This is a genomic window from Amphritea sp. 1_MG-2023 (assembly GCF_030547545.1).
In the GTDB taxonomy this organism is placed as follows: domain Bacteria; phylum Pseudomonadota; class Gammaproteobacteria; order Pseudomonadales; family Balneatricaceae; genus Amphritea.
The window spans coordinates 1-57,671 of record NZ_JAUOQE010000024.1 but is presented as its reverse complement, the minus strand read 5'-3'; the positions used below and the strand labels follow the sequence as shown (position 1 = coordinate 57,671).

Sequence of the window (57,671 nt, the reverse complement as noted above, 5' to 3'; positions counted from 1 at the left end):
CAAACTGTGCTGCTGGAATGTTACCTGCCGATTGGGCAAAGTAGTTCATCTTTACCAGTTGATCACGCACCGCATCTGCAATTTCAGTGCGGCCATAGCCAACATTCACCGTCCATACTGCACCAGACACCGCATCAAGGTATTCATTGCCTTTAGCATCCCATACACGCAGACCTTCACCATTGACGATGACCATCGGATCGCTTTTCTCAAAGGCTTTATGTTGGGTTAGGTGATGCCATACATGGTTACGGTCACTGTTCACGACATCTATAGAATCAAACTCATTCACATTATTGGTCATATTCGCCTCATCTGTTTATACCGGTGAGACAAGCTGATATTTTTTAAAATATTCTAGTAACCCATAGGATTAAAGAAAAAATATCAACTTGCCGAACTATCAATAATGTAAAATTACGCCTCTAGACGAGTGGCGGTTAGGACCAGATGAAACTCAGGGTTGAGGCCAGCCGATAAAGGTAAAATATGATTGATTAGGCTGCTAAAAAAGGTCGCCTATGCTGGTATTGATGACATAAAAAAAGGCAATCTACAGTTAGATTGCCTTATGATTTAACACATCAAGCTTAGGGAAGGTGCGAATAAGTCAATTCCGCCTCTGGCTGACAGAGAACATAACGGACTTATTCGCACCTTCCTTAGCCGGTAGCCTAAAGCCTAAAGAAAAGGGCGCCGCTGACAACGCCCTTGAAGATATTAAATCACTAATGTTTTGGTATAGCTCATTTCGCGAATCGCGTATTTAATGCCTTCACGGCCGACACCGCTTTCTTTAACACCCCCAAAAGGGAAGTGCTCGGTACGGAAACCTGGGCCGTCATTGGTGGCCAGTGTACCCACATCGAGCTCTTCGAATAGATAGCGAATAACAGAAAGGTTATTACTGAAGATGCCCGCCTGTAAGCCATAAGCGGTGTTATTGATAATAGGAATAATCTCCTCAACATCATCAAATTTAAACAACGGCATCACTGGGCCAAAGGTTTCTTCTATCATGACTTCGCTGTCGGCCTTAACATTTTCCAAAATAGTCGGGTGCACAAAGGCGCCTTCGTATTGATTACCTAGGGCAACGGTGGCGCCGTCTTCGATGGCCCCTTCGATACGTTGACGAATCTCATTCGCGGCACCCATATGAATAACAGGACCGACAAACGTATTGTCATCCATTGGATCGCCAATCACCAATGCGGCACTCTTTTCGACGAGAATATCGCGGAACTTATCATAGACGGAAGCGTGAATAAACAGGCGCTTAGCAGCGGTACAACGTTGTCCTGCAGTGGCAAAACGATGATTGATGGCAGAGGTTGCGGCGGCGTTTAAATCTGCATCATCCATCACAATTAAGGGATCATTACCCCCGAGCTCGAGTAATAGCTTTTTATACCCTGCAGCGGCGGCAATCGCATTCGCCGCCGCGGTGCCACCGGTAAAGTTAATGGCATTAACATCAGGATGCGCGTTTAGCTTATCGAGATCCGTCAGTGGCGGCATACAAAATTGCAGCACACTTTCAGGCATACCGGCGGCATAACATAGCTCAACTAATAGCTGAGATGTCGCGGTGTTTTGTGGGCCCGGTTTGAAGAGAATCGTGTTGCCAGCTGCATACGCAGGGCCAATTTTATGCATCGCGATATTGATAGGGAAGTTGAACGGCGTGATACAAAAAATGGTACCGAGCGGTCGCCAGCAAACAACACCGATTTTACCACCGGCGGGAGCATAGGCATCAGAATCGAGGGATTCACCGCTGATCTGACGCGCTTCTTCACTGCTCGCGATCGTGGCATTAATCGCACGAATCATTTCAACGCGAGAATCGGAGATCGTTTTACCGGTTTCAATGGTAATCAATCGTGCCATTTTTTCAGCGTTTTCTTTTAACAGATCGGCCAATTTTAATAATACATTGGCACGTTCAAAAGCGGCCGTTTTACGTTGAACTTTCTGGCCGGCTTTAAGTAATGCCAGCTTTTCTTCAATTTGGCTCCAGCTGGTGTAGCTATACTCACCAATCTGTTCATTGTTATAAGGGTTTACTAATGTATAGGTTTGGCTCATTGCTAAACTCCCATTTGGATTAGTTGAAAGACGATACGACCGGCCGCTAAAAATAGAGCCAGTTTCATGAGTGTAAAAAACACCTTGGTGTTGATATAACGCAGCCCGATGACGCCAAGCTTCGCGCCAATGATGGCCGCAATACTTAATACGCCAATCAGAAAGGCGTTATCAATGAATGAAAAACCGAGGAAAATGTAAGCCGGTATTTTGGTCAGATGAGCAAATACCTGCATCATTGACTTATTGCAGACGACCTCCTCTTTGCTCATATCATCGCGCATAAAGAACAGCGCGAGTAAGGGGTCGATAGCTCCGACAATAATACCCATACTGCCGGTTGCGATGCCTACCCAGAAGAAGTTTTTATCGCTGATCTTAAAGTGAGGTAGATGCTTTGGTTTGAACAGGGTATAGGCGATTAACAGTACTAATATTAGTAACGGGAAGAACTCGCCAACGTATTTAATGATGAATAGCGTGGTGATAATGGCACCGATGACTGCACCGAAGCCAAAGGGGATACACATGCCCCAACGAATGTCGTTTTTGAGAAACCAAGCGCGAGCGGCATTATTAGAGACTTGCACGACGCCATGCACCGCCACTAAGGGTCTGACGGGCATATAGACACTCATCGCGGCAAACATTAAAACACCGCCCGCCATGCCAGTGATTGAGGTGATCATCGAGGCGATAGCGACGGCGAAAGATAGCCACATCAAGCTCTCGTTGGATAAATTAACAACTTCCATTGCGTCTCTTTTTCGTTATCGTTGTATGTAGTGACTTAGGATAAGAAGAAACAGATAAAGGCTATAGGTCCAGTTTGATTTAAGTTCTGGTCCACCTCTGATGCTGTGAGCAAACTAAATCTATCGGCGCGGCCGTGCTGACATAAGGCGCGAGGGAGTCTCGTTGGGCTGCTTTAAGTACCTTGCTTTAAGTACCTTGCTTTAGGTGCCTTGTCGCTGTCGTTACTGGCTGCTAGGGGAATAATCTTAGCCAATCTCTCGTGATGTTCACCGGCGTCGCTCGTATCTGCTACTTCGAGTCTAGTGCCTAGTGCTGAGGTTCGGTCATAGATATCGTTACAGGCTATATCGTTTAGCGATAGCTATAGGTTATTCTATTGGACTTTAAGGTCGCGTTTTTAATCAGCGCTTAAAGTCAGTAGTTAAAGTCAGCCGTTAAGGCCAAGGCTTAAAATAGGGCTTTTTAATAGGACTTTTTAATAGGGCTAAGAGAGGTCAGCATGGATTTCCGTTCACTACGCTATTTTGTTGCGGTGTATGAGGAGCACAGCCTCAGTGCTGCTTCCAAGCGTTGCTTTGTGGCTCAACCCTCCATTTCTGCTGCGATTCAACAGCTTGAATCAGAGCTGAACTGTGCATTGTTTGTCCGTCACTCAAAAGGCGTAACCCCCACACCAGAAGGCACTCAGCTATATCCGGATGCCCGTCAGGTGCTGAGTGATATTCAGATGATCAAATTGCAGTTTCAAGATAAGCCCGAATGTCTGTCGGTGCGGCTGGGACTCATGCCATTCCTCTCGGGTAAACGCATCGGCAATGTCATTAAAGCGCTGTTTCGTGAGATACCGGGGTTGGATCTTACCTTAGTCGATATTTCGGAAGCGGCGGATCTGCGGATTATATCTAGCAGTATTGTTCAGCCAGATGAAGCGTTTCATAAGTTATGGGTCGATCGTTATGTGCTGGCAATGCCTAAAGATCACCCCTTGGCACGACATGAGTCTGTTGATCTCGAACAGTTGAATGATCTGCCCTTTATCAGTCGGCGACGCTGCGATATTAATGATGCCTGGACTTTTGCACTGCAAAAACGCGGTATTATCTTGAATATAAAAGCGCTGGTGAATACAGAAGAGTACGCGTTAGATATGGTTGCCGCCGGCCTAGGAGTGTCCGTGGTGCCCAAGCAGTCGACAGGTGACCGTCGCGATATCGTCTTGAAAGAGTTTAATGGCTTACAACTGGAGAGGGTCGTCGGGCTGGCTTATGCTCAAGACAAACCGCTACCCCCATTATTATTATCTGTGATTGAAAAGACGCCGCTGGAATTGACGAAATAAAGCCGACAGGCACAGAAAAACAGCATGTGAATGGTGTAAAGGTTTGGTTTTATGACTGATGTTAATGATTAGCGTGGCTAAGGGCTAAGGGCTAAGGGCTAAGGGCTAAGGGCTAAGGGCTAAGGGCTAAGGGCTAAGGGCTAAGTCTCGATAGCGTCTTTAGGTATTCTCATAGCCTCCTCAATGCGGTGATGAAGAAGCTTTAACGATAGCGATTAGATTGCGCGTTGATAGAGATGGTAGAGATCGGAGCCGCGGGCGTAGTATTGGCGGCGAGTTTGACGGGCGAAGATCGATTTTGGTTGACGACAAGGAAGCGACATCTCCTCAATTGGCATACCGGTTAGATGATCAGCCAGCTCTTTACCCATGATGGTACCAGGCGCAATACCGCGTCCGCTATAGCCAATACAGGTGATCATTCCCGGCGCCAGTGTATGCAGGTGAGGCATATGGTCGTTGGCAAAGGCGATTTTTCCAGACCAGCCATGTTGCCAGAACTGATGGTGTTGATGAATCTCTTGTTGGCTAAAGAAATCTGGAAACAATTTACATAGATAGTCGCTGGCCCAGTCCTTGAGGAACTGACAACCACTGTCTTCAACTCGACCGATACTACCTACAATCAGACGGCCTGCTTGATCCAAACGAATGAAGGACATCACTTGACGGGTATCCCAAGTGCCATGCTTTTCTGGCAGGATGTGTTTCAGTGTATTCCTGTTTAGTGGCGCGGTGGCAAATTGAAAGAAGTGTAAGGGGATAAAGGTTTTATCGAGGCCGTTATTTAGTCCCTGACCATAAGCGTTGGTGGCCAACACCACTTTCTCGGCAGTCACACTGCCGGATGAGGTACTGACTTTCCATTCACCTGACGGCATCGATTGTATCTCGCTGACGGCTGTATCGGTATGAATCTTAGCGCCCAGCGATAGCGCGGCTTTGGCTAGACCGCGAACATATCCCAGCGGTTGTATAGTGCCTGCACGAGGATCAAACAGCGAGGTGCGATAGGCTTGCGTCCCCGTTAGAGCGATCGTCTTATCTCGCTGGTAAATTTCCACCGGTGCTCCTCGCTGAGTCAGCTCAGCGGCGCGGTGTTGCAGATAGCGGTCACCATAGCGGGAGTGAGAGAGTTGTAGCGTACCGTGACGGGTGGCTTCGCATTCGATATTAAAGCGATCTATGAGCGAGAAAACTAAGTCCGGTGCCTTAGCGAGGGTGGCGTCTAAGCGATCGCCATATTTTTTTCCCACCTTAGCATCAATATCTGATGGATTAAGCCAAAGGCCAGCATTCACTAAACCAACATTGCGGCCTGAACCCCCGTAGCCAATCTCCGTTGCTTCTAACACGGTTACCGACACCCCTTTTTCTGCCAGATGAAGCGCGGTCGATAGACCGGTAAATCCGCCGCCAATAACGACAACAGAGGCGAACTGATCTCCCTGTAATGTTGTTGTTTCAGGTGCGGCACAAGCGCTGGCAACCCACAGAGAATCGGGAAGCTTATGTGGCATATTCTGCTTACTATTCATGGCAGGTTTCCCCGTAGTCAATCATATTCAATCAAAAGATGATCCGTAGATGTGAGGATTTGATCATCCACAGGGCTGTCTCCACGGTATCGATAAATGATGCGATTGGTGTAGCAGTATCCGCTTTGATAGGGTCATGTCGGACACTTAATATCGATCATATTCTGTCTACAGAATTGACAGAAATATTGTTTTCCTTGCGCCCATATAGGGAGGGGCTATATAAGATGGGAATATGGCGGCTAAGTTAATCGTTTAGCTCGATGGCTTTAAATAAAGGATGTTACTGTTCAGCTTATCCGCAAGGGCAAGCATCCAGCGCTGGTGAGCTTCGTCAGCTATCGCTCGGTTTTAAAGGGGGTTGTTCAAGATGCCTCAAGGTGCTTTCGAGGTGCTGTTTAAGTGACTCTGATGGCGAGTATAGGGAGTATGCGGCGCTTATGCCTATCGGTGTGGATAACGGGACTAGAGGTAACATAGTGATCACTATCGATCACTATATTTGATCTATCTAAAGCTAAACAATATCAATTATTTAACTGACATCGGCTGTTGTTGCTATCGGATTAAGCACGGTGGGTGGATTCAAAAATTTTATCCGCATTATTGGTAATAAATCCGTCAAACAGTTTGCCTTCGGCATTCTTATAACGCTTAGCAAATTCATAAAAGCAGCTCGGTACGGTTGTGGTGTGTCCGCATCCGAACGTCACTTCAATTTGATCGGCCAGCGTAGACGCTTGCACCAGCAGGTCTGCCGGTACACCTTTAATGGCACCTCCCACCTGATTGATTGCAAATCCGTTTTCTTCCAGCAGGGCAATGACTTTTTCCATCGAGGTAAGGTTTTTTAGATGGTTCAAGCAAACGGTAAAGTGGTTAACACGTAGACCCATACAGGTGAGCCAAGCCGCATATTCACTCTCTGAAGACAGGTGGCTGTAATCAGCAAAACTGACGGGATTCCAGAATAAGCCATGGGCAAAGGTCTCTGGCCCCGTGACGGCATTTGTCGAGATCTGTGCGACGACGTTGGCTAAGATCTGTTGACTCTCAGCAGATAAAAGATGACGTTGCAGTTCGCTGAGAAAAATTTTCGGTGCCAGCGGATCACGGTGACTATAGCTGCGAGCCATCAGTTTTTTCTTTTCGAAGTGATAGTGTTGCTGACATGTGTAACCCATATCGAAGATAACGGGTTCCAGCTTCAATAGATCGATTGGCGAGTTGGAGAAGGTACGGAAAGCGACGTGATCATTGAAAACCTGTTCGCCTTTGCGAGTAAAGAGATCGTGAATCTGACGGGCCTGAGGAGCAATCTTGACATAATCCTCCCAAAGCAGGTTGAAAAAGCTATCGTAGTGCATCACTCAACTCCAAGCGTAGGTTTATACCAATGAGAACAACTTAGGCTTTGATTTGATATAAGTAAAATATGGCTTTTGTATAAGGGATATATGTTTCATCTATATCATCGGCTTAAGACGGCAATACATAGGCCAAAAAACGTTAGCTGTTTGCTGGTCTGGGTTACTCAAACCAGCCTTGACGATAGCGCCTGAGGGCGGTATGAATCTCCCTGACTCGCCATTCATTACAGAATTGAGGAACTTTACGGCTTTGTATTCGATGGAAACCGATGCCGTTGAGCTCGTGAGTAATCGCTTGTTCATCGAATGTTTGCATCAGTTGTTGAATCATATACGGCTTGTCGTACTCGATACCGCAAGTGATGGCTGCACCTAAACGAGACCAGACGGTTTGTAATGCTGCAGCGTATCCTAATGAGTCAACACCGTTGAAACCATGTTCATAGTGATACAGATAGGCTTGAGGCTGAATATCCCATTGAGTCATGCCGCCAGACCCGGCATATTCTGGATATTCAGAGGTGCTTGAACTGACGCAACCGGTTAGCCAAATAGGTGCTAAGCAACAGCTGAGTATGAGGATTGTTCGCATGGGTTTCTCAAAGGCCTGCTATAGTGATAGAAGGTTATTCTCGGTGTGGCACTGACTTATCGCACTGCTAAATAGTAGGACTAAATAGTAGGGATAAACAGTAGGGCTATGTTCATTGTTTTAGTGTATCGAGGTGGAGGCGCAAGACAAGGATTTTCCTATAAGCCTTTTAAGATGAGTGAAACAAAAAGGGTTGTTATAAGAGTCGGTTATAAGAGCTGATATAACAGCATTGTCGATGTGTGATTGGTTATCGAGGATAAGCGTTAAGGTAGTGATAATGCTATCGCTGGCGAAATGCAATAGAAATTGGCCATTAAAATGCGCTAGCACTACCTGTTTTGGGCAGTGTTTATCAGTTTTTCTGATGGCAGTGCTTTTTTAACCAAGGGAGGCACTTTATATTACAACCCTTAAGGATACGTTTTTAGCCCAGTTAATAAAACGCTTAATATGTATCTTTACATACCTTTACGTTTCACTTTAACCGAATGTCTGCCCGTAAGAGGAACATTATGCCTAGCTGTATGATCAATGATCGGGAGATTCACTATCTGGATCAGGGAGAAGGATTTCCACTCTTATTGGGACACGGTTTACTGTGGGATTGTCGAGTATGGGATCGGCAATTAAGATTATTATCCGAACATTTTCGCTGTATTGTTCCCGATCTCTGGTCGCATGGCCGATCGCAATCAGTCAGTGACGGGGATTTGAGTCTCGATCGCCTTGCTGAAGACCATCATCAGTTGATGCAGCAGTTGGGTCTTGAGCGTTATAGCGTGCTGGGGATGTCGGCCGGAGGGCTTTGGGGAGCAAAACTGGCGATGAAGTATCCCGACGAGGTCGCTAGTCTGGTGCTGATCTCCTGTTATCTCGGCGGTGAAACGCCTGACAGTAAAGCCGACTATCTCGAGTTATTGGACATTGTAGAACAGCTTGAGACACTACCGACCCGCGTTGTAGATTCGATCGTTGAGGTTCTCTTTAGCCCTGAGACACAGCGAGCGAATCCGGCTCTCGCCGAAACCTTTCGTTTTGATTTAATGTTTCTGACCTCAGAACAGCTTAGCGGTATTATGGCCTTAGGTAAGCAGGTGTTTCGGCGTCAGTCGATGTTAAATCAGTTAGCCAATATTCGTTGCCCAACGTTGATTATGTCGGGTGAGCATAATATTCCTCGACCTCAGAAAGAGATTGAAGCGCTGCACAGTCAAATGCCGGGTAGTCAATTGGCCATTATTAAAAATGCGGGTCACATGGTGACATTAGAACAACCGGATCAAGTTAATCCTCTACTGATTAGCTTTTTATCATCGATAGACGATGTTGATCTTGATCTGAGTCGACTGGATCTCTTCTGATGTCAGAAGGCTCAAGCGGGTGGTATGTCTATATTGTGCGTTGCGCCGATGACACGCTTTATACCGGTGTGACAACCGATACCCGTCGACGACTCAATGAACATAATTTGAATAACCGACTCGGGGCTAAATACACGCGTACTCGACGCCCCGTGAGTCTCGTTTTTAAGGAAGCTTGCGCTAATCGGTCAGCCGCCTGTAAGCGTGAAGTTGAGATAAAAAAGATGTCTCGTACCGCTAAGTTAAAATTACTGCAGGACCTTCACGAGCAATAAAGATGCTTGGCTTGTGACATCATCATCGGTTGCTATGGCTCGACTTCCCGCTCTGGCACCGCATCTGTATAATGATTTTATTCGTTCGACCCTCTTCTCTGTGCTTAGGATTTCTTGTTTATGACAACTCTGACCATCTGTACCCCCGATGACTGGCATCTGCATTTTCGTGATGGCGATATCTTAACGGAAACTGTTGCCGCGACAGCGCGTTGTTTTCAGCGCGCGATTGTCATGCCTAATTTGGTGCCACCGGTGGTGAATGCCGAGCAGGCGATGGCTTACAAGGCGCGTATCCTTGCTGCACGCCCCGCGCAATCAACCTTTGAACCACTGATGACGCTATTTCTGACGAATGCGACAACCCCTGAGGATATTATGGCGGCTAAAGCATCGGGTGTCGTGGCCGCCAAACTTTATCCGGCGGGCGCGACGACGAATTCTGCGGCGGCGGTAACCGATCTGGAGGCGATGTATCCCGTATTCGAGGTGATGGCTACGCAGGGAATGCCACTCCTTATACATGGCGAAGTCACCGATCATCACATCGATATTTTTGATCGTGAGAAAGTCTTTATCGATCAGAAAATGAGTAAAATTGTCGAAGCCTTTCCACATCTTAAAGTTGTTTTTGAACATATCACCACCAGTGATGCGGCTCAATTTGTCCTGGACGCATCCGACAACGTCGCCGCGACGATCACGCCGCAACACCTGCTGATGAACCGCAATGATCTGCTGGTGGGTGGTGTGCGTCCGCATAACTTCTGTTTACCGGTATTGAAGCGCAATACACATCAGGCAGCGTTGCGACAGGTGGTGAAATCCGGCCCGGCTAAATTTTTTCTCGGTACCGACTCGGCCCCGCATGCGAAAGAAGCGAAAGAGAATGCTTGTGGTTGTGCCGGTTGCTACAGTGCGTGGAGTGCTATCGAACTGTATGCCCATGTCTTTGAAGAGTTAGACGCATTAGATAAGTTGGAAGGCTTTGCGAGTCATTATGGGGCTGATTTTTATGGTCTGCCACGCAATGAAGGCACTATTACCTTAGTGCGTGAGGAGTGGACGCTACCCGATGAGATTATGCTGCCAGATGGACGTCCGATCGTGCCGTTTTTTGCCGGCCAGAAGGTGAGCTGGAAATTGCAGGCATAATGGCTGTAATACCTTGTTAGTCAGGTACTTTTAGCGCGTAGCAATAGGGTGTAGCTAATTCGATGACTGGAAAAATATTAGTAATCTATGCCGGTGGTACGATCGGTATGCAGGCCTCTGAAACGGGTTATGTGCCCGCTGCTGGTTTTGAACAGCGGCTACGTGATCAATTGGGAGCGCGTGTCGCTCAGTTGCCCACGTTTGACATGTTGGAGCTGCAACAGTTGATCGATAGCGCCAATTTACAACCCCATCATTGGACCGAATTAGCCAATATTATCGTTCAGCACTGGCAGCAATATGATGGTTTTGTGTTGCTGCATGGTACCGATACGATGGCGTATAGCGCATCGATGTTGTCCTTTATGCTGCAGGGAATGGATAAACCAGTCATCGTTACCGGCTCACAAATCCCTTTGGCGGCGTTACGTAATGATGCGTTGGACAACCTGTTAACGGCGTTAACCTTTGCCGCTGAGGCTGCGATTGCCGAAGTGTGTATCTGTTTTAATGGGCGTTTGTTGCGCGGTAACCGGGCGACTAAGGTCAAGAGTGCAGCACTGAATGCATTCGATTCACCGAATGACGATTACTTGGCTCAGGTGGGTATTAATATTACCCTGCATGCGGAGCGCTTATTACCCGCAGGCAGCGCACATTTCAGTATTCCCGAACTCGCTTCCGAGGCGGTGGTGGTTTTACCGATCTATCCGGGCCTGTCCGCTCACACGGCACGGGCAATCCTCAGTGATAATGTCGTTAGAGGCTGTGTCTTACACACCTATGGTGCTGGGAATCCACCGGATGCCAACGTCGAGTTAATGATGCTGTTGCAAGAGGCGATTGAGCGGGGCGTTAGCATTGTTAATGTAACTCAGTGTCTGCAGGGTGAAGTGAGTCAAGGGGCTTATGCGACGGGCGCAACTCTTAACCGTATCGGGGTGATTCCTGGCGGCGACCTTACGTTAGAAGCAGCATTCACTAAATTACATTACCTCATTGCGACGCAATCTGCGGCGGCGGTGTCTGAATTAATGGTCAAGCCATTGTGCGGTGAGATGAGCTGAACGACTAATCTAACCGGCGCAGCATTAAAGCCCCGATCGTTTGACGTTCGGGGTTTTTTTATAGGGCAGGCTTTCTATATTGTTTAATTTTGTTATAACATAACTTTTTTAAAATCCCTGAGAGAGTCGGTATTCTATGAATAAGTATTGGTTGGCATTATTGACAACAACCCTAGCGGTGCCCGCGGTGGGTTATGAGCGACAGCATGGTAGTCATGTGCATGGTGCTGCCACTATGCAGCTTGTGATTGAGGCTGATGTGCTGCAATTGCAGCTAGAAACGCCGGCGATGAACATTCTCGGGTTTGAGCACGCGCCAAGCACGGCAGAACAACGAAAAACAGTTGAGCAAGCAACGACCTTGCTGAACAATCCTGAGAACGTTGTTATGTTGCCCGCCGCCGCGCAATGTCATCTGACACAGGCGTCTATCGAAAATTCATTAGCTGATAAAGACGATGAGCATCACGATCATGATGAAGAGCATCACGATAATGACGATGAGCATCACGATCATGATGAAGAGCATCACGACTATGATGAAGAGCATCACGACCATGATGAAGAGCATCACGATCATGACGATGAGCATCACGACCATGATGAAGAGCATCACGATCATGATGAAGAACACCACGATCCTGATGAAGCAGGACATAGCGAATATGATCTGAGCTATCAGTTCAAATGTGACAATATCAGCGCACTACAACAAGTAGACGTTAAACTCTTTAGCCATTTTCCACGACTTGAGGAACTCGAAGTGCAATACATTGTCCCTCTTGAGACCGGCTTTGGCCAAGGCGTGAAGCACCTCAGCGCGGCAGAACCCCAATTTAAGTTCTAGTTACAGGAAATCTGTTCGAATGAGTTCAATCATTGAACTGCAGCAGCTTAAGTTTCATTGGCAGGTAGAAAAACCGGTGTTGGCGATTGATCAGCTTGAGGTCTGTGCCGGTGAAAAGCTATTTTTACAAGGCCCCTCGGGGTGTGGAAAATCAACTTTATTGAACCTCATCGCGGGGATTCATAAGCCAGTGGCGGGGCGTATTGCGGTGAATGGTTGTGATCTGAACGCGCTTTCCGCCGCGGCCAGAGATCGGTTTCGTGCGGATCATATTGGGCTCATTTTTCAGCAGTTTAATTTGTTGCCCTATCTTTCTGTGCAACAAAATGTGCTGCTGCCCTGTCACTTTTCTCAATTGCGGCGTGAACAGGCGTGTCAACAAATGGGATCCGTGGAGGCTGCAGCACTCGCATTATTGCAAGAATTAGGACTACAGGATTATCTGAATAGTGCCGTGACCGATCTGAGTATTGGTCAGCAACAACGGGTTGCCGCGGCGCGGGCTCTTATCGGTAATCCCCGTATCTTGATTGCCGATGAGCCTACTTCGTCATTGGACAGTGATAATCGTGAAGGTTTTATCAAATTACTTATCCGAGAGTGTGATCAGCATGACATCACGCTGCTATTTGTCAGTCATGATCGACAGCTGACCAGCCATTTTTCGCGCATTATCGATCTGCAACAGTTAAATCATGCGGGAGCGGCCCTATGAAGCTGATGTTGGGGTTGGTTTATAAAAGCCTGTTCAACCGTCGACTGACGGCCCTCATGATTATCTGCTCAATCGCAGTGAGTGTGGCGTTATTACTGGGGGTGGAAAAGGTTCGTCATGGTGCCAAGCAGAGTTTTAGTTCGACTATTGCGGGTACGGATTTGATTGTTGGGGCGCGTTCCGGTTCGGTACAGTTATTGCTCTATTCTGTGTTTCGTATCGGTAATGCCACTAACAATGTCAGTTGGCAGAGCTATCAGGATATCGCCGCAAATCCCAACGTAGCTTGGTCAATACCATTTTCGTTGGGGGATTCTCACCGTGGTTATCGCGTTTTAGGTACTACCGATGCCTATTTCGAACATTACCGTTATGGTAAAAAACGTCCGTTAACCTTTAGCCAAGGGGCCCCGTTTCAACAGTTGCATGATGTTGTCTTGGGGGCGGAAGTGGCCGCTAAACTCGACTATCATCTAGGCGATCAAATCATTATTGCTCACGGGATGGGCAATACGAGCTTTAGCAAACATAAAGATCAGCCGTTTACGGTGACCGGTATATTGGCAGCCACGGGAACCCCCGTCGATCGCACCCTTCATGTTAGTCTGCGAGCGATTGAAGCGATTCACGTTGATTGGCAAAGTGGTGCGTATATACCGGGCTCCGGCGGTAAAACGCCGCTGCAAGAAAGGGCGCTGGAGCCACAACAGATTACCGCCTTTTTATTGGGGCTCTCGTCTAAAATGGCGACCTTTCAGTTACAGCGTTATATCAGCAACTACCGCGCCGAGCCATTGCAGGCGGTGTTACCGGGGGTGGCATTACAAGAGCTTTGGGGCATGATTGGTATTGCCGAAAAGGCGTTGTTGTTGATCTCTGTGTTTGTCGTTGTATCGGGTCTGTTTAGCATGCTCACGGTATTATTGACGGGGCTAAATGAACGACGGCGAGAGTTGGCTATTCTACGTTCCGTAGGCGCTAGGCCGGTGCAAATTATGTTATTACTGGTGTTAGAGACGGCATTACTCACTCTATTGGGGATTATCCTCGGCATGGTGTTACTCTATAGCGGTTTGATGCTCGGCTTACCTTGGTTAGAAGAGGCTTATGGTTTGCAGTTAAGCATGAGTTTACCTCAACTTGCGGAGTTCAAACTGTTATTCTTGATTCTCATCGCAGGCACATTGACCGGATTGATTCCCGGTTATCGCGCATACCGCTATTCACTCGCCGATGGCATGACTGTACGGATATAACTTAATGAGACGACTGATTGTTTTTATCACCACCTTAATACTCACCGGTATGCTTCAGGCTGCTAGCATCAATGGTAAAACGGTGATCGATACAGAGTGGGATAGCCTTATGCCCGCCGATTACTCCTTCGATGCTATTTTCGATACGAGTCAGTTTGGCAATCTTGATGATTATGATCCGATGGCCGAGATCAAGTTTAAAGCGATGATGCAGGCGTTGAGTTCTGCACCCATTGTGCCAGAGATGGATGGCAAGATGATCCGTATTCCGGGGTTTGTGGTGCCACTGGTGGAAGAGGGCATGGCGGTCACTGAGTTTTTCCTAGTACCTTATTTTGGTGCTTGTATTCATGTGCCGCCACCACCCTCTAATCAGATGATACATGTGACCTTTGAACCGGGCACGAATGTGGAAAATCTCTACGATGCGGTGTGGATTAGTGGTGAATTAAAGGTCGCCACCGTGGCCCATCAGCTTGGTACATCGGGCTATACCATGGAAGCCTATCAAATAGAGCCCTACACCGAAGAGTGAAGGGTTTGATTCAGCGGGCATCGATGGGGTCGCAGGTCTCATTATGACTCGCTTGCTAGGCAGATGCCTGTTCAGGAATCATCTGCCGATCTCTCTATGTGTTGAATGATTCAGACGATTATCTTATTTAGGCCGCAACGCAATATTTAACGCGGTCTGCCCTCCGCGCTAACAGGCTCAGTAATCGTTCGTTTCGACGAGTTTGACGCTTTAGCTTCTCCCGTATGTCAGTGCGATACGCTTCGTAACCTTGCCGTGTTTATACTGTTATCACCGCTGTTATGGCATATAGTGAATAGAGCGTTGTCATCACTAAATAGAGACGGATAGACATGAAAACATTTATTCGAGAGAACCCTACCATCACGTTTGGCCTCGGCTTACCGGTGCTACTGATGATGGCTTTTTTGCTGATGTCAGGGTTACCAACGTTATTAGTGGCTGGGCCGACCTATGATCTCCTGTTTGCGACAGGGTACAACCGTTATCAACAGACGTTGCAGATCTCGGTGATTGATCAGCGGGTGCAAGTGATCGATCAAGGCACACAAGCGAATTATCAGAGACCTCGTCTCTGGCGTTATAACGCGCATACCGGTGCCGTGCAGGAGATCGCCTTTATTGTGCCGGTCGCTGATAACACGGCGGCGAATCCCGTTAAGCGAATTGAATTGCCCGACTTAGAGGGCGTCACTGTCGATTCATCGAGTATCGCCCCAGATGGATATGAATTCAGCACCCTAGGCCGTTCATCGAGTAATCTGTTCGCCGGACTGTTCTATTTGTCAGGCAGTAATCGCGGGGCGGTGTTGCTAAAAAATGGTCGTCGTATTCGTTTGCCCGAGGTCGCGGATCACTATTACCGAGGTCAGGTTCACTTTATTGGTTGGGTGACGCCATGATGTTATTACTGATTGTTTTAATTGTCGTCATTGGTCTCGGTGTCTGGGGCTGGCCTCTGCTGGTGGGGGTTATTGGCTTAACTCGAGTCACCGATAAGGCTGAGGCATTACAGCAGATCAAGCAGCTGATGCAAACCTATGAGATAAGTCTCGCTGAGGTTGAAACGGCTTATCATATACCGGCTGGCCTAAGTGCTAAAACAGATGTACGTGGCAAAAGTGAGATCGTTCGCACGCTGTTTGCTTACCTTGGCGGTGTGTTTATCGTCGCGGGAGTGAGTGTCTATATCAATCTATTTTGGGATGATATGGGCAGTGTGATGCGAGTGATCGTGACGCTGGGCGTCGGTTATATACTCTTGATTGCGTTGCTGAAGGTGTTGCATGATGAGCAACACAGTCGTTTTGTTGTGCCACTCACGATGGCCTGTATGATCATGATGACCGGCGGTTGGTTTGTGCTGGTTGATGAGTATTTGTCGCAGGGACATAATTGGCGTTTGGCGGTACTCTCGGTGTTTGCCATGATGGCGTTACATCAGGCAATCTTGTGGGCAAAATATCGCCGCACAGTGTTTGTGTTTTGCGGTCTTTTTTTTGTTTATGGGGCGTTGGAAACCGGTTTAGAGCTATCAGGCGTGCCGGTGTATCTGCGAGCAATCATACTCGGAAGCTCGCTGTTTCTGGTGGCCGAATCGCTGGCCAAAACAGCGTATCGGGTATTATCTTCCACGGCGTTGCTGGTGGCCATTATCTGGTTAAATAGCGGCTTATTTGAGCGTATCGCTATGTCGACGTCGGCGAACTGGGCAAGTGTTATCGTCGGCGTGGGCTTGATGTTGACGGCGTTCGGTATGCAGAAGGCGGGACGCTATCTTCGTTTGCAGGCGCTGGGTTATGTGTGTGGTTCGGTGATGGCCTATGGCGGCTTATTTGATCTGCTGCAACATACGGCGATGGAAACGTTATTTTTTGCGCTAACGGCGGTGATTCTGTATGTCTGCGTGCAACTTCAAAGTCGCGCCCTACTGTTGACCACAGTCATCGCCATGCTGGGCTTTATTGCTTATTTCTCTGAAAAATACTTTGCTCATTCATTGGGCTGGCCGGCGACGTTAGTACTAATTGGTATTGCCTTTTTAGCGGTTGGCACGCTGGCGCTCAAACTAAAGCAGCGCTTTTAGTCGCGTCATCTTCATAGACGAAAGCGTCACTGAGGCGACGATCAACGAGAGACTGTGATGGCGATTTTCAATCGCTAACGGACTTCGTTGAGCGACTCATATCGAGTACACTAGCGACAATTTTTTACAGTGGATAAACATAGATGCAAGTAGATCTTTCATCAGCATTGATAGATGCTGGCCGCTGGATTGATCGTCAGGGCTGGTGTCCGGCGACAGGTGGCAATTTCTCGGCGAGATTAGATGCTGAGCAGGCATTGGTGACGGCGTCTGGACGGCATAAAGGCGGTTTAACCGAGGCTGATTTTTTAACGGTCGATCTGCACGGCAAGCCGATAGTTGATAGCGCGATAGCCTCGCCGCAGGCGGCGTCCCTCAAGCCCTCGGCCGAAACCTTACTGCATACTCGGCTGTATCAGTTGGATAAACAGATCGGTGCGGTATTACATACACATTCGGTGGCATCAACGGTGTTATCTCGCCTTGAACCGCAGGCTTGGTTGACGCTTTCGGGTTATGAGATGCAAAAATCATTGGCGGGTAACATGACCCATGATGCGGCGATTCAATTGGCACTGTTTGATAATACTCAGGATATGTCGTTGCTGGCCGATCAACTGGCACTGCGTTGGCAACAAGCGCCACTGAGTTGGGGTTTTTTAGTTCGCGGCCATGGCTTATATGCGTGGGGTCGTGATGTGCATGAAGCGCGTCGTCATTTAGAAGGCTTAGAGTTTCTATTTGCCTGTGAGTTAGAGATGCGCCGCTTGGCTGTGAAATAAGGGTAAAAGGATAAGCATGACCATTAAAGCGATTCTGACCGATATTGAAGGCACCACGACCGATATCAATTTTGTACATAAGGTACTGTTTCCCTATGCCTATGAACATCTGCCGGATTATCTTCGTTGTCACGCTAACGATGAGGCGGTACAGGCTATCTTAGCGGATGCCCGTGAAGTCTTAGGGCAAGCGGATGCCGACGTAGAGACGCTGATTAGCGCATTTTTAAACTGGATTGAGCAGGATAAAAAAGTCACTGCGCTGAAAAACTTGCAGGGGCTTATCTGGGTCAACGGCTATGAAAATCAGGATTTCACCGGTCACCTGTACGCAGATGCCTACGAATATTTACAGCGCTGGCAGCAGCAGGGCTTAGCTTTATATGTCTTTTCGTCTGGCTCGGTAAAAGCGCAAAAGCTGCTGTTTGGCCATAGTGATTTCGGTGATCTGACGCCGCTATTCAGTGGCTATTATGACACCCATATAGGCCATAAACGGGAAGCCTCTGCTTATCGCAAGATTGCCGACGATATCGGTTTGCCAGCCTCTGAAATACTGTTTTTATCGGATATAGTCGAAGAGTTGGAGGCGGCCCGTGAGGCGGGTTTGGCTACGGTTCTGTTAGCTCGAGATGAACCGGTTGCCAGTGATCATCCGGTGGTCGAAAATTTTCAGCAGATAGCGCTGAACGCATAGTTAAAAAGAGGATTCAGACGTGAGTGAATTACGTGTATATCAGGATGACAAGCCGCAACAACCTTTAACCGTTACCTGTGATGCTGTAGAGATTAACCAACAATTGGCGGAGGTAGGAGTACGTTTTGAACGTTGGCAAGCCGCTCAAGCAATCACGGCCGATAGCGATGCCGAGGCCATTTTAACGGCGTATGCGGCTGAGATTCAGCGGCTTAAAAATGAGCAGGGCTACATCACGGTTGATACCATCAGTCTCGCCAGCGATAACCCCGCCAAAGATGAACTGCGGCAGAAGTTTTTGAGCGAACATAGCCACAGCGAAGACGAAGTGCGTTTCTTTGTCCGGGGTGAGGGGATGTTTTATCTGCATATCGCCGATAAAGTTTATCGCGTTCTGTGTTGTAAAGATGACTTGATCTCGGTGCCCGCCAATACCACTCATTGGTTTGATATGGGGCCGGAGCCTGATTTCACCGCGATTCGTTTGTTTAATAATCCCGAAGGGTGGGTGGCTAACTATTCCGGTAATGCGATTGCCGATCAGTTTCCTAAGTTTGAGGATTAGACTTAACGGGATATTTTTTGGCGGATAGCTTTATCTCTCTCTGAGAGCGTGATGGCCGATAGAGTGTGGATAGCAACAGACTGAAAAGGCTTAATCGAGTACAGAACGTACAGTACTTTGATGTGAAGTACTTTGATGGGAAACGGTTCCATCACGCTAGCGTTGATGGAACCGTTTAATTAGACGAACAAATAGGCGTTAGGCTTTTGCTTCACTAGTGAGTAATGCTAGGTCCTCATCGTTTTCGTTCTTCGGCGAGGCGTGATAAACCACTCCGTTAGCTTCATCATTTAGGCCTTTTACGAAGGCGGCGCACATAAAGAGCAGAACAATCGAGAACGGTAGTGCGGCTGCAATTGAGGCGGTTTGTAACGCTTTAAGCCCACCAGCCATCAGTAGTACGGCAGAAACTGCACCGAGACCAAGGCCCCAGATAATACGGAAGCGTTGTGGTGGGTTTTTATCACCGACTGAAAGGATGGTGCAGATCACCAGTGTACCGGAGTCCGCCGAAGTCACGAACCAGGTGATGATCATGAAGGTTGCCAGCGCCGCCATGGGCCATGTTAGCCACTCAACGCCAATGGATTCGATGGTCTTGTATAGTGCGAGGGTCATATCGTTGTTAACGGCTTCAACGATACCACCAGCGCCGTATAGATCAATATGGAGTGCCGTGCCGCCAAAAATAACGATCCATAAAAAACCGCCTAGTGGTGGAATGGTTAATGCTGACAATAAAAATTGACGAATGGTGCGGCCGCGAGAAATACGAGCAATGAACATACCCACCAGAGGACCCCAAGATAACCACCATCCCCAATAGAAGATTGTCCACCAGCCCTGCCACTGACGTTCAGGGTTTGGATCAGTCCAGAATCCCATTGGAATTAAGTTCCACATGTAGTCGCCCACACTGGTGGTGAATAAACCCAGTAAGAATACAGTAGGGCCTGCTAGCAGGAAGAACAGAATCAAGATCGAACTGATGCGCATATTCCAAATGCTGAGAAACTTAATGCCTTTTTCAACACCTGAAACAGCCGATAATGTGCCGATCACTGAGATGATGGCAATCAGGATAACCTGCGTTGTGGTCGAGATTTCAAGGTCGAATAGGTAGTTTAGCCCCGCGTTCATTTGGGATACACCCAAACCTAAGGTTGTCGCTGTACCGAATAATGTACTGAAGATGGCTAGCAGGTCGACGGCATGGCCGATCGGGCCATAGATACGATCGCCTAACAGAGGGTAGAGTGCTGACCGAATAGTGAGCGGTAAGCCTCGACGATAAGCGAAGTAAGCCAAAATCAGGCCGACCATGATGTAGATAGCCCAGCCATGTAAACCCCAGTGAAATAGCGTGATGCGCATCGCCATCTGTGCGGCTTCAGCGGAACCGGCTGTGATACCGGCCATCTCGATAAAGGGATTACCCTGAAAGTGGAAGATTGGCTCAGCTATACTCCAAAACAAAATGCCAGTACCAATCGCACAACTGAACAGCATCGAGAACCAAGTAATGAAGCTGAATTCAGGTTTTTCATCGTCTTTACCTAGGCGTAGGTTGCCAAAACGGCTGAAGGCGACCCAAATCGAGAAAAACAAAACCAAGCTGACCACCGTAATGTAATACCAGTTCAGTGTTGCTTGAATCCAATTTTTGACATCGCTATAGATTCCATTAGCAAAATCGACATTGAGAACGGTGAATAGCACAAAGGCTAATACCATTGCTTTAGAGGCGATCCCCATCCCTGGGTGTATCCCATGGAAGAAGCCCTCACGAGCTATGATTTTTCCGGGCTGCATGCGGCATATCCCCTTAATTTTTTTTTATTAATTGATGTCTGTTCTTACTTTCTTGGAAAGAGAGAAAGAGACAAACGCGGATAATCTTTTGTTGCTGTATTATGGTATACCATAATACAAATAGGCGATCAAATGCTATTTCTTACCGTTAAACGATTGATTAGACCTATGAAAAAAAATAAAAGTACTGTTTTATAATCATGATTTGTTATGTATCTATATGTTTTTAAATATAAAAATTAATGTTGCTTTATCCCGGGCGAGCTAAAGGGAGGTGAGACTGCAATGGTTAATCGTTGTTGGTAAATAATATGACGGTTGGCAAGGTGTTCGATTTGAAGTAGACAAAAATTGGTTTAGTTGGCGGTTCTAGGCTTGGAGGTGAAGGCGGTTCTAGGCTTGGAGGTGAAAATGTGTAGGGGATATTTATAAAGTGACTATGCCATCGTTGGCTGTGTAACAAGCTCTGACGTCGATCAGAGCTTGTTGGCCATTCCTAGCAGGCCTATGGCTTCGTTGTTAAGAGGCTTTATGTGCTAGAGATCACCCATACAAATATATTTAATTTCAAGGTAGTCATCTAAACCATACTTAGAGCCTTCGCGGCCTTGGCCTGACTCTTTCATGCCGCCAAAAGGAATCACTTCAGAGCTGATAGACACTTCATTAATCCCGACCATACCGTAATCTATTGCTTCAGAAACGCGCCAAACACGGGCTATATCCTGAGTGAATAGATAGGAAGCTAGACCAAATTCGGTGGCGTTCGCCATCGCTATTGCTTCCTCTTCTGTGCTGAAGGAGAAGATAGGCGCAACCGGGCCAAAGATTTCTTCCTTCGCTATCCGCATATCGTCGCTTAGGTTCGCTATTACGGTGGGTTGGTAGAAGGTGTCTCCCATTGAATCTATTTTGCCACCGGTGGTCACCGTTGCGCCTTTCGCTCGCGCATCGACAACAAGTGAATCAACGTTGGCGGCGGCTTTCGCGGTAATCAAAGGGCCTAATGTCGTCGAGCTTTCAAAGCCATTGCCTAAGTTAAATGTATTGACTTTGGCGGTAAATTTTTCAACAAACGTAGCATAAATGCTGTCCTGAACGATAATACGGTTGGCACAAATACAGGTTTGTCCGGCGTTGCGGTACTTCGCGGCAATAGCGCCGTCGACTGCTTTGTCTATATCTGCATCGGCAAATACTAAAACGGGCGCGTTGCCACCTAACTCCATGGATGTACGTTTAACCGTTTTAGCGCATTGCTGCATGAGTAATTTGCCCACGGGGGTCGAGCCGGTAAAGGTAAACTTTTTAACGATCGGATTAGATGTTAATTCAGCACCTATTTCAGGTGCATTTTGACCGACCACTACATTAAATAATCCAGCAGGTATACCCGCACGGTCGGCGAGTTCTGCGAGGGCTAATGCTGATAATGGCGTTTCTGCCGCAGGTTTTAAGACAATAGCGCAACCAACGGCTAATGCCGGTGCGGCCTTGCGGGTGATCATCGCGTTGGGGAAATTCCAAGGTGTCACGGCAGCCACAACGCCAATGGGCTGCTTAATAACAATGGAGCGGCGGTCAGCCGTAGTATTAGGAATAACATCGCCATAAATACGCTTCGCTTCTTCGGCGAACCATTCAATGAAGGATGCACCGTAGGCCACTTCTCCTTTAGATTCCGAAAATACCTTACCCTGTTCTGCCGTCATAATGAGGGCTAAGTCATCTTGGTTTGCGATGACTAAATCAAACCATTTTCTTAATAAAACAGAGCGTTCTTTAGCCGTCTTTTTTTTCCAAGACTGCATAGCCTGTTCCGCCATCTCAATGGCATGGCGTGTTTCTATTGCACCTAGGTCTGCTACCTTCGCGATAATATGACCCGTGGCGGGATCTGTTACATCAAAGGTTTTGCCTGAATCAGCATCGACCCATTGACCGTTGATATAGGATTGAGTTTTTAATAATGAATTATCATTTAAAGCTAAAATCGACATTTTTTATTTTACTCATATTTTTTTGTGAGAGGTTGATGGTCTGTGTTATCTATTAAACGGCCATAACGTTATGCTTCGAGGCCTTTTATCAGGCGTCAAAAATTCGCAAGGCATCGATAAGCTTTGTGCCCAGACAGTTGATTGTCGTTCTTAATATACTGAGGCGCAGCGAATAGGTAAGACGGCGCTGCGCCGTGAAGGGAGCAGGCCTTTTATGTTAAAAGGTCGAGTTCTTCGAGAACATCTCTGGCAATTCTGAAACACTCCACCCCCTGTGGCACCCCACAGTAAATGGCGATCACATGGATTGCTGATCGAATTTCATCAACAGATACTCCGTTGGTGATGGCGCCACGCAGGTGGAGTTCCCATTCATGCATTTTCCCTAACGCTGCAATCATGGTGAGGTTCATTAATGAACGGGTTTTTGCATCAAGGGTGTCATCGCCCCAGCCAAAACCCCAGCACCATTCGGTCATTGCTTCTTGGAATGGTAGATTAAAGGCGTCAGCCTTAGCCAGATTCTGAGAGACGTAATCGTCGCCGAGTGTGGCTTTGCGTTTATTTAAACCCAATTCAAATCGTGCTTTATCCATTATAGCCTTCCGTTATATTAGTTTGGATGCAATGTCAGCAGCCTCAGTCAGGTGCTTTTTACAAATTTCTTCGGCACGGTCGGCATCTTTTTGCTCGATCGCATCAATGATATTTAATAAATTGACAGGCCCTTTTGTTTTGCGGCCTGTGGAACTCAGAGTTAGCGCACGTAATCTTGATATGCGCGCATTCAGGCGTTCGACTAAATCCCAAGAAACGTGCTTACCGCCGGTGGTGAAAATGAGTTTATAAAACTCAGTTGTTAGCTTGAGTGCTTGCATAACGTCAGCGTTTTGCAGACAAGTGGCAACCTGCTCTTGTAATTGATGCAACTTATCAATCACGGTTTTATCAGCATTTAAGGCGCAGCTTCGCACAGCAGAACATTCCAACATAATGCGAATATCATAAATTTCTTTGACTTCTTCATGGCTAATCGTAGCGACAATAAAGCCTGCATTGGGTACACCTACGATTAATCGTTCGCTCTCTAAATGCCTAATGCATTCTCGTACTACTGTCCGGCTAACGCCCATGCTCTCACATAAGGTGCGCTCGACCAGTCGATCTCCCGGCTTGATGAGGTCGCTAGTGATTGCATCGCGCAAGGACTCTAACGCATTTTCTTTCAGTGTCTTTGGTCTATCTACCTTTAACATACTGTCCATGATTCCATAAATTTAGACATGTAAAGCTCTCTTTATACAGCGGAGCACTAAGGCATCCAGATTACTATATTTCTGAACGTTTTGTTGCATGCGGTAAGATTATATGATTGTATACCATAATACAATAAACGTTGTTATTTCTCTGAGAGAGTATGAAATGAAGCCTGAAATTAGAAAAATAGTTAGTTTTGAAGAAGAAACCTTGATTGAAGGTTTTAAAGAAGCCGAAACACCGGTGCGTATGTTTGCGGTGGCTGCCGTGATTAAAAACCCATGGGCAGGCCGATATGTTGAAAATCTACGCCCTGAAATTTTGGCTTACGGTCCTGTTTTGGGTCAAATACTGACAGATAAAATTAGTGAGATGGCGGGCGGCGCAACCAATATTGAAGCGTTCGGCAAAGCCGCCGTGGTTGGCCAAAACGGTGAGGTAGAACATGCTTCTGCTTTGATTCATACACTTCACTTCGGCAATATTTTTCGCGAAGCAGTGCAAGCCAAGTCATTCTTATCGTTTACGAACACGCGTGGCCCTGCGAATGCACCCATTATGATTCCGATGATGGACAAAAATGATGGCGGCCGTCGTTCACATTATTTGACGCTGCAATTTAATATTTCTGATGCACCGGGCCCCGATGAAGTCGTGATTGTGTTGGGCGGCGCTACCGGTGGTCGGCCTCATCACCGGATTGGTGATCGGTATCAGGAACTTCAGGAATTAGGCCATGACATTGAAAACCCAGCAGCGGTTTAAATCTGAGTCCGGTCTTGCGTACTTCAAGACCGGCGCTGGCTCTCCCATTGTCTTAATACATGGTGTCGGACTGCGGGCAGAAGCTTGGCTTAATCAGGTGCCGGTACTCAGTGAGCATCACACGGTGTACGCAATTGATATGCCTGGGCATGGCGAAAGTGATTTGCTGGCGAATACGGCTGCTGGTTTAGATGAATACGTCGATCTTATCGCCACGTGGATTCAAACTGAGATTAAAGAGCCCGTTATTATGATGGGGCACTCGATGGGGTCCATGATTGCGCTGAACTTTGCGGCTCGTTATAGCGATATCTGCTGCGGAGTAGCGGCGCTGAACTCCGTTTATCGGCGGAGTCTTCAGGCTAAGCAAGCCGTACGACAACGTGCGCTTGATCTGATTGAAAATCCAGATCTGGGTAATGTCACGACGCCAATTTTACGTTGGTTTGATGTTAATCCTAAAGGGTTTGAAAAGCAGATGGCAGACCTTTGTGAGCAGTGGTTGCTTGCCGCACCCGCAAAAGGGTATGCCCGGGCGTATCAGATATTTAGCCAAAATGATGGCCCTAAAGATGAGGCGTTAGCATCGCTCGAAATGCCAGCAATCTTCATTACAGGAGATGGTGATGCTAACTCATCCGGGGATATGTCAAAGCGTATGGCAGCGCTTTGCCCAGATGGAGACTATGCCGTGATAGAGCATTCACGCCATATGGTACAGATGACACATCCCGATGAAATTAACCCGTTACTCGTCAAATTTGTAAAGCAGTGCTGTATAAAAATAAGGAATCAGTTATGACTAATATTGATACCCGAGAGCTACGTAATGCGTTTGGTTCATTCATGACCGGCGTCACCGTGGTGACGGCGATCAGCGACTCAGGTGAAAAAGTTGGTTTTACGGCTAATTCATTTACATCGGTTTCGGTGAATCCGCCCCTGTTATTGGTGTGTCCGGCTAATAACCTATCAAGCTTTGATATCTTTAATACTTGCCAACACTTTGCCGTGAATATTCTGGCGGAAGACCAACAAGATATTTCCAATACCTTTGCTAGCGCTAAAGGTGATCGTTTTGAGGATATCTCTTGGCACAGTGATGAATATGGCTGCCCGATTATTGATGACACCGTGGCGCACTTTTCTTGCACTACCTTTAGCAATAGTCCTGCCGGTGATCATATTCTGTTAGTTGGACAGGTGAATGAATTTGCCGCGAATGAAAAGCTAGGCTTGGGGTATGCTAAAGGCGGTTATTTTAGTCTAGGGATGGAGCATCGTGCAGAGGAGCTGACCCACTCCCTCGATGGCGTGGTTGGCAGTATTATCGAATTTGATAATAAAGTGCTGCTAAGTCAGACGGATCAAGGCTATACCTTACCGCAAGTGGATATACGTTCTGATCAAGGCTCACAAAAAAGTATACGCCTATTTCTTCAGAGTCAGGGATTAGATTGTGAAGTGGGTTCCGTGTATTCAGTTTATGAAAACCCAGAGGCGCAAAAATTCATTACTTATTATCGCGCGAATGCTCTCGATGATAAAGCGGGTGGACTGGGTGAATATATCGATATTGATCAGATCTCAGATCTCAAGTTTGTTTCTTCTGATATACAAAGCATGTTGCAACGATTTGTTCTTGAAAAGCAAAACGGCGTGTTTCGTTTATATGTCGGTGATAATCAAACCGGCGACATTCACTAAATAAAACGGGAGTGATGTAATGAAATTTTCGTTATTTGCACATATGGAACGGGTTGACGAAGAGCAAACTCAAGTCCAGTTGTATGAAGAGTTTTTATCATTATGTGATATGGCTGATAAAGGCGGCATGTGTACGATATGGACCGGTGAACACCATGGGATGAATTTTACCATGGCACCGAACCCGTTTCTTAATCTAGTCGATTTAGCACACCGCACTAAGCATGTTCGTTTAGGTACGGGTACGGCGGTTGCACCCTACTGGAATCCTATTAAACTGGCCGGAGAAGCGGCCATGACGGATATTATTACGCAGGGTCGTTTAGAATTGGGTATTGCACGGGGTGCATATTCCTTTGAGTATGATCGCATGGTGCCGGGCATGGATGCTTGGGAAGCGGGCGAGCGTTTACGTGAGATGGTGCCTGCTATAAAAGGTCTTTGGGCCGGTAATCATGCCCAAACAGGTAAGCATTATAACTTTCCTGAAACGACGTCTGCGCCTAAACCATTATCAGAGAAAGGCCCACCTATTTGGGTTGCTGCAAGAGATATTAATAGCCATGAATTTGCCGTTGAAAATGACTGCAATGTGCAAGTGACACCGTTATGGCAGGGCTTGGAGGAGGTAGAAGGCTTGATTAGCAAATTTAATCAGGCCTGCGAAACCTATGACAAACGTCCTAAAATCATGATTTTGCAACATGCCTATGTAGGTAAAGATGAAGCGGAACTCAATCGTGCGGCTAAACAGCTGAATGAGTTTTATTGCTATTTCGGTGCTTGGTTTAAGAATGAGCGGCCTATCGATCAAGGTTTAATTAAGCGTTTGAGTCAAGCGGAAATTGATGCCCACCCTTTCTATTCAGCTGAAAAAATACGTAACGACCTAATGATCGGTACGTCGAAGCAAATTATTGATCGTTTGAAATATTATCAAGATTTAGGCTATGACGAATTTTCGTATTGGTCGGATTCGGGTATGAGCCGAGAACAAAAAGAAACCTCTTTGGCGCGCTTTATTGATGAAGTGATGCCCGCCTTTACCTAATATTTTAGATGAGACAGACAATGACAAATAATAACTTACCTCATTACCAGTTGCTGATTGATGGGGCTTGGGTCGAAGGCTCCGATAATCAGGTGATGCACAGCAATAATCCCGCTAATGGCGAAGCATGGGCAACCTTTGCCTGTGCCAGCCAAGAGGATGTGGATCGAGCAGTGAAAGCGGCTAGACGTAACTTGAATACTGGTCCTTGGGCGAGCATGAATGCGACTCAGCGGGGGGCAATGCTCTACCGTTTAGCCGATTTAGTCGAAAAAAATGCGCAAAAATTAGGCGAAATTGAAACAACGGATAGTGGAAAACTAGCGGCTGAGACAGTTAGCCAATCCAGTTATGTTGCCAGTTATTATCGTTATTATGCGGGCCTCGCCGATAAAATCGAAGGTGCAACACTGCCCATCGATAAGCCCGATATGCATGTATTTACCACCCCCGTGCCTATTGGTGTTGTTGCTGCGGTCGTGCCGTGGAATGCGCAGATGTTTTTGACGGCATCTAAATTAGGCCCTGCATTGGCGGCCGGTTGTACCGTGGTATTAAAGGCGTCTGAATTAGCCCCAGCACCGCTATTTGAACTGGGTAAATTAATTCAAGAAGCGGGTATTCCGGATGGTGTTGTTTCAATCATCACCGGTGATGCCGTGAATTGTGCTATCCCGTTAACATCGCATCCGGATATTGATCGTCTTGCATTTACTGGAGGCCCCGAAACCGCTAAGCATGTGATTCGTAATACCGCCGAAAACTTTGCCGTGACATCTTTGGAACTCGGTGGAAAGTCGCCGATCATCGTGTTCGATGATGCCGACTTGGAAAGTGCTGCCAATGGCCTCATTGCGGGTAACTTTGGCGCTTCAGGACAATCTTGTGTGGCGGGGTCTCGAGCGTTTATTCAGCGTTCAATACTGGCAGAGCTATGCGATAAGATTGAGCAAAAAGCTAAACAGATTGTCATGGGCGATCCTCAATCGAGTCGTACCCATATCGGCCCGTTATGTACGCTCGCTCAGGTTGAGTGTATTGAAACGACGTTGGCTCAGGCGGTTGAGCAGGGCGCTAATATTCGGTTTGGTGGTAAGCGTGCGCCACAGTATGGATCAGAAAACTACTTTGAGCCGACAATGGTGGAGTGTCCGCACGATCAGATCGAAACACTTCAAACTGAGATGTTTGGTCCAGTGATGTCGATTGTTGCGTTTGATACTGAAGAAGAGGCCATCGCGATGGCAAATGACAGTATTTATGGTTTAGGTTCCGGCGTATTTACGCAGAATATTGCCAGAGCGCATCGCGTATCCAGCAAGATACAGTCTGGCATTTGTTGGGTAAATACTTATCGGGTGACGTCTCCGATTGCGCCTTTTGGTGGTATCAATCAATCGGGGTATGGCCGCGAAGCGGGTGTGCAGGCAGTGTTAGATTACGTTAGAACTAAAACCACGTGGATTAATACATCCTCCGAGCCGATGAGTAATCCGTTCGTTATACGGTAATTGATCGGTGCTTTAGATCTGTATTGCTTGTCATGATAAGCGACGCTCATTTGAGGGTCGCTTTTTGTTGTTTAATTACAGGGTTGTTAATACGCCAGCAGCTATCTGTTCTGGGCGATAAACACCCGTATCAAGAATCCATCCACTGATCAATTTAGCGGGAGTAACATCGAACGCCGGGTTATAGACCGGGGTGTTATCCGGTGCCCAATTGACCTCGCCAAAACTGCCACTGACCCCCTGAACTTCAGCGGGATTGCGCTGTTCGATAGGGATCGCACGGCCATTGGGACAGTTTGCATCGACGCTGGTGTAGGGGGCAACTACATAGAAAGGCACCTGATGGTAGTGCGCAATTACCGCCAGTGAGTAAGTGCCGACCTTGTTGGCAAAGTCACCGTTGGCGGCGATACGATCAGCCCCCACCAAAATCATATCGACCTTTCCTTGAGCCATCAGAAGGGCGGCCATATTATCGCAGACCAGCGTATGGGGAACGTCTAATTGATCCATTTCCCAGGTGGTTAAACGGCCGCCTTGCAGAAGTGGACGCGTTTCATCAACCCAAACATGCAGTTGTTTTCCCTGTTGTTTCGCCGCACCGATCACACCGATCGCGGTGCCGACGCCGGCGGTAGCGAGGCTGCCGGTATTGCAGTGGGTCAGTATATTAGCGCCGTCTTCGATAAGGGCGGCCCCCTCGGTGGCGATACGGTTGCAAAGCTCAACGTCTTCATTAAACAGTTGTTCGGCGCAGTGGGCTAACGTGGCTGTTCCGTGACTATCGAGGCTGGCTAACATGCGGTCAAGGCAGTTCATTAAATTAACCGCGGTGGGTCTGGCTGCCCGTAAACGTTCAGCATCGGTGCGCAGTGAGGCGGTGCTGGCTCCTTGTTCGGCTAAATGGGCCAGTAATACGCTGGCGCCAATACCGATCAACGGTGCTCCCCGTATCTGTAGTTTTTTGATCATCGCGATCATCACTTCGGTGCTATCGCAAACTAGCCACTGTTCGCGGTGAGGTAGTTGATGCTGATCGAGTATATGTAGCGCCCCTTGTTGATATTTAATGCTGGTGGCGATGAGGTCTTTCATGAGGATTCCAATAACGAGCGGGTTAGGGCGCCTAAGTTATCAGGAACCATTGAGTCAGAAAAGGGGTAGGCAGAGAGTGACCGATTTGCCACAATGCTAAGGAAGGTGCGAATAAGTCAATTACGCCTCTGGCTTACAGAGAATATAACGGACTTATTCGCACCTACCCTAACACTTAAATAATACGGTGCTCCGTTGAGCCCTTAGGTTAATTTTTAAATAGCTGTGGAAACCACGATAGAATGAGTTTTAAACAATTTTCATCCGATACGGATGTGATCGCGTTTGCGCGTCAGCACAGCGATCTGTTTAGCGCCGATGAGCCACTTAAGGTTGCGGAAATTGGCGATGGTAATATTAACTTCGTTTATCGGGTATCAGGTGCGACCACGAGCCTGATTATCAAACAGGCGTTGCCCTATATTCGTATTATTGGTGAGGGCTGGCCGCTGTCGCAAGATCGTATACGCATCGAGGCCGAAGCGTTGCAGTTGGAGGCAAAGTATTGTCCTGACCTAGTGCCCAAGGTGTACCACTATGATGCCGAGCAGTGTGCCATTGTGATGGAAGATATCAGCGCCTTCGGTAATTTACGCATGGCTATGGTGCAACGGCAGAAACTGCCATTATTGGGTGAGCATCTTGGACGCTTCTTAGCCGATACTCTGTTTTATACCTCGGATCTGTATCTCGATGGTCATGCGAAAAAGGCGTTAGTACAACGGTTTATTAATCCAGATCTGTGTAAAATTTCGGAAGAGTTGTTTTTCTGGGACCCTTACTGTGATCATGAGCGTAACAGTATTAATGAACACCTTCGCGCGGATGCCGAAGCGCTTTGGCAAGATGAAACACTGAAGCTAGAAGTCGCGCGTCTCAAGATTAAGTTTCTCAATCAAGCGGAATCCCTGCTGCATGGAGATCTGCATTCGGGGTCGGTGTTTGTCAATGAATCAGGGACAAAAATAATTGATCCTGAGTTTGCTTATGTGGGCCCTGCGGGTTTTGATATCGGCTCCATCATCGGTAACTATGTGCTGAATATTGCTGGGCAGTCTAACCTGCCGGGTGATCAGGCCGAGCGTCAAGATTATCAGCAATGGCTGTTAGCGGATATGAATACTCTATGGAATACCTTTTCGCGATGCTACCGTCAGCATATGCAGGCAGAGACTCAAGATCCAAGTCTTCGGCAAGCCGCATATGCCGAATGGTATCTTGCTGAATTGCTGGCAGATAGTCTCGGCTATGCCGGCACCGAGGTGATTCGCCGCACCATAGGCTTAGCTCATGTACTGGATATTGAATCGATTGAAGATGCTCAACAACGGACGGAATCCGAGCGCTTGGCTCTGACATTGGGGCAGCTATTGATTAAAGAGCGCGCCAGCTTTAGCAGTATTGAAGCATTGACCGCCAAACTGACAAAACAACTGTTTTGTCACTAGGGTAGGTTTTAATCAGCCGCGGCTAGAGCGCGGCTTGATAGGTTATTTTCTCTGAGACCAAGTTCAATATGACAGGCGCATGATGAGTGAGCCTGTCTAGATCGACGGGTCGTTCCCAAACCATCGTTCCAGATGCCGTCCGTAACGTTTTCAACGCAATAAACGTGAGAAAATCCGCTATGCCATTCAGGTTCAGACAGTTAATCGCAGGTCAGCATAGTATGAAGCCCAGCAGCTAAATCTCTGAGGCATAAAAAGCGTCATATACAGCGCAGATAGCTTTTTGATTTCTTGCGCGTCGCGAAGCGGTGTTTGAGTCACGGTATGATCGCATCTCAGTGTAAAACGACGTCTTTTTTAATGTTCTACGTAGTACTACGTATTGGCGCTACGTAGTTTCGCTTTCTTTCTTGCGCAGAATCCCGAATAGGCGTGCAGCTTTTATTGCAGCAAACTACTCTTATGCTAGCACGGCTTTATAACAGTGCTATCCGGTAGTGATCTCAACCCGATGTTGGTTCAGGTTGTCACTGCTTTTATAGATGCTTACCCGAAAGGGGAGTTGCAAATAGAGGATGATAATAACAATGTTAAAACTGAATTTTGCAAAGAAGCTAGTGACGCTAGCCGCTTGCGCAACGATGCTAGCAAGCCCGTTGATGGCGGCGGAGAAAGTCTATCGCTTAAAACTCGCGGAAACTTGGCCGACTAACTTCCCAGTGTTTGGTGATGCGCCTAAAAATATGGCTGCACTCGCTGAGAAAATGTCGAACGGTCGATTAAAAATTACCATTGACTCTAAGAACAAGCACAAAGCACCTTTCGGTGTATTTGATATGGTGCGTGCGGGTCAGTATGACATGGGTCACTCGGCGTCATATTATTGGAAAGGTAAGGTGCCTAACACCTTGTATTTCACCACGATGCCATTCGGCATGACGGCACCGGAACAGTACGCTTGGTTTTACCATGGCGGCGGACAGGAGCTGATGGATGAGGTCTATGATAAGTACAATATCATGTCGTTCCCAGGCGGTAACACCGGTAATCAGATGGGTGGTTGGTTTCAGAAAGAGATTAACTCTCTAGATGACCTGCAAGGCCTGAAGATGCGTATTCCCGGTTTTGCCGGTGAAGTACTGGCGAAGCTAGGTGCGAAGCCAACCAATATTCCACCGGGTGAGCTATATACAGCACTAGAGCGTCGTACCATCGATGCCTTGGAGTGGGTAGGGCCTTCTCTCGATCTGCGCATGGGTTTCCACAAGATTGCGCCGTACTACTACACCGGCTGGCATGAGCCTGCGACTGAACTTCAGTTCATGATTAACAAGAAGAAGTTCAATAGCCTGCCTGAAGACCTGCAGCAAATATTGAAAACGGCGATGCGTACCGCTGCCTATGATATGTATATTCAGTCTTACCACATGTCCAGCGAAAACTGGGCTACTATGAAACAAGAGTTTCCTAATATTCAGGTCAAATCGTTCCCGCCAGAAGTTATCGCAGCGATGCGACAGGCGAATGATGAGCTGCTGGCCGAAAAAGCTGAAGCAGATCCTTTAGCGAAGAAAATTCTTGAGTCTCAGACCGAGTATATGAAGAAAGTTCGGGTATGGACCGATATTTCCGATAAAGCGTATCTGGATAACCTGAGCAACTAAGAAAGCGGTGACAACGTCCTTGGTGCTCAGCGTACTCTGGACCTGTCGACTACTTGCTGAACAAACTTAATATAACGGGTAACCTGTATCTGGTTTCAGGTATGGGTTACTGCGTTTTTAAAAGCCGGAGTGATTATGTTATTAACTAGGCTCGAGCAGCTCTGTAACTGTTTTTCAGACCTGTTGGGGAAAGTCTCTGCGCTGCTGTTCGTGGTGATGTTATTCAATGTGTTTATCGATGTTGTGATGCGTTATCTATTCAACGATGTATCGATCGGTATGCAAGAAATGGAATGGCATCTATATGCTGCAGTCTTTTTGCTGGGGGTTCCTTACACGCTTAAAACGGGTGGTCATGTCCGTGTCGATCTTATCTATGAGCGTCTTACATCCAAAACTAAGGCGCTGATCGATATACTTGGCATCCTCTTTCTGTTATTCCCATTTTGCGCCTTGGTTGGCTGGTATGGCGTTGGCTTTGCTCAAGAAGCGTTTGAACTCGGTGAGACCTCTGGCGATCCTGGCGGCTTACCCTATCGTTGGATTATCAAGGCGGTGATTCCGTTTGCCTTCTTTTCCATCATGATCAGCGGTCTGGGTATGTTACTCAAATCGCTTAATGTCTTGCTTGGCCACGGCCGAGCGGATAGCTATCAACCCCCACAGCATTAAGAGGCGCTGACGATGATTGGTATTGTAATGTTTTGTGTTGCGCTGTTGATGCTGTTATTTGGCTTCCCAGTTGCATTTACGTTTGGTGGTGTTGCGTTACTGTTTGGTCTGTTTGCAGAAGGGCCCGAGTTGTTTGCGTTTATGCCGTTTCGAATTCAGAGCATAATGGAAAACACGGTGCTGATGGCCGTTCCATTGTTCGTTTTCATGGGGATCGTATTACAGAAAACCCGATTGGCTGAACAGTTACTCGAAGCGATGGGTAAACTATTCGGCGGGGTGCGCGGTGGTTTAGCAATTTCCACCGTATTAGTGGGAGCCTTGTTGGCAGCCTCAACAGGTGTTGTGGGTGCTTCTGTGGTTGCGATGGGCTTGATCTCACTGCCGGTGATGCTGAAATACAAGTATGAAAAGTCACTGGCTTGCGGCACTATCTGTGCTTCAGGCACGTTAGGACAGATTATCCCGCCATCGATTATCTTGATTATTTTGGGTGATGTACTGGGTATTCCTGTGGGTGATCTATTTAAAGCGGCGGTAGGCCCAGGCTTTATTCTGATTGGCATCTATATCATCTATATCTTGATCTATGCATGGATGAAACCCGAGGCCGCACCGGCGTTGCCGATGGATGATGATGTTAATAGTAAACGAGAGCAGTATGTCAAAGCGCTGAAAGCGATTGTACCGCCTTTGGCTCTGATTCTGATTGTGCTGGGTTCTATTTTTGCGGGTATCGCAACGCCGACGGAATCATCCGCATTGGGTGGTGTGGGCGCGATTGCACTGGCCGCCATTTATGGTCAGTTTAGTTGGAAGATGGTCATCAATTCAGCCTCTGAGACGGTTAAAGTAACCGCGATGGTATTTGCTATTCTGCTGGGTGCCACAGCGTTCTCGATGGCATTTACCTATACGGGTGGCGACTATATTGTTGAAGAAATACTATCTGACTTACCTGGTGGAGCCACAGGATTTTTGATTCTGTCGATGATCGCGATTATGATATTGGGCTTCTTTATCGACTTTGTTGAAATCAGCTTCATTATCGTACCGATTTTGGCGCCGGTGGCAGATGCCCTGGGTATTGCTCCCGTTTGGTTTGCTATTCTGATTGCGATGAACTTGCAGACGAGTTTTCTTACACCGCCGTTTGGCTTTAGTTTGTTCTATCTGAAAGGGGTCTCACCGCCGGAAGTGCGCACGATGGATATCTATCGGGGTGTTATGCCGTTTATTGCCATGCAAGTGGCGGTGGTTATTTCAATACTGTTGTTCCCTGGTTTTTATGGACTTAACTAAAAGGGCTTTTTAACACAACGGTTAACGATATACTGAGGTAAAACGTACAGGCTTTAAATACCGATGAAACCCGTTGTTACCTCACTTAAAGCAAAAATGCTGCTGTTATCAATCATTCCTTTGATTTTGGTAACAGCAGCCATTACCTTAATCACTCTGAATCAAGCTCGACTGTTATCTGAACAGGAAATCCAAACCTTTGAGGAGAATCTGCTGGCGTCAAAACGTCAGGAGTTACAGAACTATGTCGACTTGGCGATGAACTCGATTGCTCACGTTATCGCGAATGCTGAAGCGGGTGATACGGTAGCCGAAGCAGAAGTAAAGCGTATTCTTCATAGTTTGAGCTATGGTGACGATGGTTATTTCTTCGTCTATGATGCCGTCGGTGTCAATCTCGTGCATCCCGCTCAAGCCGAATTAGTGGGTCAGAACCTGTTTAACATTCAAGACCGTAACGGTAGCTATGTGATTCAGGAACTGTTGCAGTTGGCTGAAGAGGGCGGCGGTTTTTCCCGTTATATCTGGCGTAAACCGTCGAAGGACGGGCTTGAAGATAAATTAAGCTATGTGGTGCAGGTCCCCAGGTTAAACTGGATGATGGGCACGGGCTTATATATTGATGATATCGCTAAAGAAGTCGCTACCACCCGTCTAAAAGTTACCCGTAATATTCGTAATACCTTTTTTACTGTTGTGGCTATTTTGGCTGCAACGGTGATTGTCATTGCGTTGTTGGGCTTGTGGCTCAATGTGCACGCGTCAGAGCTCGCTGATACCCGTTTAAGAGAAGTCGCTCATCGTTACGTTCAGTTTCAGGTGAGTCAGCGGCGAAATTTTGCGCGAGAATTGCATGATGGTATTAATCAGTTGATGGTATCGGTCAAATTTCGCATTGAATTGGCCAAGGATAAGTTGTCATCGGAGGATGTCAAAGTGCACGCTGAACTCGATCGTGGCAGTGAGGTACTTAATCAGGCAATTCAGGAAGTGCGACGAATCTCTCACGATTTACGGCCGATACAACTGGATGATTTAGGGCTTGAGTCTGCTTTGTATAGTATGGCGGAAGAGTTTGCTGAACGGGCAGGCGTGAAAGTACAGGTAAGTCTTGGGCTGCCGTTGCAGCGCTTACCCGATGATATTGAGATTACCCTGTACCGTATTACTCAAGAAGCGCTGATGAATATTGAGCGTCATGCTCATGCGCGTCATGTTAATATCGAAATCTGGCAGGAAGAGGGTTTGATCTGGGCTGAAATCAGCGATGATGGTCAAGGCTTTAATGTGCTGAATAAAGCCGGTGAGGGGATTGGTCTGTTGAATATGCGAGAGCGTACTGAGCTGCTGAGTGGACAGTTTAGTATTCGTAGTCGGCCTGGGGCTGGCACTTGCCTACGGGCGGGTTTCTCTCTGATATAGGAATGTAGCTGATGGCAAATGAAAAGATTCGAGTTGTGTTGGTCGATGATCATGCTCTCGTGCAAGAAGGTATTATTGCTCGGCTTGAAAATGAACCCTCGATGGATGTCGTGGGTGCCGCCAATAACGGCGCTGAAGCACTGCAATTGATTGCTAAGCTTAAACCGGATGTAGTGTTGATGGATATTTCAATGCCGGTGATGAACGGTTTTGAGGCAACCGAACGATTACGCGCAGAACAACCGGATGTGCGGGTGCTGATTTTGAGTATGCATGAAAGCCGTGAGTATATATTGAAACTGATTCAGTGTGGCGCATCAGGGTATGTGTTAAAAGATGTATCGGCGAGTGAACTCGTGAACGCCATTAAAACGGTTGATAGCGGTGCGACTTACTTTAGCGCCGGGGTTTCGCAATCGCTATTTAGTCAACCAGAACTTCAGCCGCAGGCTGAGGTGAATGCAGCATCAGCATCCGAGCCGCTGACGGGAAGAGAGATCGAAGTGCTACGTTTGTTAGCCAATGGGGCGAGTAATAAAGCCGTAGCGCGGGAGCTAGATATCTCTGTTAGAACGGCGGAAACCCACCGTCAGAATATTAAGAATAAGCTAGATATTCATTCCGCCGCGGGATTAGTACGCTACGCGATAGAACATAAGCTAATCGATTGATCATCAAGTTCACAGAGGCTGCCTTCTGTGGATTCTCTATTTGTGTCACATATACCCAATCCAGGTTAACGTCTCTCAGAGGGCTTGATACGCCCTTTCAGAGATGCTTGACGACTTTTAGTTGATGATCCCGGCTAATAAACGGTCAGCCTGCGATCGCCTGTCTCGAAAGGCTTTCGATACTTGCTTTCGAGACTGACGAATGAGACAGGGTTGAATCATAGGTCGGCGCATCTGATCAGCGTTTTAATTGGATGATCGACGCTCATCCTCTAGCGTCAATCTTGAGGTATCGATACGACTATGCAGAGATTCTACTCCTCTAACATGAGACACCGGTCTCTCTGGATAATAGGCTGCTTTTAGTGTCTTAAAATGATTGCATATTTTTAACGATGATTGTCTGCCCTAAGCGATTAATCTGACCGTAAAAAAGTGAGTAACTACTCTCTGTTGATACGCCGAGGTAGCGGGTTTAATGAAATTGCAATATTTAATTCACAGTAAAATTGAATATTTTAAGATGCCCAGTAATGGATCGATAAAATTTTTTATAAATTCATATTGAAATACGTAACTTATTGAAAATAAACAGTTTATTTTTGTTTGTCGTTTATGTGTACGATTTGTATCGGAGCCAATAACCACGGGCTTTTTAGACATTTGCCCCAATACTATCAACAGTTTTATCCACAGAAAATGTGTACAACTCACTCAGTGGATAACGGGGCTTTGATCCGGCGATACTTTCGTTGTGCAGGTGCTAGGTGACCATTAAACTAACGATGTTTGGATCGCTCGCTTGAAAGCGATTGCTATCATTTTGTATCGAGCAATTTAATGCTTTTTGGTGCGTTGCTGACGATACACGAAGCATTGAGGTGTTGGCCGATTGATGCTTTATGCTCATGGTGGCTGAAGCGCTTATTCTGTTTTATCTTTAAATTCACAGAGATCTTCTATTAGGCAAGCGCCGCAACGGGGTTTGCGAGCGATACAGGTATAACGACCATGTAAAATAAGCCAGTGATGGGCGTCAATCAGGAACTCTTTTGGCACAAAACGCATGAGCTTTTTCTCTACCTCTAAGACATTTTTGCCTGGAGCAATTTTAGTTCGGTTGGCGACGCGAAAAATATGAGTATCCACTGCCATCGCCGGTTGCCCAAAGGCGGTATTGAGCACGACATTGGCTGTTTTTCGGCCAACTCCGGGTAATGCTTCTAGGTCTTCTCGGTTATCGGGTACGACTGAATGATGCAGCTCAATCAGCATTTTACAGGCCTTGATAATGTTTTCAGCTTTGGCGTTATACAGGCCGATAGTCTTTATGTAGCTCTTTAAACCATCGACACCTAGGGCATAGATCGCTTCGGGAGTGTTGGCAACGGGAAACAGTTTACGGGTGGCCTTGTTGACGCCAACATCGGTTGCTTGTGCCGATAGTGTTACGGCGACTAACAACTCAAATGGATTACTGTATTCAAGTTCGGTCACGGGATGAGGGTTGGCTTGCCGTAAGCGGGAAAATATTTCAAAGCGTTTTGCTGCGTTCATTTACTTAGAGTCGTTGGCCATCGAATGAGGGCGTATGGTATCGGCCTGCGTTGCTTCGAGCAAGTATCGGCTTCGGCTATCGATCTATCTCAGTGAGCTTGTTGACTTTGAGCAATGCTTAAGATGATTCAATTATTTAATCCGTTGAAGGTGTGATGTAATAGCTAATACGGGGTTGTAGTGCAGTCGAGCTGATTGAGGTGGGATCTATGGGGGATGGTTGCTGTTTGAGTGAAGATAAAAAGCTGTTAGTGCTCTACCGAGTTGAGCCTGGGTGTTTAGGCCCGCAAGGGGATAAATGGGTGAGCGAATTTTGCCGCTTTGCTCAGCGGGCTCTGCAATCACAGGATTCCGCTATGATTAGATGGAATATCGTGCCGAGAAACAGTAAAACCCTGCCCGAAATAGAATATAATGTGGTCGGCAAAAGAATAAGCTATTCTCAAGCTACACGGTATTTAGCGTCGTTCGGTAAAAGCCTCGATGGATTCGAAGGCCGCTTGGGTGAAAGGATTGCGTTATTTATAGAGGATTTTATGAGTCGAGTTTGATCGTCTCATCAACTTAGCTCCTGTAAACCTAAGCTGATACGTTTGGCCGCACGGTTATCGGCTATGAAGACCTTAAATCAGTTACCCTTATGGAATTACAATGAAAAAGACGTTTCACTTAGCGCACCCTAAGCTCACCGTTGCACGGCATGTTGATGCGATTAAGCACGAAGTTAAAAAGTATTTAAAAAGAGAGCGTAATAAAGCGCTGCCGGAGAATGCGGATTTTTGGGACTTTGATTGTCGTTTTGGTGATGATGAAGCCTCGAGCGTAGCGGTTCATCCCTCTGAGATTAATAAGAAAATTTCGCAGGTTGAGGCGAAAAATCAGGCCTCCTTTTATCTCGAAATTATCGCCAAGCCAGGCTACCGCGCTGAAAAATCAGATTAGCATGTCAGTTTAGTATGACACCGGTAAGATCAAAGAAAAGCGACCTCTGAGTCGCTTTTTTTATCTGTAATGAGGCTCGTTTAGAGCGGATCATGCGCCTGTGACGGCGATTATTTAACTGCCCTAAGTCACACAACGCGGATCTTATTATTTGTCTGAGGTAGTCTCGAAGCGCTTAGAAGCGCCCTGATTTAACAGGGCTAATTAATAGGGTGAGACTAAACTGTTAGCCAAGTGGCTCACTGTCGAGCGTGAAGCGTTGCCTGACAGCGAGACATTATCCGGGATTAAGAGATATTACCGGTCACTCTGACGCGTCGAGTCTCGGTATCCGCTTCTGTTACCGTGACGGCTGCTTTACGCTTATCTTCCAGTCGTTTATCGATGATATTCTTCAGTGCGATCAGTAGCCCCATGCCGACGAAGGCGCCCGGTGGGAGAATGGCAAATAGAAAGCCGATATAGTCATCGACGATGACTATTTTCCAGCTTTCGGCGGCAGGACCAAATAGTAGCTGCATATCGCTGAACAGTGTGCCGAGGCCGAGAATCTCACGCATTCCTCCTAGCACCATCAGTACTAAGGTGAAGCCGAGCCCCATCATGGCACCGTCTAGCAGTGATGCTCCGACAGGGTTCTTAATCGCGAAGGCATCGGCACGTCCCATAATGGCGCAGTTGGTGACGATCAGAGGGATAAAGATGCCAAGAATCGTGTATAGCTCATAGGTAAACGCCTGCATGAGCAGTTCGATACAGGTCACGAATGAGGCGATGATCATGACAAACACCGGTAAACGCACGGATTCCGGAATAAATTTGCGGAACATCGAAATGCTGAGGTTTGAGCCGATTAAAACGATGGTACTCGCGAGTCCTAGTCCCATGGCATTAACCACCGTACCGGTGACCGCTAACAGGGGGCAAAGCCCGAGCAGTTGAACCAGTGCTGGGTTATTATCCCAAAGCCCGTCGAGCGTGATTTTTTTGTAATCATTCGCCATGTTATTCAGCTCCAGCCGGTGTTGAATTTAGATCAGATTGACTATCTAAAAGCGCGGCTTTATGTTCACGAAAATAGTGTATTGCCCGGGCAGTGGCGTTAACGACGGCTCGAGGCGTGATTGTTGCACCGGTGAATTGATCAAACCGCCCACCATCTTTTTTCACCGCCCAAGAGGGATCATCGTTACCCTCATAGTGTTGACCGTCAAAGCTGAGTAGCCAGTCCGATTTTTTTAGCTCGACCTTATCGCCAAGTCCGGGCGTTTCTTTGTGTGCCAATACTCTAACGCCGGCAACGGACTCATCCGCATTAATACCGACGATCATATCGATATTACCGGTATAGCCATCCGGCGCGGTGACCGGAATTATCACGGTACTCACTTGACCATGGCGACGAGCCCGAAAGATCTCAACCGCAGCGGCGGAACCAGTTAATGAGGGACTGTTGATGCTAACAGTATCCTCTAAGAGGTTATTCTCGATACTGGCTTGCGGCACAATCTGATAGAGCGCTTTAGCCCGAGCTTCGCGTTCATTAATCTGGATTTGCTCATGAGTCGACAGCTGTGTCAGGGCGATGGCTCCAGAAGTGATGACGGCGAAAATACTCAGCCCGACAGCACTGTTACGAATAGCGGTTAACATATCCATTATTTCATTCCCCGATTGGGTTTAGCGTGGCCATAGCTGCGGGGTTGTGTGTACTGATCAATAAAGGGAGCACAGAGGTTCATCAGTAAGACGGCAAAGGCGACAGCATCGGGGTAGTTACCCCAGGTGCGAATGACAAACACCAGTATGCCAATACCGATGCCAAACCAGAGTTTACCTTTATTACTGGTAGCCGAGGTGACGGGATCGGTGGCGATAAAGAATGCCCCGAGCATCGTGGCACCGGTGGTTAGATGGAAAAACGGATCGGGATATTGATCGGGCATCAACAGGAAAAACAGGGTGGAGAGTACCGTCAAGCTCGTCAGCATGGCCACGGGAGCGTGCCACGTGAAGATCTTTTTGTATAACAGAAAGACGCCGCCCATAAAATAAGCCGCACTGACCGCATGCCATGCACCAATTCCATTTGCCAGCAGGGCATCGTTAACCCACATCTCTTCAGTGGTGAAGCCACCTCGATGACGCATGATATCCAGCGGCGTTGCCATTGTGTGTGCATCGACGGCGGTGGAAGGGGTGGCAAAGATTGCACTGAGGGTTTCACCGAGAGACAGTACTGACCAACCGTCACCCAGCATGACGAATGGCGCGGTCCAGCTCGTCATTTGAATAGGGAAGGAGACCAGTAATAGCGCATAGGCAACCATCGCCGGGTTGAAGGGATTGCTACCCATACCGCCGTAAAGTTGTTTCGCGATAATAATTGCGACACTGATACCGACAGCCATCACCCACCAAGGCGCGAAAGGCGGGAGGGCCAAGCCGAGTAATACTGCCGTGACAAGAGCACTGTAGTCGGTGAGATAGAAGCTGACTGGACGTCGACGTAATTTAACGCTGAGCGCTTCTAATGCGATAGCCAATAATGAACCCCAGAGTACCTGAATCAGCGTTCCCCAGCCAAAAAAGAAGGTCATTGCTGCCAGTCCGGGCAGGGTTGCCATCAACACGGTGAGCATCACGCTACCGGTGTTACCGGGCCGATGTGCGTGGGGTGATGTAATTCGGATCAGTGCCATTCTGTTTACTCGGATCTGCCGTTTGATTAATTCAACGGCTTAAAAATAGTGTAATAAAAAGACGCTTAGTGGCGCTTAAAATATCGTTTTGTTAGTCGGAAAAACGTTCCAGGGTGGCATTTAGTTTATCTGCCTGCGCCCGTATTGTGACTAATTCTGCCTCCAGCGCTGGTTGGTCGTCTTCCGCTTTACTCAAGGCTCGTTCGGCTTTAGTCACTGCTGCTCGCGCCATTGCCGCATCAATTTTAAGCTGTTTCAAATCGACACCTTGTGCGGCCGCTGCCGCGATTTTGTCCGCTTCGGCAGCATCCCATAGCGCTTTGGCGGCATCATGGCGAGCCTTTAGGCTATCGATCTCGGCCATTAAGGCGGCATTGTCTGCGCCTTCTGGCAGCTCAGTTAACTGCTTTTCGGCTTTCTTCAATTTGGTGCGCATAATAGACACCTGTTGTTTCAGCGCTTTAAGGTCTGGGGCGGCGGTTGCTGGGGCGGCTGCCGGCATCGCTGCTTCAGAGCGGCTTTTCGCTTGTGTCAGTTCATCCTGCAAACCTTTCAGTTTGGTGGTTAACTTCTCAACCCCGGCGGCCATTTTATCGGCAGCAGGGCTCGCCGATGCGACCGCGGCTTGCCACGCACCATTGGCTTTATCGACCTTACCTTGTAATGCGGCAATATCGGCTTCGAGTTCAGTGGTGTCGACCGTCGTGCTACTGGCTGGCAGGGCGGCACGCGCCTGTGATAGCTCATCCTGCAAGCCTTTCAGCTTGGTGGTTAGCTTCTCAACGCCGGCGGCCATTTTATCGGCGGCAGGGCTCGCCGATGCCACGGCGGCTTGCCACGCACTATTGGCTTTATCGACCTTACCTTGTAATGCGGCAATGTCGGCTTCGAGTTCAGTGGTGTCGACCGTCGCGCTACTGGCTGGCAGGGCGGCACGCGCCTGTGATAGCTCATCCTGCAAGCCTTTCAGCTTGGTGGTTAGCTTCTCAACGCCGGCGGCCATTTTATCGGCGGCAGGGCTCGCCGATGCGACCGCGGCTTGCCACGCACTGGTGGCTTTATCGACCTTAGCTTGTAATGCGGCAATGTCGGCTTCGAGTTCGGTCGTGTCGATCGGGGCCGCGGCGGCGTTACTCGGGCCGCTTTCAGCGGCTTTGTAAGCTTTTTCTGCGGCTATATTTTTGTCTTGCAGCAAGCTCACCTGTGCAGTTAAGGCGCTGATGTCACCTTCACCGCTAGCGGTTGCGTTGGCCAGTTGTTTTTCGGCTTTCTTCAATTTAGTACGCGCAATGGCGGCGTTACTTTTCAGCTGCTTCAGATCAAGCACTGGAGCCGCCGCTTTAGCGGGCGCATTTTGAGCATCGCTGTAGGCTTTTTCAGCCTGTGCTGATTTGAGCTGCAGCTGCTTTAGGGTTTCCTTCAGCGTATCGATGCCATCGAGGCCTTTGTCTTGAGCATTGTTGAGCGCTTTTTCTGCTTTTTTGAGCTTGGTGCGGGCGATAGCAGCATTGCTTTTGAGTTGTTTTAGATCCGGTGTGCCCGCTTCTGGCGCGGCACTGACGCTAGCGGTCGGAGCTTGATTAAGCGCGGCATCTTTCTTCGCGGCTTGAGCCGCCGCGGCATCGATGGCGCGTTGTTTACGACGTTCTTCTTTTTCGATTTTATCCCGTTCTAAGCGTGCTAAACGAGCTTCAAAGCGCTGCCTGGCGTGATCGGCTTTACGCTGTTCGTCATCTTCTTTACGGATCTCGGCTTTAGCAAAGCGGTAATACTGCACGAGGGGTATGTTGCTTGGGCAGACATACGAACAAGCCCCACATTCGATACAGTCAAACAGGTTGTGATGGCGTGCTTTATCAAACTCTTTACCTTTAGCAAACCAGTACAGTTGCTGCGGTAGGAGCTCTGCCGGGCAGACCTGTTCACACATCCCGCAGCGGATACAGGCTTGTGCGGGGGGTTGTGGCGGCATCTCTTTAATCGAACCGGCAATCAGACAGTTGGTCGTTTTGATCACCGGAATCTGCTCATCGGTGACGGTGATTCCCATCATCGGGCCACCAATAATCAGACGCTGTAGCTGTTGCCGCTCGACTGCAGAGTGATTCAGTAAGTCGGCTAATGGCGTACCGAGACGTACTTCATAATTTTGTTTGTGCGCCGCGGCTTGGCCGGTGACGGTGATAATTCTAGAAATCAGCGGTTCGCCGTGAGTGACTGCACGATAGATGGCGCTAGTCGTGCCCACGTTTTGGCAGACAATGCCGACATCGGCAGGAATGCTTCCGCTAGGCACTTCAACACCGGTTAACAGCTTGATTAGCTGCTTTTCACCACCAGAAGGGTATTTGGTCGGTGTGATAACAATATCTAGATTCAGTGCGCTGTTATCCATGGCCGCGTGCAGCGCACGGATGGCTTGCGGTTTGTTATCCTCAATACCAACCATAATATGCAGTGGTTTAAGTAGATGAGCGATAATTTCAATTCCGCCCATAATCTCATCGGCGCGTTCGCGCATCAGCATATCATCAGCCGTAATGTAGGGTTCACATTCGGCCGCATTGATAATCAATGTGTTGACGATATGATCATCACCGAGGTGAAGCTTTACATCGGTTGGAAAGCCTGCGCCCCCCATGCCGGCAATACCCGACTGACGAATATATTCAATCAGTGCTTGTGTCGGGAGTTTGGTGTAATCGGCTAACCCCTGATGTTCTATCCACTCATCTTTACCATCGGATTCGATGATCAGGCAGTCCGCTTTCATGCCAGACATATGCGGCACCGGATGCGGCTCAATGGCAACCACGGTACCGGAGATTGAGGCGTGAATATTGGCGCTAATACGGCCAATCGCTTCGGCAACGAGTTGACCTTTTAGCACTCGCTGACCGACACGCACAACGGGATCGGCCGGTAAGCCAATATGTTGTTGTAGCGGTAAAACAATGCGCGAAGGAATCGGCGCCAAGCTAATCGGCGCGCCTGTCGATTGCTTTTTGTTTTCTGGTGGATGGATGCCGCCGTGAAACTGATGGACTCGAATGGTGTTTTTCATCCCTTAACCTCTAGCGCAATGCTTGGCTGACGATCGGTGGCAATCAGTTCTATGCCAGGTTTAGGGGCTGGCCACTGCCAGTTATTCAGAGTGGTTTCGAGCGGTAGCATATCAATACAATCAACAGGACAGGGTTCAACACAGAGATCACAACCGGTACATTCAGAGGTAATGACCGTGTGCATCTGTTTTGCGGCACCAAGGATGGCATCAACGGGGCAAGCTTGAATGCATTTAGTACAGCCGATGCATTCATCTTCACGGATATAGGCGACTTTTTTGATCGGCTCGGCTTCGCTTTCGGCATCCAGCGGTAAAGCCTCGACATCTAGCAGATCGGCGAGTGCTTCAACGGTGCTCTGACCGCCCGGAGGACATTTGTTAATCGCTTCATCTGCATTAACGATGGCTTCCGCATAAGGGCGGCAGCCGGGATGGCCGCATTGACCACATTGGGTTTGAGGTAGTAGCGAGTCGACTTGATCAACCAGCGGGTTACCTTCGACCTTAAAGCGAATCGATGAATATCCCAATAGGATACCAAATACTAGACCTAGCCCTAATAATACCAGCACGGCAACGAATACAGCGCTCACGATAACTCCTTAAAACTGAACCAGACCGGTAAAACCGAGGAAGGCAAGGGACATTAGGCCCGCAGTGACCATACCGATAGCCGTCCCTTGAAAAGGGGTTGGGACATCAGCAACGGTGATGCGTTCCCGCATAGCGGAAAACAGAATCAATGCCAGCGAAAAGCCGACGGCAGCGCCAAAACCATAAACAATTGAGTCGATAAAGCCGTTCATTTTTTTGATATTCAGTAGGGCAACACCTAACACGGCACAGTTGGTGGTAATTAAGGGTAAAAAGATGCCCAGCAACTTATACAGTAGAGGACTGGTTTTACGCACCACCATTTCTGTGAATTGCACCACGACCGCGATCACCAGAATAAATGAAATAGTTTTCAAATAGGTGATTTCAAGCGGTGCTAATAGGTAGGTATAGACCAGATAGCTACAAACCGATGAGAGGGTTAGCACAAAGGTTGTCGCGAGTGACATCCCCATGGCGGTTTCGAGCTTATTGGACACGCCCATAAAGGGGCAGAGACCCAGAAACTGAACCAGTACGAAATTGTTCACTAGAACCGTGCTGATAATAATTAGTAGATAATCAGTCATAATACTCGTTACATCATCATCGGTATTTATCGTACCGGGGCTGTCTGAAAAATAAGAAAGGGCTAAAGTTTACCGATTTTAGCGTCTTTCCGGTATAGCTGTGTGGTTGATGAATCTAAACCTATTCGAACCTTCATTAGGGTCGCGCCTAAGTGAAGTGAATTTTTAGCGCAGTATTATAGCAGGATATAAACGAGGAACCGACAAGGCTGCACGGATAAACCCCGACTTAAATGTAGTTTGCATAAAATCAAACCGGATCTGAACAGGGTTCAGTCCGGTTGATTACCTGCTTATTAAGATCAGATAGCGGAATTATCGCGGATCTGCTGCAAAATAACCTGAGCTTGAGCGGCAATGGATGGCAGATCATTCAACGCCGCACTATCTAGATCGATGATCAGTGCATCGCTCGATAGCGTCTCTTCAGCGATATCGGTTAATACCAGTAGACCGTTCTGATTGAGGTACGCAGCGATTTCACCGAGTTCCCCTGACAGATTGTCATCCCGCAGTACTGTAATGGCTCGACCCTGATTAAATAGTTGACGCTCAAGGGTATACAGCAATGTGCTGCGTTGCTCTTGAGTGCCGCCTTGCAGGCCAATCGTCACCGCTTTTTGGCCGAAACGCTGTTCCCGTTCTGTTTGACTGATAGAGGCGCTATAGCTAATTTGATCGTTATTCAAATTAGCTTCGGCGTTATCCGCCACAATCATACCGGCAGCAACGGTAATATTGCTGAGACGATCGATCACAATGAAGGAGCCGGTCGTATGATGTGCACGATAGTCATCGGTGACAATGGGGCGTTCTAAGGTGACTTCACAACGGCCAATTTCATTCAGCTTCAGGGTGGCTGCGGGGTGTTGTTGTTGCGTATTAACATCGACGCAGTGACGAATACTACTGATACCGCCGGCAATGGTTTGTGTCGCCAGTTTGATATCGTACTGACGTCCAGGCACGAGTTCCTGTTCCGCCATCCAGACAACCATCGCATCGAAACGATTATTGACTTGAGTATTGTCATCGCTGTGGACGATCATATCGCCACGGCTAATATCGATCTCATCTTCCAGTGTCAGCGTGACTGCCATGGGAGGGAAAGCTTCCTGCAGCTCGCCTTCAAACGAGACGATAGATTTGACTCGGCTACTCTTGCCGGAGGGTAATACAGTAATAGCATCACCCGGGCGAACAATACCCGAGCCGAGTGTGCCGCAATAACCACGGAAGTCGAGGTTAGGACGGTTAACGTACTGCACAGGGAAACGCAGTTGATCGAAGTTTTGATCATTCGCGATCTGAATGGTTTCAAGATACTCCATCAATGGCGCATCTTTATACCAAGGCATGTTGTCGCTCAGATTCACCACGTTATCGCCTTTGAGCGCCGACATCGGCACGAAATGGATATCGTTTAGATCCAGATCTGCGGCAAACGCGAGGTAATCCTGTTTGATCTCTTCATAGCGAGCTTCGCTAAAGTCGACCAAATCCATCTTGTTGACGGCAACAATGGTATGTTTAATCCCTAGCAGAGAGGTAATAAAACTATGACGCTTGGTTTGTACCTGCACACCATAGCGTGCATCAATCAGGATAATCGCAAGATCACAGGTCGACGCACCGGTCGCCATGTTGCGTGTGTATTGTTCATGCCCCGGGGTGTCCGCGATAATGAATTTACGTGTCGCCGTCGAGAAATAGCGATAAGCGACATCGATGGTAATTCCCTGTTCACGTTCAGCCTGAAGGCCATCAACGAGGAGAGCAAGATCGAGCTCTTCGCCGGCATTGCCTTGCTTTGCGTTGTCTGAATGCAGTGCCGCGAGTTGATCTTCATAGATCATTTTTGAATCGTGCAGCAGGCGACCAATGAGGGTCGACTTACCATCATCTACGCTACCACAGGTGAGAAAGCGTAAGAGTTCTTTGTTTTCATGTTGTGCCAGATAAGCTTCGATATCGCTGGCGATCAGATCGGACTGATGACTCATGATTGTGTTCCGTATTCTTAAATTCTGTACAGTGCCGTAAAAAGGCTTCAAGCGGTTATAACAGCGCTGACGAAAACGATGCACGTTCTCGCTCGGCGCTGACCTAGCTAGAAGTAGCCTTCCATCTTTTTCTGTTCCATTGAGCCTGCGCCATCGTTATCAATCACTCGGCCTTGACGCTCTGAAGTCGTGGTTAACAGCATTTCCTGAATAATTTCAGGCAGCGTTTGCGCGCCAGACTCAACCGCGCCCGTCAGTGGATAACAGCCGAGGGTGCGGAAACGAACCATCTTCATTTCGGGTACTTCGCCTTCTTCCAGCGGGAGACGTTCATCATCGACCATAATCTCTACACCATCGCGAACCACGATAGGGCGTTTTGCGGCAAAGTAGAGTGGCACAATAGGAATGCCCTCGAGGTAGATATATTGCCAGATATCCAGCTCGGTCCAGTTAGACAGAGGAAAGACGCGGATGCTTTCGCCTTTATCGATACGCGTATTAAAGGTGTTCCATAGTTCTGGACGCTGATTTTTAGGGTCCCAGCGATGATTTTTGTCACGAAAAGAGAATACACGCTCTTTGGCACGGGATTTTTCTTCATCACGGCGGGCACCACCAAAGGCAGCATCGAACTTATATTTGTTTAGTGCTTGTTTAAGCCCTTGAGTCTTCATGATATCGGTATGTTTCTTCGAGCCATGAGTGAAGGGGCTGATATTCATGTCAACGCCTTCCTGATTGATATGCACAATCAAATCCATGCCCGCTTCTTCGGCCATCTTGTCGCGGAAGCTAATCATCTCTTTGAACTTCCAGGTGGTGTCCACATGGAGCAAAGGGAAGGGGGGCTTGCCTGGATAAAATGCTTTACGAGCCAGGTGTAGCATCACGGCGGAATCTTTACCGACAGAGTAAAGCATGACTGGGTTTTCGAACTCTGATGCGACTTCGCGAATAATGTGGATGCTTTCTGCTTCTAACTGACGCAGATGGGTCAGTCTATGTTCCGGCAATTGACTCATATTGATTAACTCTTATTACATACCAAAAAATGATGGGTGCCGTGCGGATGACAGATCTAGTAGCGAGTTAGGTCTGTGTTAGGCGCATAACAGCTTATATTGGCGGCCATTATGGCAGAACTATCTTTAAAATTAAAAAGAATATGTTGGAATGTTTTAGTAACTTTTTGGAATAAGGCGATATTACTCGACATAATCACTCGATTGCAAAATGCTGCAGGCGATTGACAGGAACCGATTGGGTAGCCTATATTCCAAAAAAGAATTAACAAATTTATAATTATTATTTTACGTTATAAGGCGCGATCGCTATTATAGCCCATCTGTATTTTCGGTATACCGTCTAAACATGACGGATGATTATTTTAAGGCAGCTGAGAACGTTGATGGAAGTAGCATACAGCTTTGCCGGCCTAGTGGTTGGTTTTATAGTCGGTCTGACGGGAATCGGAGGCGGCGCGTTAATGACACCGATTCTGATCGTCGCGTTTGGTATCCCACCGGTGACGGCGGTTAGTACGGATCTTATCTATGCGGCGATTACCAAGTTAGGGGGGAGTGTTTCCTACGCACGTAAAAAATTAGTCGAGTGGCGAGTGGTGTTTTTACTCCTCGGTGGTAGTATCCCCGGAGCCTTACTAACGCTGATTTATCTGGATGGTTTAGACGGACTTGAGCAAATCGAACATCTGATGAATATCACACTGGGTGTTTCATTAGTGTTAACCTCTTTTGCTGTTTTTTTCCGTGCGAGAATACGTGCCTATGTGGTCAAGTTAGAAGGTACACGCTTTGAGAAGCATGGCCGCCGTTATCGCCCCTATGTGACAGTCATTGTCGGTATCGCTTTAGGTGGTTTAGTGACACTCTCTTCGGTCGGGGCGGGGGCGTTAGGCACCGCGATGCTGATTGTGCTTTATCCGCGGATGACGATGCAGACGCTGGTGGGGACGGATCTCGTGCATGCGGTTGTGTTAACCAGCGTAGCGGGTGCGGGGCACTATGGAATGGGCAGTGTCGATCTCTGGTTACTCCTGTGTCTGCTGATTGGTTCATTACCGGGGGTATTCATGGGTAGCCATTTTGGCAGCAAGCTGTCCCCAAGAGTTATCCAGCCCATCATGGGAACGCTGCTATTAGCGATAGGTATGCGCTTTGTGCTGGCCGGTTGACGTATGGGTTCTGACGTAAAACTGAATTTTGAATTGTAATTTTATAGGGTGAGGGCCGGTTAGCCGGCGGTAATAGACATGTATCAATATAATGAACAGGATCAGACACTGATCAATGCGCGGGTTGAGCAATATCGCGATCAGACCCGCCGTTTTTTGGCCGGTGAAATTCCCGATGAGGAGTTTCGCGGCTTGCGCCTGATGAACGGGCTTTATATCCAACGTCAAGCACCGATGCTACGTATTGCGGTACCTTATGGTCTGATGAACTCTGTTCAGGTGCGTAAACTGGCAGATATCACCCGTAAATACGATAAAAATTATGCGCACTTCACCACTCGGACCAATGTTCAATTAAACTGGCCCAAGCTGGAAGAGGTGCCGGATATCCTGGCTGAACTGGCTGAAGTGCAGATGCACGCCATTCAAACCAGTGGTAACTGCTTACGGAATACCACGACCGATCATTTTGCGGGCATTATCCCGGATGAAATTGAAGATCCTCGTCCTTGGTGTGAAATTATTCGTCAATGGACCACATTGCACCCCGAATTTGCTTATCTGCCGCGTAAGTTTAAGATCGCCGTGACCGGTGGCCCGGAAGATCGGGCCGCTTCTCAGGTGCATGATATCGGCTTGCACATGGTCAAAAATGCGGCCGGTGAGGTCGGTTTTGAAGTACTCGTCGGTGGTGGCCTTGGACGTACACCGGTGATTGGTAAATTGATTCGTGAGTTTTTGCCAAAGCGTGATCTGTTGACCTATCTTGAAGCGATTCTGCGGGTATATAACCTCAATGGTCGTCGAGATAACAAGTATAAGGCGCGTATCAAAATCTTAGTCAATGCGCTGGGTATTGAAGAGTTTAGCAAACGGGTTGAAGCCGAGTGGGAGATCATTCGTAGTACCGAACTGGCGCTGACTGACGATTATATCGCCAAGATTCAAGGCTATTTCGAGCCGCATCCTTATGCTGCCGATGCGGTGGATGGATTGTCGGTGCTGGAAAATCAACTCGATGATAATGCTGAGTTTCGTGCTTGGTATGAACGTAATACTCGTGAGCATAAGATCGCCGGCTATCGTGCGGTGGTTATTTCGCTGAAGCCGCATCTGAAGCCACCCGGTGATATTACTGATGTGCAGCTCGATGCCGTGGCAGACTTAGCTGATACCTTCAACTTCGGTGAGATTCGCAGTACTCATGATCAGAACTTAGTCTTCGCTCATGTGGCTGCCGGTGATCTTTATACTCTGTGGCAGTCATTGCGCGATCTTAACCTGGCACGGGCGAATGTCGGTACCCTGACCGATATGATTGTGTGTCCTGGCTATGATTTCTGTTCATTGGCAAATGCTCATACACTGGGGGTTGCCGAACAGATTAACGAAAAGTTTGATGATCTCGATTACCTTTATGATATTGGCGATATCAAGCTGAATATGTCCGGTTGTATCAATGCTTGTGCCCATCATCACGTGGCACATATCGGCATTTTAGGGGTTGATAAAGGCGGTGAAGATTACTATCAGATCACCCTCGGTGGTTCTTCTCGTGAAGATGCATCATTAGGTAAAATTATTGGTAAATCAGTGCCTCAAGCTGACGTTGCCGATACCGTTGAAAAAATCCTGCAGGTCTATGTAGAGAGTCGTCTCGAAGATGAGCGATTTATTGAGACTGTACGCCGTATCGGTGTTGCACCGTTTAAGGAGAGAGTTTATGCCACTGTTAATTAATCGTGCGGTTGTCGACGATAGCTGGTTACTGGTTGATGAAGATAATCTAACGGCGCATATCAATGAAGATATTGTCGTGCCTTATGAGTTGTTCGCGCAGCACCTCGAGCAACTGGTGAACGCTGAGGGCAAGCTCGGTGTGCGTATTAATGGCGATCAGGCGCTTGAGTTGTTACTGCAACATCTTGATGCTTTGTCTCTCGTGGCCATCGAATTTCCAGCGTTCACGGATGGACGAGGCTTTAGTTTTGCTCGGATGTTGCGTCGTGCCGGATTTGCCGGCCAAATTCGTGCCGAAGGTGATGTCACCCGTGATCGTCTGGATCATATGCAGCGTTGCGGTTTTGATGCTTTTGCTATCCCAGATGAGCGTTATAGCGATGCGATTCTCAGTGCGTTTGACGAGGTGCCGGTGCATTATCAGGGAAGTGCTGATGATGAACGACCTATTTTTCGTCAGTAATTGATCAGGATAACAGTGATGAGTGAGTTAACCCCTGAGTTGAAAGCTAAGGTTGCCAATACGGTTGCGGTACTTCAGCAAGCTGCTACCGAGTATGCTGATAGTGCTATTGTGTTTGCTAACAGTCTCGGCGCCGAAGATGTGGTGATTACCGATCTGATCAGTAAGCATACGCCTCAGATCGGTATGTTTGTCTTGGATACTGGTCGTTTGCCGGAGGAAACACTGAAACTACTGACCGATGTGCAGGCGCTATACGGTAACCTGAAGGTTCAGGTTTACTATCCTGAGGCGGCGGATGTCGAGCAATACGTGCAGCAGAATGGCGTCAATGCTTTCTATGAAAGTCAGGCGTTACGCAAAGGCTGCTGTGCGGTGCGTAAAATTAAACCGTTGAAGCGGGCACTGGCGAATCGTCAGGCTTGGATTACAGGCTTACGCCGCGAACAATCGGTGACGCGTGATGAGATCGGCTTTAAAGAGTTTGATGAAGGTAACGGTATCGATAAGTTTAATCCCTTAGCGGATTGGACCGAGAAGGATATCTGGGACTATATTGGTGCATATAAAGTGCCGTATAACGCGCTGCATGATCAGCAATATCCGAGCATCGGTTGTGCGCCTTGTACTCGGGCTATCGCAGAGGGTGAGGATGTGCGTGCCGGGCGTTGGTGGTGGGAAAACCCTGAAACACGAGAGTGTGGCTTACATTCGGGCACTCCTGGGGATAAGCCTGCTGAGACAAAGCCTGTCAACATCATGGATTACCTACCGAAGTAAATTCATCCCTTATCACACAAGAGCCCGCTATTAGCGGGCTCTTTTCTGCTATCTTTCAAGTATGCTATTTTAGCTATCAGTATGACCTAAAAAGCTTGTCTACTGGGTTAATCTGCCGCTCTTGCTGAGGACAATACATTGGATTATTTACCGCTATTTTTTAAGCTAAACGATCGAACGGCATTGTTGGTCGGGGGTGGTCAAGTCGCTCTGCGAAAAGCCAGTCTTTTAACGCGGGCCGGCGCTCGAGTGATTGTTGTTGCGCATCGGATCGAGCCTGAATTGGTGGAGATGATCGAACAGCATAATGGTCAAGTGATCATGGGGGAATATCATAGCGGCCTTTTGGATGACGCTTATCTAGTTATTACCGCAACGGATGACGATCAGTTGAACGAACGGGTTCATTTTGATGCGGTTGAGCGGCATATTCCGGTCAATGTGGTTGATAATCAACCCTTATGTACCTTTATTTTTCCCGCGATTGTTGATCGTTCACCGATCGTTATCGGTATCTCCTCTGGCGGTGAGTCGCCGGTGTTGGCGCGCTTACTTAGGGCTAAGCTCGAAACCTGGATTCCTCAAGGTTATAGCCGCTTGGGCAAACTGGTTGGACAGTTTCGTCAGCAAGTCAAGCAGACCTTTAGTAATGTCGAACGGCGGCGCATTTTTTGGGAAAAAATCTTGCAAGGTCAAGTGGCTGAAAAGGTGTTTGCTGGGCGTGATAAAGAGGCTCGCGCCTTGTTAACCTCAGCGTTAGAAACGGCAGACCCCGATCATCAAGTGGGCGAAGTTTATCTGGTGGGTGGCGGACCGGGCGATCCTGAACTGCTGACCTTTAAAGCGCTGAGACTGATGCAGCAGGCGGATGTGGTGCTCTACGATCAGTTGGTGTCTCCCGCGATTGTTGATCTGTGTCGTCGCGATGCCGAGCGGATCTTCGTTGGTAAGCGGCGTGATAATCATGCGGTGCCGCAAGACGGCATTAATGAGTTACTGGTTAAACATGCCTTGCTGGGGCGGCGAGTGTTGCGTTTAAAGGGAGGGGATCCTTTTATCTTTGGTCGCGGCGGTGAAGAGCTGGAAACATTGAAACAACATAATATTCCGTTTCAGGTGGTGCCAGGCATTACCGCCGCCAGTGCTTGTTCAACCTATGCCGGTATTCCTCTGACTCACCGTGATTATGCTCAGTCGGTTAAATTGGTGACGGGGCAGTTGAAAAATCGTACCTCCGATCTGAATTTTGATGAATTAGTTCACCCCCATCAAACGATCGTATTTTATATGGGGCTACACACCTTGCCTTCGTTGTGTCAGCAGTTGATCGCTCATGGCAAACCGGCCGAGACCCCTGCCGCGATTGTTTCCAATGGTACTCGTGCGGATCAGCGGGTATTAACCGGCACGTTAAGTAATCTAGCGGAGCGTCAGGCACAGGCTCAGTTACCCGCGCCGGCGTTGATTATCGTCGGCGAAGTGGTGCAGCTGCATGAAAATTTGGCATGGTTTGGCGAAGAAGTTTTACATAATCATGGTTTGATACTGCCTGATGCCCATTCAGCCTAAGTGGGTCAGGTGAAGTTGTAAGGTGAAGCGGTGCATCAACCTGTTCAAACAGTCTTGAGTAGCGAGTTTATCCACGCGCATGTGGATACACTGCCTTTAATCCCTGGGGTGCTCGATCAACTAAAACGGCTTAGTCATGAGTCAGTTGATTTTTATCCTCGAATCGCCAAGCTGACACAGCTTGACCCTTTGCTAGCGGCGAAAATTATTTCTACTGCCCATACGGTACCCTGCGGACCGCTTAAGCCTGTTTATAATATCGAAAAAGCGTTACAGCGAATCGGCGTTTTTAATACCTTAGACTTAATGTCAGCGTTGACTGAGCCTCGGGCTACGCTGATTACGTCCGCGCATCATAGCGGTTGGTTGCATTCTATCGAGACTGCCGTTTTCAGTCGCTTCTTGGCGGCGAATATTGAAGCCTTCAAGGTCAATCGAGATCTAGCCTATATCGCCGGCTTACTGCATGATATTGGTCGCTTTATTTTACTACAGGTATCTCTCAGCGCGGGACAGTCTGCTGCTACGCTGTGCTGGCGAGCAGCCGATGAGTCGTTAGCGATCGAACAGTATGGTTTTAGTCACATAGACATAGGTTATCAGGCTGCACAATATTGGCATTTTCCACGCACGCTCACTAACATGTTACGGTTTCATCAGCACAATGATCTCTGGGCGTTTAACACGATCTCGGAGCCGTTTAAGCAATTGTTAACGATGCTTCAGTTTGCCAGTTCTCTCAGTGATTTGCTGATGGATAATCCCGAATGGCCAGCTTGGTCAACCACGCAGTTGCAAGGCGCGATTGCGGCAGCGTGCATTCATCCAAGCTGGCCCATCATCGACTTTCCAATAGCGCGGTTGTCACAACAATTGCCAGCCTTATCAGAGCAATGTCAGCGATTGTTGATGAAACGTTAATCTTGCTGCTGAATCAGCTCTGCTCAAGTTGATGGCGAAATAGTCGAGGTGATTGGGTGCGGGTTTAATGGAATATCGATATGAAAGTGTGCACCGCTGACGGCGGGTACGCAGGTGATCTGTCCTTGTAATAATTGACTGACGATATTGTAAGTAATATGCATGCCTAGGCCGCTACAACCACGATTGCGTTTGGTGGTCATAAAGGGTTCGAATAACCGAGTACGCCAATCATCGGGCACGCCGGCACCGTTATCTCGATAATCGATTTGAAGCCTTTCGCCCTGCGGTTGTATGGCAATGGAAATGTCGCCGCCGGGCTGATTATCAAAGCCATGTAGCAGTGAGTTTAATATCAGATTGGTAAAAATTTGATAATAACTGCCGGGATAGCTGATTAATATTAGCTTTTTCGGGCCTCGAATACGGATCGTTGGGTTGGCTTGTTTTAGTTTGGGTTTTAACGAGTGTTGGATTTCGTCAAGATACTGAATCAGGTCGAAACGGCGACATTGTTCGCCCGCCTGATCGACTGCAACTCGCTTAAAAGAGCTAATTAACTGAGTGGCTCGTTCGAGGTTTTGACAAATTAACACGCTGCTTTCGACCGCCGTATTGGCCAGTGGATTATCCGGCTGTTGCTGTTGATAAAGTTGCGCTTGATCGGCCAGAAATGACGCGGCGGTGTAGCCGATGCCAATCGGCGTGTTGATCTCGTGCGCGACGCCAGCGACTAAACTACCCAGTGCGGCAAGTTTTTTTGATTCAACTAACTGCTGCTGAGTTTCTTGTAGTTTGGCCAGTGTGGTATGTAACTCTTCATTGCGCTGTTCTAATTCGCGGGTGCGATCAGACACCCGTTGTTCGAGCTCGGCATTTAGGTGGGCCAGCGAGCGTTCGGCGTCTTCCCGTTTGCTTATATCGGTGAGCATCGCCTGACGCATGCTATTCATGGCATTAGCCACTTGACTGAGCTCATCCTCGGTGTGTCTCTGCTTCCGTTTCAGTATCAGCGGGGTGTTCAATTGATCGAGCTTGAGTCGTCGTGCATATTGCGCCATGGTGCTGAGATGTCGCGTGACTAGTTGATTAAACAACGCCAGTATAAAGATCGATACGAGAAAGGTTTTGATGCCTTG

At 47.9% G+C, this 57,671-nt stretch carries 54 protein-coding genes (1 of these 54 running past the window's edge); 33 read left to right on the top strand and 21 right to left on the bottom strand.

From position 1 onward, the window contains the following. The 3 genes from Q4488_RS13160 to Q4488_RS13150 all read right to left on the bottom strand — a co-directional run. Positions 1-304 carry the 5' end (the start) of an aspartate aminotransferase family protein gene (locus tag Q4488_RS13160; RefSeq protein WP_303580944.1) on the bottom strand. 1,088 nt of this gene lie to the left of the window's left edge, so the window shows 304 of its 1,392 coding nt (coding positions 1-304); its start codon is at positions 302-304; the stop codon falls past the left edge of the window. 416 nt (positions 305-720) lie between these two features. Beyond that, positions 721-2,091 carry an aldehyde dehydrogenase family protein gene (locus tag Q4488_RS13155; protein ID WP_303580943.1) on the bottom strand — a complete coding sequence of 457 codons (1,371 nt, stop codon included), beginning with the start codon at positions 2,089-2,091 and terminating at the stop codon, positions 721-723. A 2-nt stretch (positions 2,092-2,093) separates the two neighbouring features. Next, positions 2,094-2,846, bottom strand: a complete 753-nt coding sequence (locus Q4488_RS13150) for a sulfite exporter TauE/SafE family protein (RefSeq protein WP_303580942.1) — start codon at positions 2,844-2,846, stop codon at positions 2,094-2,096. A gap of 500 nt (positions 2,847-3,346) precedes the next feature. Here Q4488_RS13150 and Q4488_RS13145 point away from each other — a divergent pair, with 500 nt between their 5' ends. After that, positions 3,347-4,186: a LysR family transcriptional regulator gene (locus Q4488_RS13145; RefSeq protein ID WP_303580941.1), complete on the top strand. Its 840-nt coding sequence runs from the start codon at positions 3,347-3,349 to the stop codon at positions 4,184-4,186. A gap of 215 nt (positions 4,187-4,401) precedes the next feature. Here the strand turns inward: Q4488_RS13145 and Q4488_RS13140 are convergent, their stop codons facing one another. From Q4488_RS13140 to Q4488_RS13130, 3 genes are all read right to left on the bottom strand, one after another. Next, positions 4,402-5,724 carry an FAD-binding oxidoreductase gene (locus Q4488_RS13140; protein ID WP_303580940.1) on the bottom strand — a complete coding sequence of 441 codons (1,323 nt, stop codon included), beginning with the start codon at positions 5,722-5,724 and terminating at the stop codon, positions 4,402-4,404. A 566-nt stretch (positions 5,725-6,290) separates the two neighbouring features. After that, positions 6,291-7,091 carry a DUF1338 domain-containing protein gene (locus Q4488_RS13135; RefSeq protein WP_303580939.1) on the bottom strand — a complete coding sequence of 267 codons (801 nt, stop codon included), beginning with the start codon at positions 7,089-7,091 and terminating at the stop codon, positions 6,291-6,293. 163 nt (positions 7,092-7,254) lie between these two features. Further along, a complete protein-coding gene (locus Q4488_RS13130; RefSeq protein WP_303580938.1) occupies positions 7,255-7,686 on the bottom strand; it encodes a hypothetical protein in 432 nt (143 codons plus the stop codon). Between the two features lie 515 nt (positions 7,687-8,201). Here Q4488_RS13130 and Q4488_RS13125 point away from each other — a divergent pair. From Q4488_RS13125 to Q4488_RS13065, 13 genes are all read left to right on the top strand, one after another. Continuing rightward, positions 8,202-9,050 (top strand): alpha/beta fold hydrolase, encoded by an 849-nt coding sequence (locus Q4488_RS13125; protein WP_303580937.1) that lies wholly within the window; start codon positions 8,202-8,204, stop codon positions 9,048-9,050. Further along, positions 9,050-9,325 (top strand): GIY-YIG nuclease family protein, encoded by a 276-nt coding sequence (locus Q4488_RS13120; protein ID WP_303580936.1) that lies wholly within the window; start codon positions 9,050-9,052, stop codon positions 9,323-9,325. The genes Q4488_RS13125 and Q4488_RS13120 overlap by 1 nt, the downstream gene beginning before the upstream one ends. Before the next feature lie 120 nt (positions 9,326-9,445). Continuing rightward, positions 9,446-10,480 (top strand): dihydroorotase, encoded by a 1,035-nt coding sequence (pyrC, locus tag Q4488_RS13115; RefSeq protein ID WP_303580935.1) that lies wholly within the window; start codon positions 9,446-9,448, stop codon positions 10,478-10,480. A gap of 62 nt (positions 10,481-10,542) precedes the next feature. After that, on the top strand, positions 10,543-11,547 hold the full coding sequence (locus tag Q4488_RS13110) for a type I asparaginase (protein WP_303580934.1): 1,005 nt from the start codon (positions 10,543-10,545) through the stop codon (positions 11,545-11,547). Positions 11,548-11,683: 136 nt separating this feature from the next. Continuing rightward, entirely contained in the window at positions 11,684-12,394 is a 711-nt protein-coding gene (locus Q4488_RS13105; RefSeq protein WP_303580933.1) for a DUF2796 domain-containing protein, read from the top strand. A 19-nt stretch (positions 12,395-12,413) separates the two neighbouring features. After that, on the top strand, positions 12,414-13,109 hold the full coding sequence (locus tag Q4488_RS13100; protein WP_303580932.1) for an ABC transporter ATP-binding protein: 696 nt from the start codon (positions 12,414-12,416) through the stop codon (positions 13,107-13,109). Continuing rightward, complete coding sequence (locus Q4488_RS13095; protein WP_303580931.1) at positions 13,106-14,365, top strand: FtsX-like permease family protein; 1,260 nt, start codon at positions 13,106-13,108, stop codon at positions 14,363-14,365. Before Q4488_RS13100 ends, Q4488_RS13095 begins: the two co-directional genes overlap by 4 nt. 4 nt (positions 14,366-14,369) lie before the next feature. Continuing rightward, entirely contained in the window at positions 14,370-14,900 is a 531-nt protein-coding gene (locus Q4488_RS13090; protein WP_303580930.1) for a DUF3299 domain-containing protein, read from the top strand. A 332-nt stretch (positions 14,901-15,232) separates the two neighbouring features. Further along, positions 15,233-15,802: a hypothetical protein gene (locus Q4488_RS13085; RefSeq protein WP_303580929.1), complete on the top strand. Its 570-nt coding sequence runs from the start codon at positions 15,233-15,235 to the stop codon at positions 15,800-15,802. Beyond that, the gene (locus Q4488_RS13080; protein ID WP_303580928.1) at positions 15,799-16,986 is read left to right on the top strand and encodes a hypothetical protein; all 1,188 of its coding nucleotides are present in this window, start codon (positions 15,799-15,801) and stop codon (positions 16,984-16,986) included. Before Q4488_RS13085 ends, Q4488_RS13080 begins: the two co-directional genes overlap by 4 nt. 143 nt (positions 16,987-17,129) lie before the next feature. After that, entirely contained in the window at positions 17,130-17,768 is a 639-nt protein-coding gene (locus Q4488_RS13075) for a methylthioribulose 1-phosphate dehydratase (RefSeq protein WP_303580927.1), read from the top strand. 16 nt (positions 17,769-17,784) lie between these two features. Next, positions 17,785-18,465, top strand: coding sequence for an acireductone synthase (gene mtnC, locus Q4488_RS13070; protein WP_303580926.1), 681 nt, complete (start codon positions 17,785-17,787; stop codon positions 18,463-18,465). Between the two features lie 19 nt (positions 18,466-18,484). Beyond that, entirely contained in the window at positions 18,485-19,030 is a 546-nt protein-coding gene (locus Q4488_RS13065; protein ID WP_303580925.1) for an acireductone dioxygenase, read from the top strand. Between the two features lie 198 nt (positions 19,031-19,228). Here Q4488_RS13065 and Q4488_RS13060 read toward each other — a convergent pair whose 3' ends face one another. From Q4488_RS13060 to Q4488_RS13045, 4 genes are all read right to left on the bottom strand, one after another. Further along, complete coding sequence (locus Q4488_RS13060; RefSeq protein ID WP_303580924.1) at positions 19,229-20,842, bottom strand: BCCT family transporter; 1,614 nt, start codon at positions 20,840-20,842, stop codon at positions 19,229-19,231. Positions 20,843-21,378: 536 nt separating this feature from the next. Further along, the gene (locus Q4488_RS13055) at positions 21,379-22,842 is read right to left on the bottom strand and encodes an NAD-dependent succinate-semialdehyde dehydrogenase (RefSeq protein WP_303580923.1); all 1,464 of its coding nucleotides are present in this window, start codon (positions 22,840-22,842) and stop codon (positions 21,379-21,381) included. 212 nt (positions 22,843-23,054) lie between these two features. Then, a complete protein-coding gene (locus Q4488_RS13050; protein WP_303580922.1) occupies positions 23,055-23,438 on the bottom strand; it encodes a carboxymuconolactone decarboxylase family protein in 384 nt (127 codons plus the stop codon). Between the two features lie 12 nt (positions 23,439-23,450). Beyond that, positions 23,451-24,098: a GntR family transcriptional regulator gene (locus tag Q4488_RS13045; RefSeq protein WP_303580921.1), complete on the bottom strand. Its 648-nt coding sequence runs from the start codon at positions 24,096-24,098 to the stop codon at positions 23,451-23,453. Positions 24,099-24,264: 166 nt separating this feature from the next. Between Q4488_RS13045 and Q4488_RS13040 the strand changes: the two genes are divergently transcribed. The 5 genes from Q4488_RS13040 to Q4488_RS13020 are packed head-to-tail and all read left to right on the top strand — an operon-like array spanning position 24,265 to position 29,133. Then, a complete protein-coding gene (locus Q4488_RS13040; protein ID WP_303580920.1) occupies positions 24,265-24,864 on the top strand; it encodes an amino acid synthesis family protein in 600 nt (199 codons plus the stop codon). Further along, positions 24,836-25,666, top strand: coding sequence for an alpha/beta fold hydrolase (locus tag Q4488_RS13035; RefSeq protein WP_303580919.1), 831 nt, complete (start codon positions 24,836-24,838; stop codon positions 25,664-25,666). Before Q4488_RS13040 ends, Q4488_RS13035 begins: the two co-directional genes overlap by 29 nt. Continuing rightward, positions 25,663-26,571: a flavin reductase gene (locus tag Q4488_RS13030; protein ID WP_303580918.1), complete on the top strand. Its 909-nt coding sequence runs from the start codon at positions 25,663-25,665 to the stop codon at positions 26,569-26,571. Before Q4488_RS13035 ends, Q4488_RS13030 begins: the two co-directional genes overlap by 4 nt. 19 nt (positions 26,572-26,590) lie before the next feature. After that, positions 26,591-27,622: an LLM class flavin-dependent oxidoreductase gene (locus Q4488_RS13025; RefSeq protein WP_303580917.1), complete on the top strand. Its 1,032-nt coding sequence runs from the start codon at positions 26,591-26,593 to the stop codon at positions 27,620-27,622. Positions 27,623-27,642: 20 nt separating this feature from the next. Next, on the top strand, positions 27,643-29,133 hold the full coding sequence (locus Q4488_RS13020) for an aldehyde dehydrogenase (protein ID WP_303580916.1): 1,491 nt from the start codon (positions 27,643-27,645) through the stop codon (positions 29,131-29,133). A 75-nt stretch (positions 29,134-29,208) separates the two neighbouring features. On the opposite strand, the gene mtnA is transcribed toward Q4488_RS13020, so the two are convergent. After that, positions 29,209-30,228, bottom strand: a complete 1,020-nt coding sequence (gene mtnA / locus Q4488_RS13015; protein WP_303580915.1) for an S-methyl-5-thioribose-1-phosphate isomerase — start codon at positions 30,226-30,228, stop codon at positions 29,209-29,211. Between the two features lie 242 nt (positions 30,229-30,470). Between mtnA and mtnK the strand changes: the two genes are divergently transcribed. From mtnK to Q4488_RS12985, 6 genes are all read left to right on the top strand, one after another. Continuing rightward, positions 30,471-31,676 carry an S-methyl-5-thioribose kinase gene (gene mtnK, locus Q4488_RS13010; RefSeq protein ID WP_303580914.1) on the top strand — a complete coding sequence of 402 codons (1,206 nt, stop codon included), beginning with the start codon at positions 30,471-30,473 and terminating at the stop codon, positions 31,674-31,676. Positions 31,677-32,263: 587 nt separating this feature from the next. Further along, on the top strand, positions 32,264-33,340 hold the full coding sequence (locus tag Q4488_RS13005) for a TRAP transporter substrate-binding protein (RefSeq protein WP_303580913.1): 1,077 nt from the start codon (positions 32,264-32,266) through the stop codon (positions 33,338-33,340). A gap of 135 nt (positions 33,341-33,475) precedes the next feature. Continuing rightward, the gene (locus tag Q4488_RS13000) at positions 33,476-34,012 is read left to right on the top strand and encodes a TRAP transporter small permease subunit (RefSeq protein ID WP_303580912.1); all 537 of its coding nucleotides are present in this window, start codon (positions 33,476-33,478) and stop codon (positions 34,010-34,012) included. 12 nt (positions 34,013-34,024) lie between these two features. Beyond that, a complete protein-coding gene (locus tag Q4488_RS12995; RefSeq protein WP_303580911.1) occupies positions 34,025-35,314 on the top strand; it encodes a TRAP transporter large permease subunit in 1,290 nt (429 codons plus the stop codon). A gap of 63 nt (positions 35,315-35,377) precedes the next feature. After that, entirely contained in the window at positions 35,378-36,736 is a 1,359-nt protein-coding gene (locus Q4488_RS12990; protein WP_303580910.1) for a cache domain-containing protein, read from the top strand. Between the two features lie 11 nt (positions 36,737-36,747). Beyond that, positions 36,748-37,407, top strand: a complete 660-nt coding sequence (locus Q4488_RS12985; RefSeq protein ID WP_303580909.1) for a response regulator transcription factor — start codon at positions 36,748-36,750, stop codon at positions 37,405-37,407. Positions 37,408-38,331: 924 nt separating this feature from the next. Here Q4488_RS12985 and nth read toward each other — a convergent pair. After that, on the bottom strand, positions 38,332-38,964 hold the full coding sequence (gene nth / locus Q4488_RS12980) for an endonuclease III (protein ID WP_303580908.1): 633 nt from the start codon (positions 38,962-38,964) through the stop codon (positions 38,332-38,334). Between the two features lie 227 nt (positions 38,965-39,191). On the opposite strand from nth, the gene Q4488_RS12975 reads away from it, so the two are divergent. Both Q4488_RS12975 and Q4488_RS12970 read left to right on the top strand, forming a co-directional pair. Then, complete coding sequence (locus Q4488_RS12975; RefSeq protein ID WP_303580907.1) at positions 39,192-39,515, top strand: hypothetical protein; 324 nt, start codon at positions 39,192-39,194, stop codon at positions 39,513-39,515. A gap of 100 nt (positions 39,516-39,615) precedes the next feature. Further along, positions 39,616-39,906: a DUF6172 family protein gene (locus Q4488_RS12970; protein WP_303580906.1), complete on the top strand. Its 291-nt coding sequence runs from the start codon at positions 39,616-39,618 to the stop codon at positions 39,904-39,906. A gap of 287 nt (positions 39,907-40,193) precedes the next feature. Here the strand turns inward: Q4488_RS12970 and Q4488_RS12965 are convergent, their stop codons facing one another. The 8 genes from Q4488_RS12965 to cysD all read right to left on the bottom strand — a co-directional run bounded on the left by Q4488_RS12965 (position 40,194) and on the right by cysD (position 49,878). Further along, positions 40,194-40,910: an electron transport complex subunit E gene (locus tag Q4488_RS12965; RefSeq protein WP_303580905.1), complete on the bottom strand. Its 717-nt coding sequence runs from the start codon at positions 40,908-40,910 to the stop codon at positions 40,194-40,196. Position 40,911: 1 nt separating this feature from the next. Further along, positions 40,912-41,565, bottom strand: coding sequence for an electron transport complex subunit RsxG (gene rsxG / locus Q4488_RS12960; protein WP_303580904.1), 654 nt, complete (start codon positions 41,563-41,565; stop codon positions 40,912-40,914). Continuing rightward, on the bottom strand, positions 41,565-42,608 hold the full coding sequence (gene rsxD, locus Q4488_RS12955) for an electron transport complex subunit RsxD (protein ID WP_303580903.1): 1,044 nt from the start codon (positions 42,606-42,608) through the stop codon (positions 41,565-41,567). Before rsxD ends, rsxG begins: the two co-directional genes overlap by 1 nt. Before the next feature lie 91 nt (positions 42,609-42,699). Continuing rightward, positions 42,700-45,672, bottom strand: coding sequence for an electron transport complex subunit RsxC (gene rsxC / locus Q4488_RS12950; protein WP_303580902.1), 2,973 nt, complete (start codon positions 45,670-45,672; stop codon positions 42,700-42,702). After that, positions 45,669-46,268 (bottom strand): electron transport complex subunit RsxB, encoded by a 600-nt coding sequence (rsxB, locus tag Q4488_RS12945; RefSeq protein ID WP_303580901.1) that lies wholly within the window; start codon positions 46,266-46,268, stop codon positions 45,669-45,671. Before rsxB ends, rsxC begins: the two co-directional genes overlap by 4 nt. A gap of 9 nt (positions 46,269-46,277) precedes the next feature. Beyond that, positions 46,278-46,859 carry an electron transport complex subunit RsxA gene (gene rsxA / locus Q4488_RS12940; RefSeq protein ID WP_303580900.1) on the bottom strand — a complete coding sequence of 194 codons (582 nt, stop codon included), beginning with the start codon at positions 46,857-46,859 and terminating at the stop codon, positions 46,278-46,280. A 302-nt stretch (positions 46,860-47,161) separates the two neighbouring features. Beyond that, positions 47,162-48,862 (bottom strand): sulfate adenylyltransferase subunit CysN, encoded by a 1,701-nt coding sequence (gene cysN, locus Q4488_RS12935; protein WP_303580899.1) that lies wholly within the window; start codon positions 48,860-48,862, stop codon positions 47,162-47,164. A gap of 107 nt (positions 48,863-48,969) precedes the next feature. Continuing rightward, positions 48,970-49,878 (bottom strand): sulfate adenylyltransferase subunit CysD, encoded by a 909-nt coding sequence (gene cysD / locus Q4488_RS12930; protein WP_303580953.1) that lies wholly within the window; start codon positions 49,876-49,878, stop codon positions 48,970-48,972. A 395-nt stretch (positions 49,879-50,273) separates the two neighbouring features. On the opposite strand from cysD, the gene Q4488_RS12925 reads away from it, so the two are divergent. The 6 genes from Q4488_RS12925 to Q4488_RS12900 all read left to right on the top strand — a co-directional run bounded on the left by Q4488_RS12925 (position 50,274) and on the right by Q4488_RS12900 (position 56,532). Then, positions 50,274-51,059: a sulfite exporter TauE/SafE family protein gene (locus Q4488_RS12925; protein ID WP_303580898.1), complete on the top strand. Its 786-nt coding sequence runs from the start codon at positions 50,274-50,276 to the stop codon at positions 51,057-51,059. A 78-nt stretch (positions 51,060-51,137) separates the two neighbouring features. Then, positions 51,138-52,799 carry a nitrite/sulfite reductase gene (locus Q4488_RS12920; RefSeq protein WP_303580897.1) on the top strand — a complete coding sequence of 554 codons (1,662 nt, stop codon included), beginning with the start codon at positions 51,138-51,140 and terminating at the stop codon, positions 52,797-52,799. Next, positions 52,783-53,262: a DUF934 domain-containing protein gene (locus Q4488_RS12915; protein WP_303580896.1), complete on the top strand. Its 480-nt coding sequence runs from the start codon at positions 52,783-52,785 to the stop codon at positions 53,260-53,262. The genes Q4488_RS12920 and Q4488_RS12915 overlap by 17 nt, the downstream gene beginning before the upstream one ends. An 18-nt stretch (positions 53,263-53,280) precedes the next feature. Further along, positions 53,281-54,042: a phosphoadenylyl-sulfate reductase gene (locus Q4488_RS12910; protein WP_303580895.1), complete on the top strand. Its 762-nt coding sequence runs from the start codon at positions 53,281-53,283 to the stop codon at positions 54,040-54,042. A gap of 138 nt (positions 54,043-54,180) precedes the next feature. Further along, on the top strand, positions 54,181-55,611 hold the full coding sequence (gene cysG, locus Q4488_RS12905; RefSeq protein WP_303580894.1) for a siroheme synthase CysG: 1,431 nt from the start codon (positions 54,181-54,183) through the stop codon (positions 55,609-55,611). A gap of 30 nt (positions 55,612-55,641) precedes the next feature. Further along, positions 55,642-56,532: an HDOD domain-containing protein gene (locus tag Q4488_RS12900; protein WP_303580893.1), complete on the top strand. Its 891-nt coding sequence runs from the start codon at positions 55,642-55,644 to the stop codon at positions 56,530-56,532. A gap of 23 nt (positions 56,533-56,555) precedes the next feature. Here Q4488_RS12900 and Q4488_RS12895 read toward each other — a convergent pair. Beyond that, a partial coding sequence (locus Q4488_RS12895; protein WP_303580892.1) for an ATP-binding protein occupies positions 56,556-57,671 on the bottom strand: 1,116 nt, incomplete at its 5' end.

Excerpts from the sequence above, each read along its gene's own strand:
- Q4488_RS13155 (WP_303580943.1), bottom strand. The coding sequence starts at position 2,091 with ATGAGCCAAACCTATACATTAGTAAACCCTTATAACAATGAACAGATT.
- Q4488_RS13150 (WP_303580942.1), bottom strand. The coding sequence starts at position 2,846 with ATGGAAGTTGTTAATTTATCCAACGAGAGCTTGATGTGGCTATCTTTC.
- Q4488_RS13145 (WP_303580941.1), top strand. The coding sequence starts at position 3,347 with ATGGATTTCCGTTCACTACGCTATTTTGTTGCGGTGTATGAGGAGCAC.
- Q4488_RS13140 (WP_303580940.1), bottom strand. The coding sequence starts at position 5,724 with ATGAATAGTAAGCAGAATATGCCACATAAGCTTCCCGATTCTCTGTGG.
- Q4488_RS13135 (WP_303580939.1), bottom strand. The coding sequence starts at position 7,091 with ATGCACTACGATAGCTTTTTCAACCTGCTTTGGGAGGATTATGTCAAG.
- Q4488_RS13130 (WP_303580938.1), bottom strand. The coding sequence starts at position 7,686 with ATGCGAACAATCCTCATACTCAGCTGTTGCTTAGCACCTATTTGGCTA.
- Q4488_RS13125 (WP_303580937.1), top strand. The coding sequence starts at position 8,202 with ATGCCTAGCTGTATGATCAATGATCGGGAGATTCACTATCTGGATCAG.
- Q4488_RS13120 (WP_303580936.1), top strand. The coding sequence starts at position 9,050 with ATGTCAGAAGGCTCAAGCGGGTGGTATGTCTATATTGTGCGTTGCGCC.
- pyrC (WP_303580935.1), top strand. The coding sequence starts at position 9,446 with ATGACAACTCTGACCATCTGTACCCCCGATGACTGGCATCTGCATTTT.
- Q4488_RS13110 (WP_303580934.1), top strand. The coding sequence starts at position 10,543 with ATGACTGGAAAAATATTAGTAATCTATGCCGGTGGTACGATCGGTATG.
- Q4488_RS13105 (WP_303580933.1), top strand. The coding sequence starts at position 11,684 with ATGAATAAGTATTGGTTGGCATTATTGACAACAACCCTAGCGGTGCCC.
- Q4488_RS13100 (WP_303580932.1), top strand. The coding sequence starts at position 12,414 with ATGAGTTCAATCATTGAACTGCAGCAGCTTAAGTTTCATTGGCAGGTA.
- Q4488_RS13095 (WP_303580931.1), top strand. The coding sequence starts at position 13,106 with ATGAAGCTGATGTTGGGGTTGGTTTATAAAAGCCTGTTCAACCGTCGA.
- Q4488_RS13090 (WP_303580930.1), top strand. The coding sequence starts at position 14,370 with ATGAGACGACTGATTGTTTTTATCACCACCTTAATACTCACCGGTATG.
- Q4488_RS13085 (WP_303580929.1), top strand. The coding sequence starts at position 15,233 with ATGAAAACATTTATTCGAGAGAACCCTACCATCACGTTTGGCCTCGGC.
- Q4488_RS13080 (WP_303580928.1), top strand. The coding sequence starts at position 15,799 with ATGATGTTATTACTGATTGTTTTAATTGTCGTCATTGGTCTCGGTGTC.
- Q4488_RS13075 (WP_303580927.1), top strand. The coding sequence starts at position 17,130 with ATGCAAGTAGATCTTTCATCAGCATTGATAGATGCTGGCCGCTGGATT.
- mtnC (WP_303580926.1), top strand. The coding sequence starts at position 17,785 with ATGACCATTAAAGCGATTCTGACCGATATTGAAGGCACCACGACCGAT.
- Q4488_RS13060 (WP_303580924.1), bottom strand. The coding sequence starts at position 20,842 with ATGCAGCCCGGAAAAATCATAGCTCGTGAGGGCTTCTTCCATGGGATA.
- Q4488_RS13055 (WP_303580923.1), bottom strand. The coding sequence starts at position 22,842 with ATGTCGATTTTAGCTTTAAATGATAATTCATTATTAAAAACTCAATCC.
- Q4488_RS13050 (WP_303580922.1), bottom strand. The coding sequence starts at position 23,438 with ATGGATAAAGCACGATTTGAATTGGGTTTAAATAAACGCAAAGCCACA.
- Q4488_RS13045 (WP_303580921.1), bottom strand. The coding sequence starts at position 24,098 with ATGTTAAAGGTAGATAGACCAAAGACACTGAAAGAAAATGCGTTAGAG.
- Q4488_RS13040 (WP_303580920.1), top strand. The coding sequence starts at position 24,265 with ATGAAGCCTGAAATTAGAAAAATAGTTAGTTTTGAAGAAGAAACCTTG.
- Q4488_RS13035 (WP_303580919.1), top strand. The coding sequence starts at position 24,836 with ATGACATTGAAAACCCAGCAGCGGTTTAAATCTGAGTCCGGTCTTGCG.
- Q4488_RS13030 (WP_303580918.1), top strand. The coding sequence starts at position 25,663 with ATGACTAATATTGATACCCGAGAGCTACGTAATGCGTTTGGTTCATTC.
- Q4488_RS13025 (WP_303580917.1), top strand. The coding sequence starts at position 26,591 with ATGAAATTTTCGTTATTTGCACATATGGAACGGGTTGACGAAGAGCAA.
- Q4488_RS13020 (WP_303580916.1), top strand. The coding sequence starts at position 27,643 with ATGACAAATAATAACTTACCTCATTACCAGTTGCTGATTGATGGGGCT.
- mtnA (WP_303580915.1), bottom strand. The coding sequence starts at position 30,228 with ATGAAAGACCTCATCGCCACCAGCATTAAATATCAACAAGGGGCGCTA.
- mtnK (WP_303580914.1), top strand. The coding sequence starts at position 30,471 with ATGAGTTTTAAACAATTTTCATCCGATACGGATGTGATCGCGTTTGCG.
- Q4488_RS13005 (WP_303580913.1), top strand. The coding sequence starts at position 32,264 with ATGTTAAAACTGAATTTTGCAAAGAAGCTAGTGACGCTAGCCGCTTGC.
- Q4488_RS13000 (WP_303580912.1), top strand. The coding sequence starts at position 33,476 with ATGTTATTAACTAGGCTCGAGCAGCTCTGTAACTGTTTTTCAGACCTG.
- Q4488_RS12995 (WP_303580911.1), top strand. The coding sequence starts at position 34,025 with ATGATTGGTATTGTAATGTTTTGTGTTGCGCTGTTGATGCTGTTATTT.
- Q4488_RS12990 (WP_303580910.1), top strand. The coding sequence starts at position 35,378 with ATGAAACCCGTTGTTACCTCACTTAAAGCAAAAATGCTGCTGTTATCA.
- Q4488_RS12985 (WP_303580909.1), top strand. The coding sequence starts at position 36,748 with ATGGCAAATGAAAAGATTCGAGTTGTGTTGGTCGATGATCATGCTCTC.
- nth (WP_303580908.1), bottom strand. The coding sequence starts at position 38,964 with ATGAACGCAGCAAAACGCTTTGAAATATTTTCCCGCTTACGGCAAGCC.
- Q4488_RS12970 (WP_303580906.1), top strand. The coding sequence starts at position 39,616 with ATGAAAAAGACGTTTCACTTAGCGCACCCTAAGCTCACCGTTGCACGG.
- Q4488_RS12965 (WP_303580905.1), bottom strand. The coding sequence starts at position 40,910 with ATGGCGAATGATTACAAAAAAATCACGCTCGACGGGCTTTGGGATAAT.
- rsxG (WP_303580904.1), bottom strand. The coding sequence starts at position 41,565 with ATGGATATGTTAACCGCTATTCGTAACAGTGCTGTCGGGCTGAGTATT.
- rsxD (WP_303580903.1), bottom strand. The coding sequence starts at position 42,608 with ATGGCACTGATCCGAATTACATCACCCCACGCACATCGGCCCGGTAAC.
- rsxC (WP_303580902.1), bottom strand. The coding sequence starts at position 45,672 with ATGAAAAACACCATTCGAGTCCATCAGTTTCACGGCGGCATCCATCCA.
- rsxA (WP_303580900.1), bottom strand. The coding sequence starts at position 46,859 with ATGACTGATTATCTACTAATTATTATCAGCACGGTTCTAGTGAACAAT.
- cysN (WP_303580899.1), bottom strand. The coding sequence starts at position 48,862 with ATGAGTCATCAGTCCGATCTGATCGCCAGCGATATCGAAGCTTATCTG.
- Q4488_RS12925 (WP_303580898.1), top strand. The coding sequence starts at position 50,274 with ATGGAAGTAGCATACAGCTTTGCCGGCCTAGTGGTTGGTTTTATAGTC.
- Q4488_RS12920 (WP_303580897.1), top strand. The coding sequence starts at position 51,138 with ATGTATCAATATAATGAACAGGATCAGACACTGATCAATGCGCGGGTT.
- Q4488_RS12915 (WP_303580896.1), top strand. The coding sequence starts at position 52,783 with ATGCCACTGTTAATTAATCGTGCGGTTGTCGACGATAGCTGGTTACTG.
- Q4488_RS12910 (WP_303580895.1), top strand. The coding sequence starts at position 53,281 with ATGAGTGAGTTAACCCCTGAGTTGAAAGCTAAGGTTGCCAATACGGTT.